This is a genomic window from Pseudolabrys sp. FHR47 (assembly GCF_005153485.1).
Taxonomy (GTDB): domain Bacteria; phylum Pseudomonadota; class Alphaproteobacteria; order Rhizobiales; family Xanthobacteraceae; genus Pseudolabrys.
In genome coordinates this window covers 1,674,263-1,730,074 of sequence record NZ_CP039740.1, presented here as the reverse complement: position 1 = coordinate 1,730,074, position 55,812 = coordinate 1,674,263, and the positions used below count along the sequence as shown (strand labels likewise).

At 63.7% G+C, this 55,812-nt stretch carries 57 protein-coding genes and 1 pseudogene (2 of these 58 only partly in view); 26 read left to right on the top strand and 32 right to left on the bottom strand.

What is annotated here, in order from left to right:
* The 4 genes from E8Q40_RS08490 to E8Q40_RS08475 all read right to left on the bottom strand — a co-directional run.
* Positions 1–1,149 carry the 5' portion of a diguanylate cyclase gene (locus E8Q40_RS08490; RefSeq protein WP_137043969.1) on the bottom strand. The gene continues 111 nt to the left of window position 1, outside the view, so only the first 1,149 of its 1,260 coding nucleotides appear in the window; its start codon is at positions 1,147–1,149; its stop codon lies off the left edge, out of view.
* A gap of 138 nt (positions 1,150–1,287) precedes the next feature.
* Positions 1,288–1,482, bottom strand: a complete 195-nt coding sequence (locus tag E8Q40_RS22415) for a hypothetical protein (protein ID WP_370455238.1) — start codon at positions 1,480–1,482, stop codon at positions 1,288–1,290.
* 35 nt (positions 1,483–1,517) lie between these two features.
* A complete protein-coding gene (locus E8Q40_RS08480) occupies positions 1,518–1,721 on the bottom strand; it encodes a cold-shock protein (protein ID WP_056910468.1) in 204 nt (67 codons plus the stop codon).
* A 421-nt stretch (positions 1,722–2,142) separates the two neighbouring features.
* On the bottom strand, positions 2,143–3,117 hold the full coding sequence (locus tag E8Q40_RS08475) for a TIM44-like domain-containing protein (protein ID WP_137043968.1): 975 nt from the start codon (positions 3,115–3,117) through the stop codon (positions 2,143–2,145).
* Positions 3,118–3,363: 246 nt separating this feature from the next.
* On the opposite strand from E8Q40_RS08475, the gene E8Q40_RS08470 reads away from it, so the two are divergent.
* Complete coding sequence (locus E8Q40_RS08470; RefSeq protein WP_137043967.1) at positions 3,364–3,624, top strand: hypothetical protein; 261 nt, start codon at positions 3,364–3,366, stop codon at positions 3,622–3,624.
* A 95-nt stretch (positions 3,625–3,719) separates the two neighbouring features.
* Complete coding sequence (locus E8Q40_RS08465) at positions 3,720–3,932, top strand: hypothetical protein (protein WP_137043966.1); 213 nt, start codon at positions 3,720–3,722, stop codon at positions 3,930–3,932.
* Here the strand turns inward: E8Q40_RS08465 and E8Q40_RS08460 are convergent, their stop codons facing one another.
* The 8 genes from E8Q40_RS08460 to flgB all read right to left on the bottom strand — a co-directional run bounded on the left by E8Q40_RS08460 (position 3,933) and on the right by flgB (position 10,714).
* Positions 3,933–4,181 (bottom strand): hypothetical protein, encoded by a 249-nt coding sequence (locus E8Q40_RS08460; protein WP_137043965.1) that lies wholly within the window; start codon positions 4,179–4,181, stop codon positions 3,933–3,935.
* A gap of 170 nt (positions 4,182–4,351) precedes the next feature.
* Positions 4,352–6,973, bottom strand: coding sequence for a cell cycle histidine kinase CckA (cckA, locus tag E8Q40_RS08455; protein ID WP_137043964.1), 2,622 nt, complete (start codon positions 6,971–6,973; stop codon positions 4,352–4,354).
* Positions 6,974–7,137: 164 nt separating this feature from the next.
* The gene (gene flhB, locus E8Q40_RS08450) at positions 7,138–8,208 is read right to left on the bottom strand and encodes a flagellar biosynthesis protein FlhB (protein ID WP_137043963.1); all 1,071 of its coding nucleotides are present in this window, start codon (positions 8,206–8,208) and stop codon (positions 7,138–7,140) included.
* 11 nt (positions 8,209–8,219) lie between these two features.
* Positions 8,220–8,990, bottom strand: a complete 771-nt coding sequence (gene fliR / locus E8Q40_RS08445) for a flagellar biosynthetic protein FliR (protein ID WP_137043962.1) — start codon at positions 8,988–8,990, stop codon at positions 8,220–8,222.
* A 104-nt stretch (positions 8,991–9,094) separates the two neighbouring features.
* Positions 9,095–9,358 (bottom strand): flagellar biosynthesis protein FliQ, encoded by a 264-nt coding sequence (gene fliQ, locus E8Q40_RS08440; protein ID WP_137043961.1) that lies wholly within the window; start codon positions 9,356–9,358, stop codon positions 9,095–9,097.
* A 112-nt stretch (positions 9,359–9,470) separates the two neighbouring features.
* Positions 9,471–9,794, bottom strand: coding sequence for a flagellar hook-basal body complex protein FliE (fliE, locus tag E8Q40_RS08435; protein WP_137043960.1), 324 nt, complete (start codon positions 9,792–9,794; stop codon positions 9,471–9,473).
* A 49-nt stretch (positions 9,795–9,843) separates the two neighbouring features.
* A complete protein-coding gene (gene flgC / locus E8Q40_RS08430) occupies positions 9,844–10,254 on the bottom strand; it encodes a flagellar basal body rod protein FlgC (RefSeq protein ID WP_137043959.1) in 411 nt (136 codons plus the stop codon).
* 46 nt (positions 10,255–10,300) lie between these two features.
* Positions 10,301–10,714, bottom strand: coding sequence for a flagellar basal body rod protein FlgB (gene flgB, locus E8Q40_RS08425; RefSeq protein ID WP_137043958.1), 414 nt, complete (start codon positions 10,712–10,714; stop codon positions 10,301–10,303).
* 303 nt (positions 10,715–11,017) lie between these two features.
* Between flgB and E8Q40_RS08420 the strand changes: the two genes are divergently transcribed.
* Entirely contained in the window at positions 11,018–12,070 is a 1,053-nt protein-coding gene (locus E8Q40_RS08420) for a flagellar biosynthetic protein FliO (protein WP_246663041.1), read from the top strand.
* A 32-nt stretch (positions 12,071–12,102) separates the two neighbouring features.
* Complete coding sequence (gene fliP, locus E8Q40_RS08415; RefSeq protein ID WP_137046640.1) at positions 12,103–12,834, top strand: flagellar type III secretion system pore protein FliP; 732 nt, start codon at positions 12,103–12,105, stop codon at positions 12,832–12,834.
* Positions 12,835–12,850: 16 nt separating this feature from the next.
* Here the strand turns inward: fliP and E8Q40_RS08410 are convergent, their stop codons facing one another.
* The 5 genes from E8Q40_RS08410 to fliL form a co-directional block, all read right to left on the bottom strand.
* Complete coding sequence (locus tag E8Q40_RS08410; RefSeq protein WP_137043957.1) at positions 12,851–16,594, bottom strand: tetratricopeptide repeat protein; 3,744 nt, start codon at positions 16,592–16,594, stop codon at positions 12,851–12,853.
* A 109-nt stretch (positions 16,595–16,703) separates the two neighbouring features.
* Positions 16,704–17,678, bottom strand: a complete 975-nt coding sequence (locus E8Q40_RS08405) for a MotE family protein (RefSeq protein WP_137043956.1) — start codon at positions 17,676–17,678, stop codon at positions 16,704–16,706.
* Positions 17,675–18,127 (bottom strand): DUF6468 domain-containing protein, encoded by a 453-nt coding sequence (locus tag E8Q40_RS08400; protein WP_137043955.1) that lies wholly within the window; start codon positions 18,125–18,127, stop codon positions 17,675–17,677. The genes E8Q40_RS08405 and E8Q40_RS08400 overlap by 4 nt, the downstream gene beginning before the upstream one ends.
* A complete protein-coding gene (gene fliM / locus E8Q40_RS08395; protein ID WP_137043954.1) occupies positions 18,127–19,326 on the bottom strand; it encodes a flagellar motor switch protein FliM in 1,200 nt (399 codons plus the stop codon). The genes E8Q40_RS08400 and fliM overlap by 1 nt, the downstream gene beginning before the upstream one ends.
* 54 nt (positions 19,327–19,380) lie before the next feature.
* Positions 19,381–19,890 carry a flagellar basal body-associated protein FliL gene (gene fliL, locus E8Q40_RS08390; protein WP_137043953.1) on the bottom strand — a complete coding sequence of 170 codons (510 nt, stop codon included), beginning with the start codon at positions 19,888–19,890 and terminating at the stop codon, positions 19,381–19,383.
* Between the two features lie 382 nt (positions 19,891–20,272).
* On the opposite strand from fliL, the gene flgF reads away from it, so the two are divergent.
* The 6 genes from flgF (at position 20,273) to E8Q40_RS08360 (ending at position 24,949) form a co-directional block, all read left to right on the top strand.
* On the top strand, positions 20,273–21,040 hold the full coding sequence (gene flgF / locus E8Q40_RS08385) for a flagellar basal-body rod protein FlgF (RefSeq protein WP_137043952.1): 768 nt from the start codon (positions 20,273–20,275) through the stop codon (positions 21,038–21,040).
* A gap of 12 nt (positions 21,041–21,052) precedes the next feature.
* The gene (gene flgG / locus E8Q40_RS08380) at positions 21,053–21,841 is read left to right on the top strand and encodes a flagellar basal-body rod protein FlgG (protein WP_137043951.1); all 789 of its coding nucleotides are present in this window, start codon (positions 21,053–21,055) and stop codon (positions 21,839–21,841) included.
* 10 nt (positions 21,842–21,851) lie between these two features.
* The gene (flgA, locus tag E8Q40_RS08375) at positions 21,852–22,874 is read left to right on the top strand and encodes a flagellar basal body P-ring formation chaperone FlgA (RefSeq protein WP_137043950.1); all 1,023 of its coding nucleotides are present in this window, start codon (positions 21,852–21,854) and stop codon (positions 22,872–22,874) included.
* A 79-nt stretch (positions 22,875–22,953) separates the two neighbouring features.
* On the top strand, positions 22,954–23,700 hold the full coding sequence (gene flgH, locus E8Q40_RS08370) for a flagellar basal body L-ring protein FlgH (RefSeq protein ID WP_137043949.1): 747 nt from the start codon (positions 22,954–22,956) through the stop codon (positions 23,698–23,700).
* Positions 23,701–23,902: 202 nt separating this feature from the next.
* Complete coding sequence (locus E8Q40_RS08365) at positions 23,903–24,286, top strand: hypothetical protein (protein ID WP_137043948.1); 384 nt, start codon at positions 23,903–23,905, stop codon at positions 24,284–24,286.
* 177 nt (positions 24,287–24,463) lie between these two features.
* The gene (locus tag E8Q40_RS08360; protein ID WP_246663039.1) at positions 24,464–24,949 is read left to right on the top strand and encodes a BA14K family protein; all 486 of its coding nucleotides are present in this window, start codon (positions 24,464–24,466) and stop codon (positions 24,947–24,949) included.
* Between the two features lie 161 nt (positions 24,950–25,110).
* Here E8Q40_RS08360 and E8Q40_RS08355 read toward each other — a convergent pair whose 3' ends face one another.
* From E8Q40_RS08355 to E8Q40_RS08345, 3 genes are all read right to left on the bottom strand, one after another.
* Positions 25,111–25,947 (bottom strand): hypothetical protein, encoded by an 837-nt coding sequence (locus E8Q40_RS08355; protein ID WP_246663038.1) that lies wholly within the window; start codon positions 25,945–25,947, stop codon positions 25,111–25,113.
* A gap of 352 nt (positions 25,948–26,299) precedes the next feature.
* Positions 26,300–26,713 (bottom strand): RNA polymerase-binding protein DksA, encoded by a 414-nt coding sequence (gene dksA / locus E8Q40_RS08350; protein ID WP_137043947.1) that lies wholly within the window; start codon positions 26,711–26,713, stop codon positions 26,300–26,302.
* A gap of 217 nt (positions 26,714–26,930) precedes the next feature.
* Positions 26,931–27,344: a flagellar assembly protein FliX gene (locus E8Q40_RS08345; RefSeq protein WP_137043946.1), complete on the bottom strand. Its 414-nt coding sequence runs from the start codon at positions 27,342–27,344 to the stop codon at positions 26,931–26,933.
* Positions 27,345–27,625: 281 nt separating this feature from the next.
* Between E8Q40_RS08345 and E8Q40_RS08340 the strand changes: the two genes are divergently transcribed.
* The 7 genes from E8Q40_RS08340 to flaF all read left to right on the top strand — a co-directional run bounded on the left by E8Q40_RS08340 (position 27,626) and on the right by flaF (position 35,309).
* Complete coding sequence (locus tag E8Q40_RS08340; protein ID WP_137043945.1) at positions 27,626–28,741, top strand: flagellar basal body P-ring protein FlgI; 1,116 nt, start codon at positions 27,626–27,628, stop codon at positions 28,739–28,741.
* Positions 28,741–29,097, top strand: coding sequence for a flagellar assembly peptidoglycan hydrolase FlgJ (flgJ, locus tag E8Q40_RS08335; protein WP_137043944.1), 357 nt, complete (start codon positions 28,741–28,743; stop codon positions 29,095–29,097). Before E8Q40_RS08340 ends, flgJ begins: the two co-directional genes overlap by 1 nt.
* A complete protein-coding gene (locus tag E8Q40_RS08330; RefSeq protein WP_137043943.1) occupies positions 29,094–29,585 on the top strand; it encodes a hypothetical protein in 492 nt (163 codons plus the stop codon). The genes flgJ and E8Q40_RS08330 overlap by 4 nt, the downstream gene beginning before the upstream one ends.
* Positions 29,586–29,845: 260 nt before the next feature.
* A complete protein-coding gene (locus E8Q40_RS08325) occupies positions 29,846–32,011 on the top strand; it encodes a flagellin (RefSeq protein ID WP_137043942.1) in 2,166 nt (721 codons plus the stop codon).
* 283 nt (positions 32,012–32,294) lie between these two features.
* Positions 32,295–34,448, top strand: a complete 2,154-nt coding sequence (locus tag E8Q40_RS08320) for a flagellin (RefSeq protein ID WP_137043941.1) — start codon at positions 32,295–32,297, stop codon at positions 34,446–34,448.
* Between the two features lie 122 nt (positions 34,449–34,570).
* Entirely contained in the window at positions 34,571–35,017 is a 447-nt protein-coding gene (flbT, locus tag E8Q40_RS08315; RefSeq protein WP_137043940.1) for a flagellar biosynthesis repressor FlbT, read from the top strand.
* A complete protein-coding gene (gene flaF, locus E8Q40_RS08310) occupies positions 34,986–35,309 on the top strand; it encodes a flagellar biosynthesis regulator FlaF (RefSeq protein ID WP_370455237.1) in 324 nt (107 codons plus the stop codon). The genes flbT and flaF overlap by 32 nt, the downstream gene beginning before the upstream one ends.
* A gap of 97 nt (positions 35,310–35,406) precedes the next feature.
* Here flaF and E8Q40_RS08305 read toward each other — a convergent pair whose 3' ends face one another.
* The 4 genes from E8Q40_RS08305 to msrB form a co-directional block, all read right to left on the bottom strand.
* The gene (locus E8Q40_RS08305) at positions 35,407–36,912 is read right to left on the bottom strand and encodes a flagellar biosynthesis protein FlgL (protein ID WP_137043938.1); all 1,506 of its coding nucleotides are present in this window, start codon (positions 36,910–36,912) and stop codon (positions 35,407–35,409) included.
* A gap of 7 nt (positions 36,913–36,919) precedes the next feature.
* Positions 36,920–38,785 carry a flagellar hook-associated protein FlgK gene (gene flgK, locus E8Q40_RS08300; protein ID WP_205995731.1) on the bottom strand — a complete coding sequence of 622 codons (1,866 nt, stop codon included), beginning with the start codon at positions 38,783–38,785 and terminating at the stop codon, positions 36,920–36,922.
* 34 nt (positions 38,786–38,819) lie between these two features.
* Positions 38,820–40,814: a flagellar hook-basal body complex protein gene (locus tag E8Q40_RS08295; RefSeq protein WP_137043937.1), complete on the bottom strand. Its 1,995-nt coding sequence runs from the start codon at positions 40,812–40,814 to the stop codon at positions 38,820–38,822.
* Positions 40,815–41,093: 279 nt separating this feature from the next.
* The gene (gene msrB / locus E8Q40_RS08290) at positions 41,094–41,522 is read right to left on the bottom strand and encodes a peptide-methionine (R)-S-oxide reductase MsrB (protein ID WP_137043936.1); all 429 of its coding nucleotides are present in this window, start codon (positions 41,520–41,522) and stop codon (positions 41,094–41,096) included.
* 183 nt (positions 41,523–41,705) lie between these two features.
* Between msrB and E8Q40_RS08285 the strand changes: the two genes are divergently transcribed.
* A complete protein-coding gene (locus tag E8Q40_RS08285) occupies positions 41,706–42,551 on the top strand; it encodes a MoxR family ATPase (RefSeq protein WP_137043935.1) in 846 nt (281 codons plus the stop codon).
* Here E8Q40_RS08285 and E8Q40_RS08280 read toward each other — a convergent pair.
* Positions 42,548–43,147 (bottom strand): hypothetical protein, encoded by a 600-nt coding sequence (locus E8Q40_RS08280; protein WP_137043934.1) that lies wholly within the window; start codon positions 43,145–43,147, stop codon positions 42,548–42,550. The genes E8Q40_RS08285 and E8Q40_RS08280 overlap by 4 nt on opposite strands.
* Positions 43,148–43,224: 77 nt before the next feature.
* Between E8Q40_RS08280 and E8Q40_RS08275 the strand changes: the two genes are divergently transcribed.
* The 3 genes and pseudogenes from E8Q40_RS08275 to E8Q40_RS08265 form a co-directional block, all read left to right on the top strand.
* Positions 43,225–43,779 carry a DUF2975 domain-containing protein gene (locus tag E8Q40_RS08275; protein ID WP_246663037.1) on the top strand — a complete coding sequence of 185 codons (555 nt, stop codon included), beginning with the start codon at positions 43,225–43,227 and terminating at the stop codon, positions 43,777–43,779.
* An 8-nt stretch (positions 43,780–43,787) separates the two neighbouring features.
* A complete protein-coding gene (locus E8Q40_RS08270) occupies positions 43,788–43,991 on the top strand; it encodes a helix-turn-helix transcriptional regulator (RefSeq protein ID WP_137043932.1) in 204 nt (67 codons plus the stop codon).
* Positions 43,991–44,110: pseudogene (locus tag E8Q40_RS08265) on the top strand (ATP-binding protein); the annotation flags it as partial. The gene E8Q40_RS08270 and the pseudogene E8Q40_RS08265, both read left to right, overlap by 1 nt.
* Positions 44,111–44,693: 583 nt before the next feature.
* Here the strand turns inward: E8Q40_RS08265 and E8Q40_RS08260 are convergent.
* The 6 genes from E8Q40_RS08260 to E8Q40_RS08235 form a co-directional block, all read right to left on the bottom strand.
* The gene (locus E8Q40_RS08260) at positions 44,694–45,659 is read right to left on the bottom strand and encodes a Gfo/Idh/MocA family oxidoreductase (protein WP_137043931.1); all 966 of its coding nucleotides are present in this window, start codon (positions 45,657–45,659) and stop codon (positions 44,694–44,696) included.
* A gap of 30 nt (positions 45,660–45,689) precedes the next feature.
* Positions 45,690–46,556 carry a class III extradiol dioxygenase family protein gene (locus tag E8Q40_RS08255; protein ID WP_137043930.1) on the bottom strand — a complete coding sequence of 289 codons (867 nt, stop codon included), beginning with the start codon at positions 46,554–46,556 and terminating at the stop codon, positions 45,690–45,692.
* Between the two features lie 5 nt (positions 46,557–46,561).
* Positions 46,562–46,903 (bottom strand): protocatechuate 4,5-dioxygenase subunit alpha, encoded by a 342-nt coding sequence (locus E8Q40_RS08250; RefSeq protein ID WP_137043929.1) that lies wholly within the window; start codon positions 46,901–46,903, stop codon positions 46,562–46,564.
* A gap of 237 nt (positions 46,904–47,140) precedes the next feature.
* Positions 47,141–48,031 (bottom strand): hypothetical protein, encoded by an 891-nt coding sequence (locus E8Q40_RS08245; protein ID WP_137043928.1) that lies wholly within the window; start codon positions 48,029–48,031, stop codon positions 47,141–47,143.
* Between the two features lie 35 nt (positions 48,032–48,066).
* On the bottom strand, positions 48,067–48,834 hold the full coding sequence (locus E8Q40_RS08240; RefSeq protein WP_168197774.1) for a MipA/OmpV family protein: 768 nt from the start codon (positions 48,832–48,834) through the stop codon (positions 48,067–48,069).
* A 120-nt stretch (positions 48,835–48,954) separates the two neighbouring features.
* Positions 48,955–50,529, bottom strand: coding sequence for an FAD-binding oxidoreductase (locus E8Q40_RS08235; RefSeq protein WP_137043926.1), 1,575 nt, complete (start codon positions 50,527–50,529; stop codon positions 48,955–48,957).
* Positions 50,530–50,681: 152 nt separating this feature from the next.
* Between E8Q40_RS08235 and E8Q40_RS08230 the strand changes: the two genes are divergently transcribed.
* The gene (locus E8Q40_RS08230; RefSeq protein ID WP_137043925.1) at positions 50,682–51,209 is read left to right on the top strand and encodes a histidine phosphatase family protein; all 528 of its coding nucleotides are present in this window, start codon (positions 50,682–50,684) and stop codon (positions 51,207–51,209) included.
* 5 nt (positions 51,210–51,214) lie between these two features.
* On the opposite strand, the gene E8Q40_RS08225 is transcribed toward E8Q40_RS08230, so the two are convergent.
* A complete protein-coding gene (locus E8Q40_RS08225) occupies positions 51,215–51,820 on the bottom strand; it encodes a hypothetical protein (RefSeq protein WP_137043924.1) in 606 nt (201 codons plus the stop codon).
* Positions 51,821–52,046: 226 nt separating this feature from the next.
* Here E8Q40_RS08225 and E8Q40_RS08220 point away from each other — a divergent pair, with 226 nt between their 5' ends.
* From E8Q40_RS08220 to E8Q40_RS08205, 4 genes are all read left to right on the top strand, one after another.
* Positions 52,047–53,168 (top strand): D-alanine--D-alanine ligase family protein, encoded by a 1,122-nt coding sequence (locus E8Q40_RS08220; protein WP_137043923.1) that lies wholly within the window; start codon positions 52,047–52,049, stop codon positions 53,166–53,168.
* Positions 53,169–53,396: 228 nt separating this feature from the next.
* The gene (locus E8Q40_RS08215; protein ID WP_137043922.1) at positions 53,397–54,917 is read left to right on the top strand and encodes a hypothetical protein; all 1,521 of its coding nucleotides are present in this window, start codon (positions 53,397–53,399) and stop codon (positions 54,915–54,917) included.
* 175 nt (positions 54,918–55,092) lie between these two features.
* The gene (locus E8Q40_RS08210; RefSeq protein ID WP_168197773.1) at positions 55,093–55,647 is read left to right on the top strand and encodes a PRC-barrel domain-containing protein; all 555 of its coding nucleotides are present in this window, start codon (positions 55,093–55,095) and stop codon (positions 55,645–55,647) included.
* 111 nt (positions 55,648–55,758) lie between these two features.
* Positions 55,759–55,812, top strand: the 5' end (the start) of a protein-coding gene (locus E8Q40_RS08205; protein ID WP_246663036.1) for a hypothetical protein. 189 nt of this gene lie beyond the right edge of the window; the window shows 54 of its 243 coding nt (coding positions 1–54); the start codon lies at positions 55,759–55,761; the stop codon falls past the right edge of the window.

The window sequence follows — 55,812 nt, the reverse complement described above, 5'->3', positions numbered from 1 at the left end:
GGCAAGGCCAATCGACACCGTGAGCGGACCGGCCGGATCGGCGGCCGCCGCCAACGCAATGGCGTGGCGGATGCGCTCCGCCAGCGCCAGCGCTTCATCGCCGGCTAGCCCATCGGCGATCACCACAAACTCCTCGCCGCCGAAGCGGTAGGTGAAATCGGCGAGCCGCGCCGCGCTCATGATCTCGCGCGCCGTCAGCTTGAGCAGCCAATCGCCGGCAGCGCGGCCGAAGCGCTCATTGACGGCTTTGAGGCGATCGAGGTCGATCAGCAACAACGACAGCGGCCGCTGCGTGGCGGCGGCGCCATCGACGGCGCGGCGGCCGTAGGTTTCCAGCGCATGACGGTCGAGCGTGCCGGTCAGCGCGTCACAGCCGGTGCGAGACAGCAGGCTCTCGTAGCGTTCGCGATACGTCAGCGTGTCGAACACGTCGCGCAAACGCGGTGCAGCCTGGCGGCCATGCGGCCGGTCGAAATAAACGAGGTAGAGTGTGCCGAACACACTGTAGAGCGCGACCGCGCCCATCTTGGCGATCCAGCCGCCGATCAGCACCGGCAAACCGGCCCCGGTGAGCAGGCTCAACCCCAAAAAGAACGCGACCTGGTCGAAGGTCAGCACCATGGCGCTCGCCACCAGCAGCCGCGAAAACACCCGGTCGCCGAACCAGGCACGCGTGCGCTCGTACAGCAGGATGATGATGATGCAGTCGAGAAACAGGATGGCGGTGCCCCACACCATCAGCCCGCCCATCTGGTCGAGGAAGGCGAAATCCGCGCCGCGGCCGGCCGACATCGAGGCCAGCCCGTGGTTGCGCAACACGAAGCCGAGCACGAACACCAGCACATTGCCAAACATGAGGCCGTAGATCGGCTGGCGCACCACCGCCGCGTCCTCGCGGATGTAAAGGAGCAGCAGCAACATCAGCTTGCCGGTGAACAGAACGGTCGAGCCCGGCGAGGTCACGATGCCGAGCGGCAGCGTGACGTAGAAGATGCTGGCGAGATAGGTCTCGAGGAAGTGCAGCACGCCGAGCGCGCAGAAGAACGGGCCGAGCCCGATGCGATCGCGGAGACGCAGAAGGCCGGCGAGCGCCACGAAGTAGATCAGCGCATCGACAGCCAGCAGCAGAACGTTGGTCAGTTCAGGCATCGAACCCGCATGGCAGCGGCGCCGTCAAACCGGCGCCTGCCGGCAATGTAGCGCGCGCTGGCGGAGCCCGGCAAAAAATCGGCGGCGGCACGCGAACCGCCCGCGTCTTGTCGTGATTCGGACGTCTGTCGCACCGGATCAGTTGGCAGCGAAGCAGTACAGCAGGCCGTCGCCGCCGGTCGAGCGCAGATCGGCCGGGGTGCAACCGCCGCCGGCGCCGGTGAGGATATCGTGGCGGTTCGGTTGATCGCCGCGTGACGTTGCGGCCGAAGCCGGCGGCCTGGTTGCCGTTGTCGTCGGCCTGGCGGCGCCAACAAAAAAAGCCCGGCGCATGCGCCGGGCTTCGTATTCGATACCAGAACCGGCGATCAGGCCGGCTGCAGGTTACCGGCGGCCTGCTTGCCGCGCTCGGTGACGATCTCGAACGAGATCTTCTGGCCTTCGACCAGCGAACGCATGCCGGCCTTCTCAACAGCGGTGATGTGGACGAACACGTCCTTCGAGCCATCATCCGGCTGAATGAAGCCGTAGCCCTTCTGGGTGTTGAAGAACTTCACAGTTCCGGTAGCCATCGGGTAGTTCCTTTCGCGCTCCGCGTTGTACGCCAGTTCCCCTCTTTTGGGCCGGCGGCAACTATCCAAGTTTTGGGGGATCTCTTGAAGCGCAGCCCAAAGCCGGGAGCGAACGAAGATGAGGCCGAAAACCAAGTTGCGGCGGGCCAAATAGACGTTATTCGCGGCAAGGTCAACGCCGGCCGCTGCGGCCAATGGCAGCGCGCGCTCACCCAGCCACCATGCGGCGCAGCGAAGGCGCCCCTCCCTGTCGTTAACAGACTCTAAAGCCCGCGGGGCCAGCCCTCACGGCAGTAGGCCGCTCCTGTCCGGGAACGAGACGCCTCTTGCCGACCGGGTGGTCTGATTCAAAGCCCCAAATGAAAGCGCGCGCCCTTTTCAGGACGCGCACCTTTATCTCTTCGACGCTTGGGCCGCCGTCTCAGGCCTGCTGGATCGCCGACAGCATCCATGGCGCGCCGCGCGAGCGGCGGAAGGTCCACAGTTCGGTCGCCTCGCCCGGCGTACCGCCCTCGACGACCTGACCTGTCGAGCGCTGGACGACGCTGTCGGTCAGCGCAAAGCGCATTGCGACGGTGGCGTATTCATCGTTGTTCTCGCGCCAGGCTTCCGCCAGGTCGCCCTGCAACAGCTTCACATCAGTGATGCGGTTGACCAGGCCTTGCTTGGCGTTTTCGCCGATTTCCTCGGCGAAATACGACACCATCTCCGGCATCGCATTGGCGCGCAGCGCGTTGAGATCCTCGGCCGAATATGCGGCCTGGATTTCGGACAACAGGCGCTCGAACTCATTGAAGTCCTGTTCGCCAATGGTGATCGGCTGCGTCGCCGGCGCCGCCTTTGCACCACCGAACATGCCGCCGAAGGCACCGCCCGTACCGGCGCCGAGGCCGGTGAAGGCCGCGTTGTTCTGGTTCGCGGACTGCGGGCCGTTCGCCGCGCCATAGGCCGGCGCCGGGTTGTTACGGCGTTGCCACCAGTTGAAGGCCAGACGGGCGACGAAGATGACCAATACGACCTGCAGGATCAGGCCGAGGATCGAGGCGAAGCTGCCCATGCCGGCGAGGAAGCCGCCGCCGAACAGCATGCCGAACAGGCCGGCCCCGAGGAAGCCGGCGGCCAGACCGCCGAGCAATCCGCCACCGAACAGGCCTGGACGCGCCGCCTGACCGGCAGCGCCGGTCGTCGCGGCACCTGGCTGCGCGGTTTGCGAACGCTGGATCGGCTGCGCAGCACGCGGCGCGGTGTTGGTGGCCGGCGGAGCCGAGAACGTGTTGGAGCCACGGCTGCCAAATGACCCGCCGCGCCCGGCGCGGGCGTCGGCATAGTCGGCGGCAGCCAAGGTGAAGACAGTTGCAATTGCGGCAAGCGCAATCAGCCAGCGGTTACGCGTCATGGTTCTCCATATCCTCCCGGGCCCAAATCAGGCGGATGGGAGAATAGGTATCGCGGCATGCGAATGTAAGTGCCGGCGGCCCGGCTGCGCCGCAAAGCCGCAGGCCGCCTGTGGAGCGGTCCAGGCCCTTGATTTTCCATCGGGGTTTGGCTGCTCACGACTTGTTCACCGAAGCTACCGGAACAGCCCGAACGATCATTCGTTTGCCCAACCAAGGCGTCAACCAGCCAATCCGGAGTTCGTGCGATGAAAGTCGCGGTCATAACTCTCGCAGCCGTGCTCGCTGCTTCGGCGGCACAGGCCAAGCTCACCCCATTCGACGGCGCGCGTGAGGCCAAGCCGGCCGAGGCGCAAACCGACGTGGTATCGCTTTATACCGGCCCCGCCGCTGCGGAAATGGAGCGCAATTACTTCACCGCGCCGCAAGCGGCGAACGGCCTTCCTGACCGCTGCACGGTATCGACTCTTGTGTTCACCAAGGTGACGCTGGCGCAAGCCTGTTACTAAGCTGGCGACTGCTCGTCCGCTGGAAAGCCTAGCCGGGACCCAGTTCTATTGATGTGGGTCAAGGCATCGCAGGCAGAGCGGGCATTTGCTATGGAATGGCTCATGTTTACTCTCTGCCAGAAAAATGGCTGCCAATCGCGATTGCGCCGTCCGGTACCGATCTTGAAGTCGGCGTGATGGAGAATGGCGACGTCCACGCGCTTGTATTTCCAGTCCACAAATCAGGGACGTCTTGGGTCGACGCTTCGACAAAAGAGCGCGTCGACATCCAGCCGACGCATTGGCGCAAATGGGCCGAGATTCGCTGATTAGAACGCCTTGGGTTCCCTTCTGTCATACGGCGGCAATTGTTTTTTCTTCTCTTCCTCTTCGGCGAGAAGACGCAATTCCATGGCCCGCTTCGTCGGATCGGTTTCGTCGCAAATCAGACACTTGAGTCTGTCGATATTGGCTTGAATGATTCTCCGCATATCGAACTCCCGTTGCCGCGCCACGGCGAAAACGCAGGGAAGGATGGCGCGAACGCCATCGAGTCTGGCATCGATTCCGCGTATCACGTCAGGAGGTTTGGCGATCCGTTTTGCCTAACCGCCACGATTACGTTGCGCCTCTATGGCGGCGAAGTCCAGCACCAGCAGGAAGTCGCCCCCGCCGAGTTCCGCGTTCCGAGTTCCACTGTCTCGAGGCTGCCGCGGATAGTAACATACGGCTGCCGGCCCGACCGCCATCATCCGCCGGTGAGCGTGCTCTTCACTTCGGCGACGAGTTGCTTCAGCGTGAAGGGCTTCGCGAGGAAGTGATACTGCTGGTCCTGCGGCAGGTTCTTGGCGAAGGCTTCTTCGGCGTAGCCCGACACGAAAATGAACTTCACGTTCGGATCGCGCGCGCGCAATTCGCGCAGCAGCGTCGGGCCGTCCATTTCCGGCATCACCACGTCCGACACCACCAGATCGACGTGGCCTTCCCGCTCCATGACCTCCATCGCCTCGATGCCATTGCCGGCCTCGAGCACGGTGTAGCCGCGCGAAGTCAGCCCGCGGGCATTGAGCGCACGCAGGCCCTCCTCGTCTTCCACCAGAAGAATGACGCCCTGTCCGGTCAGATCGGCGCTTGCCTGGGCCTGTTTCGCCATGGTCTCGGCCGCGGCTTTGGTGGCCTCGAGCGACTTCGCCGCATCGAGCGCCGGCGCGATCGACGGCGCGCCAACAGCAGGCTTGTCCTCGGCCGCCGGAACATAGCGCGGCAGGAAGATGCGGAAGGTGGTGCGCCCCGGCGCTGAGTCGACATAGACGAAACCGCCGGTCTGCTTGACGATGCCGTAGACCGTGGACAGACCGAGGCCGGTGCCCTTGCCGACTTCCTTGGTCGAGAAGAACGGCTCGAAAATCTTGTCGATGATGTCCTGCGGAATGCCGGTGCCGGTGTCGCTGACCTCGACCAGCACGTAATCCGCCGCAGGCATGCCCTTGTGGCCGAATTGCGCGCATTCGGCCGACGCAACATTCGTCGTGCGGATGCTGAGCGTCCCGCCGTCCGGCATGGCGTCGCGCGCGTTGACCGCGAGATTGACGATAACTTGCTCGAACTGCGACAGGTCGGCCTTCACCGGCCACAGATCGCGGCCGTGCTTGACGCCGGCGAATGTCACCTTCTCGCCGATCAGCCGCTTCAACAGCATGCCGAGATCGCCGAGCACTTCGCCGAGATCAAGGACCTGCGGCCGCAAGGTCTGTTTGCGCGAGAAGGCGAGCAATTGCCGTACCAGCGCCGCGGCACGGTTGGCATTCTGCTTGATCTGGATGATGTCCTGGAATGACGGGTCGGTCGGCTTGTGGGCGTTGAGCAGGAAGTCGGTCGCCATCATGATGGCGGACAGCACGTTATTGAAGTCGTGCGCGATGCCGCCGGCGAGCTGGCCGACCGATTCCATCTTCTGCTGCTGGTAAACCTTGTTCTCCAGCGTGCGCTGCGCCGTCGTCTCCAGCGCATAGACGATGGCCGCCTCGCCTTCGGAATCCTTGTCCTCGACCGCAAGCACGAAGAAGTTGGCCCAGCGCTCGTTGGAGCCTGCGAGTTGCGCATCGACAGGCGGGATATCTCCCTGCCCGCCGGCGGCGCGCTTGATCGCCGCTTCGAGCGCGCCGCGGTCGCGCTCGTTGACCACCGACAGGATCGAACGGTTCTCGCCGATCATGCCGTCGAACGCGGTGGCAAAGCGCGCATTGGTGCGGGCGATGCGGCCGTTGCGGTCGACCGTGGCGATCGCCATCGGCGTATTCTGGAAGAAGCGCATGAAGCGCACTTCGGCGTCGCGTTGCGCGTCCTCGCCGCTGTCCTTGCCGCGATTGAGCACCAGAGTGCGCGAGGCACCTGGCGCACCGTCGGCGCCGTAAGCGACCTTGTGGAACAGCCGCACCGGTAGCGGCCGGCCGGTGCGCGTGCGCAAGTCGAGGTCGAGCACCTCGGTCTTCACGTCGCCCGGCGCGGCATTGAGCGTGGTCAGGAGCGCCGCGCCTTCGCCCGCCACGATGTCGGCAAGCTTGAGCGAGTCGACCGCGACCTGCGCCAGATCCTGATCGAGCCAGGCCGCCAGCGTGGCATTGAGGTAGACGATGTCGCCCTGGGCATCGACTGAGAAAAACCCGGCCGGCGCGTGGTCGAGATAATCGATGGCGTGCTGCAGTTCCTGGAAAACATTTTCCTGACGCTCTCGCTCACGCGTGACGTCGGCGATCGACCAGACCGCAAATCGGGCATCGCGCCGCGACTCGCCGAGGGGGCGCACGCGCAGCCTCAACCAACGCGCCGCCTCGCCGGAGGCACCGGCTATGCGAACTTCCTCCTGAAGGCGACGGCCCTCGCGGGCGGCCTTGAGCAGACGGTAGATCGCCTCGGACACTTCCGGATCGCCGATGAAGACCCGCTCGACCGGGCGCACATCGTTGTCGTCGACGGCCCCGATCAGGTCGAGATAAGTGGCGTTGGCGTAGAATACGCGGCCCGCCTGGTCGGTGACGACGATGCCGTCGAAGCCCTGATCGACCACGGACTTTAAAAGAGGGTTGCTCTGCTCGCGGCTGGACAGCCGCATGATCCCGGAGGCAAGCGCGAACAGCGCAAACACGCCGATGGTGCCGAGCACTGACAGCAGCGCGAGGATGTAGGTCTCGGCGTGTGCCGGGCCGATATAAATCAGTCCGCCGGCGGCACCCACCAACAGCACCGCGACCAGCAGCACCATACCGACCGAGCCCGAACGCGGCGCGCTCTGGCTCTTGTCGAAGGCTTGCCGCCTGCCCTGCCCGTCGCGTGGGGCGGGGCGAGGCTCGTTCGGTCGCTCGGCGTTCATGACTTATCCAAGTGCCTTAAGCGGGCTGCTTCGCGCAAGGGCTGCCGGGCGGAAATCCCTGCCTTTGACTGGCTTTATGCGCTGCTTTGGTCCCGTTCCGGAAGCCCTGTCGTGAGATCGCGTTTCCGGACAGCGAACCGGCATCCACCCCTCCTGGAAACGCTCTAGTTACGGATCGCTCGCCGCAGTTTCATGACATAGCCGATGACCTCGGCGACCGCCTTGTAGTGCTCGGGCGGGATGGTCTGATCGACCTCGACGGAGGCATGCAAAGCGCGGGCAAGCGGCGGGTTCTCGACGATCGGCACATCGTGCTCTGTCGCGATTTTACGGATTTGCAGGGCCATCGCGTCGACACCCTTGGCGACGCAGACCGGCGCATCCATGCCGCGCTCGTACTGCAGGGCAACGGCGTAGTGCGTCGGGTTGGTGATGATCACCGACGCCTTCGGCACCGCCGACGACATGCGCTGCTTCATGCGCATCTGCCGGATCTGCTTGAGCTTGCCCTTGATGAACGGGTCGCCCTGGGTCTGCTTGTATTCTTCCTTCAACTCCTGCAGCGACATTTTCAGCTTGCCGTACCAGGTGCGGTACTGGAACAGGAAGTCGGCGGCGGCGACGATGGCCAGCAAAGCGACCACGGCGCCGAGAACCTTGAGCGAGAGCGCCGACGTAAACGGCAGCAGCGCGGCCGGGTCCATGGTGACCAGGCCTTCCATGCGGTCGCGGTCCGGCCACAGCAGCACCACCATCACCGCGCCGATGATGCCGAGCTTGATCAGGCCTTTGACGAGATTGGCCAGCGACTGCTTGGAGAACAACCGCTTCATGCCGGCGAGCGGCGAAATCTTCGAGAACTTCGGCGCCAGCGAGTCCGTCGACCAGATGAAGCGATGCTGCACGATATTGCCGGCAAGCGCCGCCAGCATCAGGATCAGAAAAGGCACCGCCAGCGCGGCCAGGAGCTCTGCACCGATCTTCTCGAACAGCCGCGGCAGCGACGGGCCGTCCATCGTGATGATCGCCGAATTGGCGATCAGGCCGCGCATGGTGGCATTGAGCTCCTTCCCCATGCCGCCCGAGAAAGTCATCAGCACCAGAGTGGCGCCGGCGATGATGAACCAGGTATTGACCTCCTGGCTCTTGACGACGTTACCCTTCTCGAACGCATCGTCTAAGCGCTTTTGGGAAGGATCTTCTGTTTTATCCTCGAGATCGGGTTCCTCTGCCATGCGCTACCCCGTCACCGGCGCGGCGCAAGGTCGAGGAGCACGCCCTCGACGTAACCGGTGAACGTCCCCATCATGGCGGCGAGCACCAGCAGCAACAGCATGAACCCGAGCAGGATCGACAGCGGCATGCCGATGAAGAACACCTGCATCTGAGGCATGAGACGGGCGAGAATGCCCAGTCCCAAATTGAAGATCAGGCCGAACACAAGGAACGGCGCCGACAATTGAATAGCGATGCGAAACGACGTCGCGACGACGCGGGTGAAGTGCTGCGCAACATCGCCCGTCAGCGGCATTTCGCCCGGCGCGAAGATCAGATAGGAGTCGTTGAGCGCCGCAATGACCAGATGATGCAGGTCGGTGGCGAAGATCATCGCCACGCCAAGTACGGCGAGAAAGTTGCCGACCACCACGCCCTGCTGGTTCTGCGTCGGATCGACCGCCATCGCAAAACCGAGCCCGAGTTGCTGGGCGACCACGGAGCCGGCGGTCTGCAGCGCCGCGATGGTGAGCCGCGCGGTCAGGCCGAGCACGGCGCCAACGATGATCTCCTGAAACAGAAGCAGCAGCACCGGCCCGAATGTGTTGAGACTCACGTTATAGGCGCTCTGGTGCAGCGGCATGATCACCACCGTCAGCGCCAGCGCGATCGTCAACCGCACCCTTGACGGCATGTTGCTCTCGCCAACGCCCGGCATGAGCATCACCATCGTGCCGACGCGGGCGAAAGTCAGCATGAATGCTGCCGCCAGGATCGGTAGGAAGGAGATGTTGATCTGCATCTGAGATTTCGAATCAGCCCGCGACTCTCATCTCTTTCATGCCCGGCCTTTCGCCTGGCATCCACGCCTTTATTTCGCGCCCTCGATTGACAGACGGGGGTGGGTCACCCCGTCACGATTCGCGATGCGATACGCAGCATTTCCGCATGCAGTTTTTCCGCCATGAACGGTAGCGCTATCAACAACGCGACGAAGATCGCCAGGATCTTCGGCACGAAGGCGAGCGTCATTTCCTGAATTTGCGTCAGCGCCTGCAGCAGCGAGATGGCAACACCAACGATCAACCCGACCAGCATCACAGGCGCCGAAACGACGATGAGCGTATAGATGGCGTCTCGCGCCACATCGAGCACTTCCGGACCGGTCATAATTTCTTCCCCACCCCCGACCGGGGGCCCCATCGAAAACAGGAATTGACGCTGAATTGGTGACGCACGCGAATACTTGGACCTCCCGCTGGCGCGGGTATTCAGGCTGCCGTTAGATGGGCATCCGCATGATTTCTTCGTAGGCCGCGATCACCTTGTCGCGTACCGCAACCACGGCGTCGATCGCCACTTCGGTTTCCGCCACGGCCGTGACGACGTCGACCATGTTCGATTGACCTTTCACCAGTTGCTGGGTCTGCATATCGGATTTTTGGCCGGTCTCATGCACCGCGCCGATGGCTTCCTTAAGTACAGAGGCGAAGCTGGTTTCGCTCTTGGGCTGAGCGACACCGATCCCGGCGAACGCCGCGGACGGGTCGGCGGCAATGCGTGCCATGTTGGCGTAGGCGCCGGCGGCTGAAATCGGGCTGGCCATAAAGGTCTATCCTTTCGAGGCGTCTGGCCTGTCTGCGGGCCGTGCGGCTTCAGGCTTTGAGAATGTCGATGGTGCGCTGGATCATCCGGCGCGTCGCACTGATCACGTTGATGTTGGCTTCGTAGGAACGCTGGGCTTCCCGCATGTCGGTCATTTCGACGAGCGAGTTCACATTCGGGTACTTGACGTTGCCGTTGGCATCGGCCGAGGGGTGACCCGGCTCGTATTTGAGGCGGAAGTCGCTCTTGTCATTGGCAACACGGCCAAGTGAGACGACGCGGGCATCCAGTGAGCGATCGAGTTGGGTATTGAAGGTCGGTATCTTGCGCCGGTAGGGATTGGCACCGGGCGAGTCCGGCACCGAATCCGCATTCGCGATGTTTTCTGAAATGACGCGCATGCGGCCGGACTGGGCCTTGAGGCCGGACGCGGCGATCGCCATCGTCTTCATGAAGTCCATCGTTCAGATCTCCGTTTTGCCGCCTTGCGCACCAGCTCGGTCGGCATCAGCGTTTGCCGAGCGCCACCTTCAGAAGCGACAGGCTGCGCGTGTAGAGCGCGGTCGCCGCCTGATATTCCATCTGGTTGTTCGCGACCTTGATCATCTCGTCCTCGAGATTGACCGAGTTGCCGCCGGGGCGAACTTCGTAGCCCTTCTTTTCGGTCGCGTATTTCGACGCCCCCGTGAGCGACAACCCGCCGCCGATATGCCCCGGCGCCGTCGCCGCCAATGTCACCTGATCGACCGGTCGCGTCGCGACCGCCACCGCGTCGTCGAACTTCGGCGCCACCAGGTCGCGGCCGCGGTAGTTCGGCGTGTCGGAATTGGCGACGTTCTGGGCGAGCACCTTCTGCCGCTCCTGCGCCCAAGACATCTTGGTGCGCAGCATCGACAGAATAGGAACATCGGTGATCGCCATTGGGGCCCCTTTCGCGCTGGAAACCGCCGGTTAAGACATCGCCGGCTTGCTTCGGCACACGACGCCAACTGGGCAGACTTTGCCGGGCTTATGGTTAACAGGTGGTAAATGGAACCGGTCTCGGCGCCTTTTCGGCCCTGCCTGTTAACCATGTGAGGCAGTTGGCTTTTCCCTGCCCGGTGCCAAACCGCCGCCGTTTTGTTAAGATTTTGATGGCGGCCGGTTCGGCAAATCGTGCCTACTGCCGTTAACTATTCGTCTGATTCTGTCGCGTTGGGTTTAACTGGTTCACGGAGTGCTTCGATGTTCGACCTCTTCGGCTCGGAAATGCCGCTGCCGGCGAAGTTCTTCATCGCCTTCGTGGCGGTGCTGGCGCTGATCGCGCTGACGGCCTGGCTGGTGCGCCGCTTCGCGGCCGACCGGCTCGGCGGCGCCAATGCGCGCGGCCGCCAGCCGCGTCTTGCCGTCATTGATGCGGCAACTGTCGATGCCCGCCGCCGCCTCGTGCTGATCCGACGCGATAACGTCGAGCATCTGATGATGATCGGCGGCCCGACCGATGTCGTCGTCGAGCAGAATATCGTGCGCGCCGCTCCCGCTGCGCCGCGCGCGCCGGAGCCGACCGCCCGCGCCGCCGAGCCGGCGTTTCGCCCGGCGCCGGCGGCCGACAATTTCCCGCTGCAGCCGGTAAGCGAATCGGCGCCGCTCCCGTCGCCGCGCCCATATCGTCAGCCGGCGACCGAAGAGCCATGGCACGCGCCCGAGCCGGGTGCCCGGCCGCGCCCCGCTACATCAGAGACCAGCCTGAGCGGCTTGGCCGCCGAACTGTCGAGCCGCATCGCGCCGCCGCCCGAAACTGCGCCGATGCGGACGGAGCCGCTGCGCGCGGCTGCCCCGCCCGTCCTGCCTCAGCCGGCGGCCCCCCCGGTCGCGCCTCCCGTCGCGCCGCCGGTGGCGATGGAGCATGAACCGGGCGAAGCGCCACAGACCGACCAGAATCTGGCCGAGATGGCGCAGCAGCTCGAAGCGGCACTGCGCCGCGCCCCGTCCGAAGGCCGGGCGCCGGTGACCGATCCGCTCGCCGTACCGGCCGCGCCGAAACCGGTCGAAGTGCCGCGCCGGGACTACAAGCTGCGCGTTGATCCGCGCATTGAAACGGCACCGGCTGCCAAGGCTGACGACGACGGTTGGCCCGAGCCGCCCTTCGAGACGCCGCGCAGCACCCGGCAAGAGCCGCGACTCGAGCGCCCCACTCCGCAACAGCCCCGCCCGGCGGCGCCCGCCGGCAAGTCTGTCTACGACAGCCTTGAACAGGAGATGGCCAGTCTGCTCGGCCGTCCGCCGGGTAAGACTTGAGGGGTCGTTCCGACCGCCGGGTTCGTCAACTTCTGACGGTGGCGGTTGGAGTATCAGGAACGCTCCTCTTCCTTGCCGCGCCGGCCGCGGCTCAGGACGTCAGCATCAATTTCGGCGGACCCGGCAATGCCGGGCTGACCGAGCGCGTCATCCAGATGATCGCGCTGCTCACGGTGCTGTCGCTGGCGCCGTCCATCCTCGTGATGATGACGTCGTTCACACGCATCGTCGTCGTACTGTCGCTGCTGCGCACGGCGATGGGCACCGCGACCGCGCCGCCCAATTCGGTGCTGGTGTCGCTCGCCCTCTTCCTCACCGCCTTCGTGATGGCGCCGACGCTGCAGACGACCTACGACAACGCCATCCGCCCGCTGGTCGCCAATGAAATCACCGCCGAGCAAGCTTTCGAGCGCGGCGCGGGCCCCTTGCGCGCCTTTATGCAGAAGCATGTGCGCGACAAGGACCTGAAGCTGTTCGCCGACATGACCCGCGAGCCGCCGCCGGCGACGCCCGAGGAAATGTCGCTCCGTATCCTGATCCCGGCCTTCATGATCTCTGAACTGAAGCGCGCCTTCGAGATCGGCTTTCTGCTGTTCATTCCGTTCCTGATCATCGACCTCGTCGTCGCTTCAGTGCTGATGTCCATGGGCATGATGATGCTGCCGCCGGTCGTGGTGTCACTGCCGTTCAAGCTGATCTTCTTCGTGCTGGTCGACGGCTGGTCGCTGGTGGCGGGATCGCTGATCCAGAGTTACGGGAATTAGGCGGCCTGCTGCCGCCTCACCGCTTCACCTGATCCCTGAACGTCGCCGCGCGCGGGCGGATCGAGCCAGTCGGCGCCGGATCGGCGCGCTTGACGTCCTTGTTGTCGCTTTTGGCTGCCGCGGCGGCGGGCGCCCCGCCGTTGCGAGCCTGCGGCAGCTTGGAATACTCGGCGCCGTAGCGTTCATTGAGATCGCGCAAGAAAGCGTCAAGCGTGTTGGTATCGGCGATGCGGCGTGCCACCGACTGGAATTCGGCGGAGCCCGCGCCGATCGGCGCGCTGACAACGTCGAAGGCGTGTCCATCGGGTGTGCCGGCCATCTTGGCCGCGTATTTCTCGCGCAGCCGCGCCAGGCTGATGCCTTCGTCGCTCAGCGTGTAGCCGATGGCGGCACGCAACACATCCGTGCGCTCGGAATCGCTGAGCGGCCGGAAATCCTTCCAGCGCTCGCCGAGCATCAATTCGATGTTCTCCGCCGCGACGCGCCAGTGCTTGGCGGCCCATTCGATATCGGCGCGCAGGCGCAACGCTTCGCGGCCCTTGAGATTGGCGATCACCTCGAGCGCGACGTCGTTGCGGCCGATATCCGACAGCGCCCGCGCCTCGAGCAGCAAGCGCTGGTCGCGCAGTTCGTTGGACAGTTCCGACGACCGCGTCCGCTGCAGCGAAGCCAGCGCATGATCGGGCTTGTGGTTCATCAGATAAATCGTCGCCAGCCGGGTCGCGACCTGCGCCCGTGCCGCGCCGGTCAAGCGATGATCGACCTGATGCTGGAGCAGCTCGGCCGCCTGGTCGAGCAGATCGACCGCGACCAGCCGCTCGGCCAGCTTCCGGATCATCTCGTCGCCGCGACGGCCGATCGGCGTCAGTTCGCGGTAGTCGTAGAACAGCGCGAGAGCCTCGATCGGCGGCAGCGCGTCGCCCTTACCGCCGAGGAACAGCGCATCGAATGTCTTGGCCGCCTCGTCCTGGATTTTGCGCGTCTCGTCGGCATTGGGGTGCGCCAGCAGCGCGGTACGCATGACGTGGAAGGCGTCGCGATAACGGCCATCCCCGGTATAGAGATGGGCAAGCAACTGCAGCCCTTGGGTCTCGGTCTCGTCGCCGCGCCACACCGTGGTCAGGGTTTCGAGTTCGTGGATCATCTCATTGCGCGGCATGGCGCCGCTCTTCGACATCAACTCGATCTCGCGCAGCCGCGCCTGCGCGCCGGCGCGGCGGTCGGACGACATCACCGCCGCGCGGTAATCCTTCAGCGCATCTTCCTTGCGGCCGAGATTCTCGGCGATGCGGCCACGCAACACCGCGACCGACGCCGTGATGTCGTCGGTGACGCCGATGGTGTCGAGATCGTTGACCATGCGCGCGGCCCCATCGAAGTCCTTGACCTCGATGCCGGTGCGGATGCGGTCCAGCAGCACCATACGCTGCAGACCGAGCGGCAGCGCCGCAACGTGCTTGTCGAGCGACTTGAAGGCGGCATTAGCTTCCGGCCAGCGGCCGAGCCGCGACTGCGCCATGGCGCGCCAGATCGGAGCTTCCTTCTGGTTGCCGATGTCGGGGCTGGCGAGGTCCTTCAGCGCGTCCTCCGGACGGTGCAGCATCACATTGGCGAGCGCGCGCAGGATCGAACCCGTCACTTCGTCGCCGCCATTGGCCTTGTCGTCCAGCGCCACGCTGAGCACCGCCTTGGCTTCAGCCGCCAGGTCGTTGGCCAGATAGAAACGAGCGAGGTCATAGCGGGCGGCGCGCTTGGTACCCTCGCCGGCCACCGCCGCATCGGCGATCAGCGCCGCCTGCCGTTTCTCGAACGGCGCCTTGCGATCTTTCTCCCACGTCTCCGGATCGAGCGAGCCATCCCGAAGGGTCGGCGACATCTGCTGCTGCTGCACCAGGCTTTCCGCCGACAGCGTCAGCCCGCCCGGCCGCGAGATCGTGACCTGTTCGGCCGTTACGTCAGCGGTGATGTCGTCGGCGAGCGGTTCGAGCGCGATGCCGTGCATGGATTGCAGGACGCGCAATTCGACGAAGTTCTGCGGCCGCATCAGGCCACGCGCCGGCGCCAGCGCCGTGACTGCCATCAGCCGCGTGCCGAGATCGGGATCGGTGAGATGATGCAATGTACCCGCATGTTCGAGCGACACGACGATGCCACGCTTGCTGCCGTTGATCAGGCGCGCTGTCGACAATGCCTGCGGCGGCACCGCGACACTGTCACCGATCTTCAGAACCCAGCCATTGTCGTCGGCTTCGAGGCTTGCCAGCATCGGCCGCACCAGACGCAGGCGCACGATACCCTCGCCGCTGCCGCCGCTCTCATAGTCGGCCCGCCGCACGACATGACCGAAGTCGCGTGCCAGCTGCGACACATCGATCGGCTTGTTGCTGTCGAACACAAGCCACAGCGAATCGCCGCGCCTGAACATGGCCGCCGGGGTCGGCGCGGCAAACGGCAGGCTGATGCGCATCTGATCGCTGGAAGCGGTCGTGATCGCCTGCATCGCGCTTTCGGCGTTGACGGCGACGGCCTTCTGTTCCGGCGCCGCCTGTGGTCTGAATTGTGCCTTTTCCAGCGGCAGCGGGCGCTGCGCCTCGACCGCCTGTATCGGCGGCTTCATCCCTTGCGCCTTGTCTTCGGCTGCTTTCGCATCCGGCTTCGCCGGTTCGGACTTCCGCACGGCAGCAGGCTCGGGATTCGCTTCGGACTTTACCTCGGCCTTCGGCGCAAGCGATGGCGGCGCCAGCCGGACCGCCGGCGGCGCCGGCTCGACCGCCTCCTGACGCGGCGCGTCCTTCAAACGCGGCATGTCCTTCAACGGTGGCGGCGCCTCCTCGCGAGTCGCCTCCTTGGCCGGCATGGTTTCCGGCGGCGCGATCTGTACGGCCGCGGCTGCCATACCCGGCACCAACGGCGTAACAGCAATCGGCTGCGCGTCGGGGCCGAGTCCGATATCGACGACGAAGCTCTTGTCCTCGCGGAAGGAGCGCGTCTCCGGCATGCCGTTGAGCGTGAAGATGACGCCAATGGAGTCGAACTCGGTTTCCGGCTTCACCGACTTCACGGTGGATGGCAGCGTCGCCGCGACATCGGCGAGGTCCCATTTGGCCGGCTTGTTGAAATGCACCTTGAACTTGCCGTCGGACAGCTCGGGCGTGGCATCGACGCCGGGCGGCAGATCGAAGATGTAGCGCATGAAGGTCGGCAGCTTGACCACCTTCACCCGCACCGCCGGCATCGCGGCGGCCTGGTCGGCGGCGCGCTTCTTGCGCGCGGCTAATTCCGCCGAGCGGGCGCGCGCGGCTAGTTCGTCGACCACGTCCTGGGGCAGGCCCGGCAGCATGCCGACCCACGGCTCGGGCAACAGATCGATGAACAGCCGCTCCGCCGCCGGAATCGGGTTAATGCGGAATTTGCCGGCCAGCGCGATGCGCACCGCCTTGCCGTCGGGGTCGACGCGAGCCGCGCTGACATAATCGCGCATCCGGCTGCTGATCCGGTCGACGGAGACGGCTACCGGCTCCTTGAATTCGAGGACGAGGATGGCGCCGGCTATGCGAACCGTGGCATCGACCGGTTCCTCGAATTTGAAGATCATCCGGCCAAACCCGGATTCGGCCTCGGCCTTGACCTCGCCTTTCACCGGCTCGGCCGCCGCCATGCCGATATTGACCGCCGCCACCGCGAGCGCCACCAGCGCCGCGCGCGCTGTCTTGAGCGCCCGCGCCATCGCGGTGGACTTGCTGCCAGGACGAGACGTCATAAGGTCTTTCGCGCGGATATTGACCGACGACCCTAAAGACCCGCGTTTAACGACGGATTAACTGTTGCGGTAAAACACATCCCTAAAAACGTCGGGACACCGGCCGGTCCTACATCTTGCCCGGCTGGCCTTCGATCTTGGGCAAATCTCCGCCGGCCTGCGACTTCGGTCCATTGGCGCGCGATGCCAGTTCGACCGTGAGCCGCTCGGCGGCTTCCGGCGACATCTGCGCCAGCACCGCCGACATCGTGATCGGCTTCATCGCCGTCGACAGATCGACCAGGACCTTGAGGTCGAGCCGGTCGAAGATGCGCGCCGCATCCTTCGGCTTCATATTCTCGTACATGGCGACGAGGCCCTTGAGGCGCTCTTTCTCTTCCTTGTCGCGCACGTCGGTGGCTGTCTTGATGCGCGACTCGATATCCTTCATCTCGCCGACCTTGGCCTCGAGCCGCTTCTCCGCCGCCTTGATCAGGCTCTCGCGCATGTCGAGTTCCTTGTTGCGGCTGTCGAGCGTCTCGCGACGATCCTGCAAGCGGCCGAGGAGCGCGCGCTCGGCCGGCGAATTGATCTTGCCGGGCTGCAGAGGCTGCGGATCGCCGCCGACTTCGAGCTTGGTCGGCGCCGGCGGCTTTTCCGTTGACTTGAGCGGTTCTGACGGGGCCTGGGCGGCCGAATGCTGCGGCTTGCCGCCGCCGGCCGAGCCAGTGACGATCTCGCTATCGATTGGGGTCGCACCGATCTTGGGCAACGCCGCGGTCCGGTCAGCGACCGAGCCGGTGACTTCGGGCTCGCCGGCACGTCCGCCACCGAAATTGAACATCTCCTTTGCCCAGGGGCTCGCCGAGTTCGTGGCCCGCGACTCGGGCGCGCGCGGTTCGCCCGCTACAACGATGCGCGGATAATCCGGCACGTCCTTGCCGGACGTCACCGTGATGCCCTGAGGCTTGCCACGTTGGCTCAACCTCTCACCCAACGTATAGCCGCCGTCGAACACGATGCCCGTCACCTTGAGCCCAAGCAGGCAGATCGTCGCCAGGAGGACGATCGGGATGAGACGGAATTCGCGCGCCAACTTGATCATGCCGCCAGTCCGCTGCTTTCACCCGCGGATTTAAGCCGCGCCTTCTGCCGCTCGGCCAGAGCCTGCGCCGCGGCGGCGAGCGCCTGCGCACGCGGCGCAGCTGGCGGCGCCGGCGGCGCGTCCGGACGGCCGGCCTCGGTGATGCGGACCAGCCGCGACAGCAGTTGTTCGCCGGCCTCGAGCTGACGGCCGAGATCCGCCGAAATCGTTTCGGTGCGGCTGATGCGCTCGCCCAAGGTCTGTTCGCCTTCGCGCACGGTTGTCTTCAGGCCGCCGATGGCGCGCTCGGCGATTTCGGTCGCCGTGATCAGTTCGGCGATGGTGGCGCGCAACGACTGCTCGTCGGCCTTCAGCAGGCGGATCTGGTTATTGAGCCGGACGCAATAGAGGATGGTCATCAGTAGCAGAATCGAGACCATGCTCTCGATGAGGTAGCCGTAGTGGAACATCACTGCGTCTCCATGCGGATCTTTGACTCGTCCGCCTTCTCGAACATCGCGAAGGTCGTGCGCGGCTTGCGCAGGTTTTTGGTGACCCGAACCGCGATGCGGTCGCCGACGCGGCCCATGCGTCCCTCGGTCAGGGTAATATCGCCGCAACGCAGCTTGACTTGCGCGTCAGGCTTGAGTTCGAGCATCAGCGTGTCGCCGACATTGAGCTGCATCATCTTGCGAAGCGGCAGGTTCTCTTCGTAGAGCACCGCGTCGACGCCGATTTCCGCCTGGCCGATTTCGGTGGCGAGATGGCCTTCCCAGATCTGGTCGCGGCCGAACTTCTCGCCCATGAACATCTGGAGAAGCGTGGCGCGGATCGGCTCGATGGTCGCGTAGGGCAGCAGCAGTTCGATGTTGCCGCCGCGATCTTCCATGTCGATGCGCAGGCGCACCAGGATCGCGGCATTCGCCGGACGCGAGATCGCGGCAAAGCGCGGATTGGTCTCAAGGCGGTCGATGTTGAACTTCACCGGCGACAGCGGCTTGAAGGCGAGTTCGGCGTCGGCGAGCACGACCTCGATCATGCGCTTAACGAGGCTCGTTTCGATCGTCGTATAGGGCCGGCCCTCGACGCGCACAGAGCTCTGGCCACGACGGCCGCCGAGCAGCACGTCGATGATCGAATAGATGAGGCTCGAATTGACGGTGGCGAGGCCGAAATTGTCCCACTCCTCGGCTTTGAACACGGCGAGGATGGCCGGCAGCGGGATCGAGTTGAGGTAATCGCCGAAGCGCACCGAGGTGATGCGATCAAGCGAGACTTCGACGTTGTCCGATGTGAAATTGCGCAAGCTGGTCGTCATCAGCCGCACCAGGCGGTCGAAGACGATTTCGAGCATCGGCAGACGCTCGTAGGACACCATCGCCGAGTCGATGATGGACCGGATACCGGAATTGTCGTTGAGCGTTACATCCGCCAGGCTGAAGCCGAGCAGATTGTCAATTTCCTCCTGATTGAGGATGCGCTCGGCGCCGCCCTTATTGGTCGACTGGAAATTGGCGGTGTCGTCGACCATCGCCGCCCATTGCGCGGCAGCCTGATCGGCGCTGCTGGACGGGGTCGGCGCGCCACTGCCGCCGCCCTGCTCGGCCTCGAGGGCAACGCCCCACTCCGCCGCCAGCGCGTCCTGGTCGATCTGGTCCTTGCCCGCCATGCTCGTCTTTGCCGTCTGCTTATAAGTATTGCGATCGTCCACTCGCGCGATGCGCTATTGAACGACGATTTCCTTGAACAGGACCGCTGTGACCTTGTTCGGTGCGACCGCGACATTGACCCGCCGCGTCAGTTCTTCCTTGAGTCGGTAGAGGCCGGCCGAGCCGTCGAGATCGGTCGGGCGCAGTTCGCGCAGGTAGGTCTGGAAGGCGTCCATCACGCGCGGCATCAGCGGCTGGATCTTCGGCACCAGTTCGGCGTCCGGCAGTTCAAGGACCACCTTCACTTTAAGATACTGGGTGCGGTCGCCGCCGGAATTGGCGAGGTTGACCAGCACGTCGGGCAGATCGACGAAGGTCGCGGGCTTCACCACTTCCTTCTTCGGCTCTTCTTGCTTCTTGCCGCCCATGAATTTCATGGCGCCGAAACCGCCACCGCCGACAACCAGCAGCGCCGCGCCTGCGATGATCATCACCTTCTTGGACGGCAGTCTGCTCTTCTTGGGGGCTTCTTCGCCTTCGGCTTCCGGTTCCGCTTCCGCTTCAGTCTTCGCCGCCTTGGCCATTCAAGACCCCTGTTCCCCAACGAATTTTCGGGCAATGCACGCCGCCTCGGCCTGCGCGCCGTCTCATCGCCGGCAAGCCGCCCCATCGCCGCCACGTGCGTGGCAGCAGCGCCACGTTAGTGGCGGTATGGTTAACAGAACCTTTCCCCGGTTCCCGATGCGGCAAGAATTGCCGGGTTAAATCGGTCCCTATGGTGTTTTTTGCCTTAATTTGCGGGCCGCCAAAACCGATAAGACGTTGAAACTATGAATTTTTCGTAGTTGGCACGGCAACTGCAATCCTTCTTCCCCGAAACGACGGCTTGGGAGAGCCGGACTTTCACCACACGGCGGCGCCGGCCTCGGGAGGGCAGGCACCACCGGGATCAAGGGGAGATGACCGATGCAGAACACTCTGCTGGTCGGACTGTCGCGTCAGGTCGTGCTGAGGCGCGAACTCGACGTCGTGGCGAACAATATCGCCAACGTGAACACTGCCGGCTTCAAGGCCGACGGCGCGGTGTTTGAGGAATTCATTGGCAAGGTCGCCCGGTCCGACAACATGTCGAATCGCGACCGCCAGGTCTCGTTTGTGCGCGACCGCGCCACCTGGACCGACTTCAGCCAAGGCTCGATGGAGCGCACCGGCAACGCCACCGACGTCGCCATCAACGGCAACGGCTTCTTCGCCGTCCAGACCCCGGCCGGCGAACGTTACACCCGCAACGGTGGCTTTCAGATCAACAATGAAGGCCAGCTCGTTACGTCGGAAGGCTTCCCCGTGCTCGGTGACAACGGGCCGATCCAGTTCCAGCGCAACGACGTCGATATCCGGATCAGCGGTGACGGCACCGTGAGCGTCTCGGTGCCCGGCAATTCGGCGCAGGAATCGCAGCGCGGCAAGCTGCGCATGGTCGGTGTCGAAAACCCCGCCATGCTGCAGAAGGTCGGCCAGGGCACTTTCGCTCTGAAGAACGGCGCCACCATCGTGCCCGACACGCAATCGAAATTCGTGCAGGGCTCGGTCGAGAAATCGAACGTCCGCTCGGTCGTCGAAATGACTCGCATGATCGAGATCACGCGTACCTACACCCAGGTCGCGAACATGATGCAACAGCAGGCCGACTTGTCGCGCAATGCGATCGACAAGCTCGCCGAAGTGCCGGCCTGAGGAGACTGAACCATGCGCGCCCTGCACACCGCCGCGACCGGCATGATGGCCCAGGAACTCAACGTCCAGGTCATCTCCAACAATATCGCTAACATGCGCACCACCGCCTTCAAGCGGCAGCGCGCCGAATTCCAGGATCTGCTCTACGAGCACGTCAGCCGCGTCGGCGCGCAGACGTCATCGCAGGGCAACATCCTGCCTGCCGGCATCGAACTCGGCTCCGGCGTCAAGACCGTCGGCACGCCACGCATCATGACGCAAGGTTCGCTGACGCAGACCGGCAAGGATTACGACATCGCCATCCGCGGCGAAGGGTTCTTCAAGGTGACGATGCCGGACGGTTCGACCGCCTACACCCGCGACGGCTCGTTCGAACTCGACTCGCAAGGGCGCATCGTCACCGCCTCCGGCAACCTGATTCAGCCAGGCATCACCATTCCGCAGAACGCCACGTCGGTGACAATCAACGCCCAGGGCCAGGTTCTGGTGACATTGCCCGGTCAAACGACGCAGAACCAGGTCGGTCAGATCGAGCTGGCGATGTTCATCAACAAGGCCGGTCTCAAGGGCATCGGCGACAACCTGTATCTGGAAACACCGGCTTCCGGCTCGCCGCAGAACGGCACGCCGCAGCTCAACGGCTTCGGCGATCTGCAGCAGGGAAACCTGGAAGCTGCCAACGTCGAAGCGGTGAGCGAAATCTCCGATCTCATCGCCGCGCAACGTGCCTATGAGATGAACGCCAAGGTCATCTCCGCCGCCGACCAAATGCTGTCGGCTACCTCCAACCTGATGCGCTGAGGGCAAGGCCATGATTGCCACCATGATCGCCACCGCCATTCGCCTCCTCGCCGCCGCCGTCATGCTCGGCGTCGGCATCGCCGCCGCCTCGGCGCAATCGGCCGAGTCGGCACGCCCGCATCTCAAGGGCCACGTCACCGTCAATTCTGGCATCGTGCGTATCGGGGATCTGATCGAGAACGCCGGCGTCGTTGCCGACATCGCCATCTTCCGCGCGCCGGACCTCGGCACGACCGGCACAGTGCCCGTCGCCGCCGTGATCGACGCGGTGCGCCCGCACGCCCTGGTCGGCTTCGACACCGGTGGCGTCACCGAAATCAGCGTGACCCGCGCCAGCCGCGAAATTCCGATGTCGGAGATCGAACGCAGTCTCGCCCAGGCCGTGTCGACTCGCTTCAATGCCGGCCCGGCGGCCGACATCACCGTTACCTTCGATCGCGATCCCCGCGCCATCCAGGTCGATCCGGCGGCGCAAGGCAGCGTCGGCATCGCTCGCCTCTCTTATGACGCCCGCAACGGCCGCTTCGATGCAACGCTGGAAATTCCCACCAGCGCGACACAGCGCGGTCTGCTTCGGCTGTCCGGCCGCGCCTATGCGACGGTAGAAACCGTGATGGTGACCCGTTCGATCGATCGCGGCGCCGTGCTCAAAGCTTCCGACCTTGTGATCGAACGCCGGCCCCGCGCCCAGGTCGAACGCGATGCCGTCGTCGGCATCGAGCGCGCCGTAGGCATGGCCGCACGCAATGTCATCCGACCCGGCCAGCCGCTGCGCGATGCCGACCTGACGCGGCCCGAAGTCGTACAGCGCGGCCAGATGGTGACCCTTGTGTTCGAAGCGCCCGGCCTGACGCTCACCTTGCGCGGCAAGGCGACGGAGAGCGGCGCCGAAGGCGACACCGTGTCGGTGCTCAACGAGCAGTCCAAGCGCACTGTGCAAGGCGTGGTAGCCGGTCCCGGCCATGTGGTGGTGTCGACGTCGGCCTCGCGGTTCGCCGCCAACCTCCCGGCAGCCGCGGGAAACCGGCGCTGAACAATATAGACGCGAGCGACGGCAACGCCGCCCCTCGTCCCCGAAGTCGATTGATGAACTCGAGTGAAAGTCTGTTGAGATGAGGATATTGACCTTGACCCGCCACGCCATCCTTGCGGCGCTTGCGACCTCGTTGCTGAGCGGCTGCGCGGCCCTCGACCGGTTGAAGAACATCGGTGAGCAGCCCAAGCTCTCCGAGATCGACAACCCAACGACGCGTGCCGGCTACAAGCCGGTGCAGATGCCGATGCCGGCGGCACAGCCCGCGAGTTACAATCCCAATTCGCTGTGGCGAAACGGCTCGCGCGCCTTCTTCAAGGACCAGCGCGCCCATCAGGTCGGCGACATCCTCACGGTGAAGGTCAACATCACCGACAAAGCCAACATCGCCAACGATACCAAGCGCAGCCGCACCAATTCGGAAGATTCCGGCGTCGACAACTTCTTCGGCAAGAGCAAGTTGCCGATCGTCAACTCGGCGCTGCCGACACGGCTGTTCACCGCCGACTCCACGGCATCGAGCGAGGGCAAGGGATCGGTCGACCGCTCCGAAGCGCTGACGACCAACGTCGCCGGCGTTGTCGTACAAGTGCTGCCGAACGGCAATCTGGTGATCGAGGGCCGCCAGGAGATCCGCGTCAATTTCGAAGTCCGCGAACTGATCGTCGGCGGCGTGGTCCGTCCCGAGGATATCGAAAGCGACAACACCATCGACTCGACCAAGATCGCCCAGGCCCGCATCGCTTACGGCGGCCGCGGCCAGATCACGGACGTGCAGCAGCCGCGCTACGGCCAGCAGGTGATGGATGTGATCCTGCCGTTCTAGCTCTCACCTCTCCCCGCGTAGGGCCGAGAGAAAAAGTGCTCCCGCGTTGTCTTTGCGTCTCGCGAGCGTAAGTGACAACGACCAAGACACGGCCCTCTGTAGCTCCCCTGCAGAGGGCCGTGTTTTCTTTCGACGCCCCAACGCCATATTTGCGGTGTAGCGAACCGCGCAAACGATGCACCTGCGAATCCAGGAGCAAGCCATGTGGCGCGTCTTTTTCGGCCTGTCGCTAGTCGTCAGCCCCGCCCTCGCCGACGACCTCTTCACCAACCGGCCCGCTTTCTCGCCGCCCGAGGTACCAGCGCAATCGTCGGCGCGCTGCGACGAGTTGCGAGCCATGGCCGAAGGGGTTCCCGACGGCGGCGATCGCATCGACCTGTTGGTCACCGGCAAGCTTACGCTGGTCCGAACAGACGGCGCGCTCTGGTACCTGGTGGTCTGTTCCGACCTTCGCGTGATGTGCGTTACCTATGAAGCCAATGACATGAAAGTCGGCCACGATGTCGAAATTCGGGGTGCCTATCGGCGTCTCGACGCCAATCACGTGGTGCTCGACCCGTGCCTGGCGACAGCGGAGCCGGAATAAGCGCGGTCACCAGCGCGCAGCAAATACGGCAGCGGAAAATCCGGAGCGGTTCAGCTCCGCAAACCTCGGCGATACCACCGATGCCCATTGATCCGTATCAATGCTGCCGGGCAGCCGCGGACCGAGTATTTCTGCGCAGCCAAGATAGGGAATACGAGCCCAAAGGAGAAACAAGCCATGCCGACCACGATGTCGACGACGGTGGCGACCGCTCCGTTCACCCGTTTTACGGCCGCGCTCAGTGTTGTGGCCTTTCTCGCCGGCACGGCTGCTCCCACCGCAGCCGCGCCGGTCCCGTCGAGCGTTGCAACGCTCAGATCCGCGGCCTCGCCGGACGTCATCGACATTCGTTATCGGGGACGCGGGGGCGCTGGCGTCGCCGCCGGCATCGCCACCGGCCTGATCCTCGGCGGCATCATCGCTTCGCAGCCGCGCTACTACGGCCCGCGCGGCTACTATTACAATTACTACTATGGCGGTCCGCCGCCGCTGTTCTATGGCCCGCGGGTGTTCTATCCGCCCGGCTATTACGGCCCGATCGTCGGCCCGGGCTATGGACCGCGCGGCGACTGGCTATCCTATTGCTTCTCGCGTTACCGCTCGTTCGATCCGGCGTCCGGCACCTATATGGGCTATGACGGTCGCCGGCATCCGTGCCGCTAACTTCCGGCGGGCGTAAAAATTGCCCGGCGCCATGGCCGGGCAATTTCGAAGTTGTGCAGAGCCCACGGCTCAGTCGCCGTGGCACCGACGGTTTATGCGCTTGACCGCCTTCTAGGCGCGCGGCCTTCTCGGAAATCGCCGCCCACTTGCACAATCACGCATCAGAAATGCATCGAGAGCCCGAGCACAGGTCCATGCTGGGTCACGTCCCAGCGAAACGTGTGGCCAGTGAAATCGGCAGTTTCGTAATTCTGGTGCAGCACCCGATAGCCCGCGCGCAGGATCGTCGGACGGCCGAGAAACATCGTTCTATAGCCGGCATAGACTTGGGCGTTGACGCTCACTTTCCTGCCGGAACGGAAGCCGCCGACATCAGCTTCGGCGAAGATATTCCACCGCTCGCTCACATCCGCACTCAGCCGCACGCCGACTAACGGATCGGTCCAGTCGACGCCTTTCTCCACACTGATGGGCCCGGTGGTGAGCCGCGCCGACAACCTCGTCCAGCGCAAACCCGCGGTCGGCTCGATGGCGAATATCCTCGGCGTCCCGAAGGTTGTGTTGCCACCCAGCCTGGACTCGTAAATGCGATAATAGGCGCCGCCGGCAATCATCGACATTGTCGTGGAGAGACCGAGCTGCCGCGTACCCACGACTTCATCTTGCTCTGTCTTGACGGTCTCGCCATTGAAATAAACACCCCATCGACCGTCCGTCACTTCGACGGCTCCCATGAGCGCGAATTTGAGATGCTGGAATGTATCCTTGAATGGCACGTCAACCGTCGTGTCGTGACCGCCAAGGGATGCATTGCCCTTCATTGAGGCGGCCCAGACATAAGGACTGACGATGACGGTCCAGGGCTTGCCCGCCGAAGCATAAGCCGACGCGCCTGGATTCGAGCCGAGATTGTCCGCCTGTGCCGTGCTTAACGGCCACGCGAAAATGCCGACCAATAGAAACAAAAATCGCCGGCTACATTCCCTTGGCGAATTCATTGAACACTCCTCGGCGTGTGTTCAATGCTGCCACAACCGTGCCGCCATTCAAGATTTCTTCTGCATCACAAGTCTTCTGTGAAGATGTGTCATTGGATACCGCGCAGTGCACTTGGTGACATTATCGTACCTCCGACCTTGGCCTCCGCGGACGGTCAGCCTGTCGTCTTGACGCTGCTCCACTCAACGGAAGGCACCACTCCGCGCGAGCCTTCGTGCCCACAATTGGCGACTTTGCTCGCGCGTCGCGTCCAAAGGAGGACCAAGAAATCTCCTCGCGCTGTCCGCCGAAACGCAAACGGCCGAGGCTCTGGCCCCGGCCGCTCGTCATGTCCATTCCTGCGCGCTTCGCTCAGTCGTCGCGATAGACCTTTTCGCGGCGCTCATGGCGCTCCTGCGCTTCAACCGACAAAGTCGCAATCGGCCGAGCCTCGAGACGACGCAGTGAGATCGGCTCACCGGTCTCCTCGCAGTAGCCGTAGGTGCCGTCCTCGATTCGGGCCAGCGCCTCGTCGATCTTGGAGATCAGCTTGCGCTGCCGGTCGCGAGCCCGCAGCTCGATGGAGCGATCGGTTTCGGACGAGGCCCGATCGGCCAGGTCCGGGTGATTCTGGTTTTCTTCCTGGAGGTGCTGGAGTGTCTCCTTGGCCTCCTTCAGGATATCCTCGCGCCATTGCAACAGCTTCGCGCGAAAGTATTCGCGCTGACGCTCATTCATAAACGGCTCCTTATCGGACGGCCGATAAGGCTTCACTTTCGCCAACATCCCACCGACTCCCATCGTGTTCTTCTTGACCGCTAGTGTCCGGCCGTTTTTTGCGCCGCTTTGTCTTCTGCCGCGAGAAGTCCCCTCCCGAGTGCGCTGGCTTATATACCGCCCAACGGGACGCGACAATATCCTCGCAGCCCCGGTGGACTGCCAGAATATTGTGAATGTTCAATGACTTGTGCGAAAGGCGGGCAGACGGTGGTTACCACCACGGCTAGCGGCGGCCGACTTTCGCGAGTTCGACGGCCACCCTGAGGTCGATTTCCGCCATGACCCCGTCGAGTCCCGGATCACCGGTGCCGTCGGTCAGGCCCTCGGCTGCCACCTTGAGGCGGGCAATGGTGGAGGTATCGAGCGAGCCGCCGATCATGCCGAGTTTAAGTTCGTCGAGCACATCGAGTGCCGTACGGCCCCTGGCGACCGCTCGCTTCCTCTTCTCCGTCGGATCCTCGACACCCTGCAGCGCCAGCAGGCTATCCAGGCCAGCGACCGACCGCAGCGCAGTGGCAGGCGCGGGCGTTGAGGCCGGCTCGAAGCCAGAGAGGCTGAAGGTGCCGCCAGCTCCCGCACGCCGCGCGGCGGTGGGTGTAGCCGACAGCGAGGCCGCGTTCGATCCGGTGATGCGCATGGCGCCTTGGTGGTCCCGATGATGACGCGAGCGCTCCCCGCTCGCGCTACGACGCAAAACGCCCCGCTACGCCATTGAACCTGCGCCGCTCATGGTTAATGGGCCGTAAACGCCCCGGCAGTTTTTGCCGGGAGGGACGGTTACTGCCGGGTTAAAGACATTCCCGGAGGCCGCCGTGAGAACTAAAAACAACCCGATCTCAGAGGCTTAGTCATTCGCGCGGCTTTGGCACGCCCTTCGCATTGCTGCTTGCAAGTCAAACGTCACATTGGGGAGCAGTGATGACGCCGACGTTCCGAACCGCCTTCGTGGCGGCACTCTTGAGCCTGTTCACCCTGGCATCCGCCGGGGCGACGTCGCGCATCAAGGACCTCGCCAATATCGAAGGCGTCCGGCAGAACCAGCTCATCGGCTATGGCCTGGTGGTCGGCCTCAACGGTTCAGGCGACACGCTCAACAATATCCCTTTCACAAAGCAGTCGCTGCAGGCGATGCTGGAACGCCTCGGCGTCAATATCCGCGGTCAGACCTTGCGTACCGGCAATGTCGCCGCGGTAATGGTCACCGCCAACCTGCCGGCCTTTTCCACGCAAGGCACCCGCATCGACGTCACCGTCTCGTCGCTCGGCGATGCCAAGAGCCTGCAGGGCGGCCTGCTACTGGTCACACCGCTGCTCGGTGCTGATGGCAACGTCTATGCGGTCGCACAGGGCTCGCTCGCCATCGGTGGTTTCCAGGCCGAGGGCGAAGCCGCCAAGATCGTGCGCGGTGTGCCGACCGTCGGTCGCATTGCCAATGGCGCGCTGATCGAGCGCGAGATCGACTTCAATCTCAATCGTCAGAATCAGTTGCGCATGGCGCTTCGCAATCCCGACTTCACGACTGCCAAGCGCATCGCCTCGGCAATCAACGATTATATCGGCGTACCGACCGCCGAGTCGCTCGATCCCGGCACGGTCGGCATCACCGTGCCGAACCAGTACAAGGGCAATGTCATCTCGCTGCTCACCGAGATCGAGCAGTTGCAGATTGATCCCGACACGGCGGCCAAGATCGTCATCGACGAGCGCTCCGGCATTATCGTCATGGGCCGCGACGTGCGCGTCTCTATGGTCGCGGTCGCCCAAGGCAACCTCACCGTCACTATCACCGAGACGCCGCAGGTCAGCCAGCCTAATCCCTTCGCGCCGCGCGGCGCGCAGACCGTGGTCGTACCGCGCACCCGGATCGGCGTGCAGGAAACCGGCAAGCAGCTCGCCGTCGTGCATGACGGCATTTCGCTGCAGCAACTGGTGGACGGCCTCAATGCCCTCGGCATCGGCCCGCGCGACATGATCGCCATCCTGCAGGCGATCAAGTCGTCCGGCGCCATCCAGGCCGACATCGAGGTGATGTGATGAGCGCTCTCGGCGGCATCTCGCTTCCCCTCCCCGGCCAGTCGGCCACTGACCTAATCAAGAGCCAGGCAACCGTCGCCAAAGCCAAGTCGGCCTATGGGTTCACGCCCGAGCAGATAAAGGCTCGCGCGAAGAAGTCGTCGGAAGACTTCGAGGCCGTGTTTCTCAACAGCATGTTCCAGGACATGTTCACCGGCATCGACGGCGAAGGCCCGTTCGGTGGGTCCGGCGCCGGCGGCGTGTGGCGCTCGTTCCTGACCGACGAATACGCCAAGAGCTTCGCCAAGGCCGGCGGTGTCGGCATCGCCAAACAGGTCTACAGCACCCTGCTCGCCCAACAGGAGATCCGCTCGTGACGCATCCGTTTCGCACCGTCACTCCCGCCCCGAAGCCGTCGCCGTTCAAATCGGCCGAGGAGTCCGAGCACGCCATCGCCCGTCTCAACGCAATCATGGACCGGCTGGAAACGCTGGTCAGCGAAGAAACCGCGCGAGTCCGCGCCGGACAGCTGCGCGCCGCGATCGAACTCGATGACGAAAAGCTCGAACTGGCTCGGATCTTCGCGGCGGAAAGTGAGAGGATGCGGGCGTCGGCCAAAATGGTTTCAGCTTCGTTACCGGGTGCGTTCGAGCACCTGCAGGCGCGCCACGAGTCGTTTCGTCATCTCCTGCAGACAAACCTGACGGTGCTGGCGACCGCGCATGCGGTGTCGGAAGGCATCATTCGCGGTGTTTCGGGAGAGTTGGCCCGCAAACAGGCGCCCTCGACTTACGGGGCCAATGGCCGAGCCAATCAGCCGCCGCCGAGCGCCGCCCAGCCGCTGTCCGTCAGCCGGTCGCTGTAGTTTTCAAACAACCCGCGATCGCTCTGATTTGGCCGCACATTCGCGGCCGGTAGCTACGCATTTTTTTAAGACAGGTTATCGGGCCGTGAACAAACACGGCATCCGACTTTGCATTGATTTTCTGGCGCCATAGCCGGTTAACCAGCGACTTTTACGATCCGTTACGCACTTCGTGCGAGGGTCGATTTTGACGCTCATGCCGCCCGAAAGGCGGCTTGCGCTCGACCGCCAGAATGGCAAACCAGAAAGGTTGATTTAATATGGCTAACGGTATCACTTTGTCCGCCGGCGTGCGGGCGAACCTGCTCTCGCTGCAGAACACCGCGCAGTTGATGCAGACCACCCAGAACCGCCTTGCCACCGGCAAGAAGGTCAACTCCGCCCTCGACAACCCGATCAACTTCTTCACGTCGCAGTCGCTGCAGAGCCGCGCCGGCGATCTGAACTCGTTGCTCGACTCGATGTCGAACGGCATTCAGACCATCCAGGCCGCGAACAACGGTCTGACCTCGATCACCAACACCGTGCAGTCGATGCAGTCGACCCTGAACCAGGCTCTCCAGGACTCGTCCTGGCAGTCCGCCTCGTACTCGATCGACTCCACCACGATCGGCACCGGCTCGGTGAAGAATCTGTCGTTCTCGGGCGGCGCCGTCACCGGCACCGTGAACATCGCCGTGAACAGCATCGCTACCGCCGGCACCCAGTCGACCTTGTCGACCTCGTCGGCTTACCTCGCGCCGAGCGTCGCCGACCCGGCGTCGACGGAAAGCGGCACCTACTACGGTCTGGTCGGCGCTTCGACCTACACGTTCAAGGTCAACGGGCAGGACATCACCCTGACCTCGGCTACCACGGGCACCCAGTCGGGTGACACGCTGGCCCACGCCAAGACCTCGATCCAGGCTCAGCTCGACGCCCGCTTCGGCGCCGGCTCGTTCACTGTCGGTGCCAACACCGCGGGTGACGGCTTCTCGATCACCGGCAAGGCCGACGGCACCAACGACGTCGTCATCAGCAACCAGGCTGGTACGGGTGCTGCGGCGACGCAGGCGACCTTCGCGGGTGGTGCGTTTACCGCTCTGACCGGCACCGACACCTACTCGTTCGACTTCAATGACGGCACGAGCACCACGGCGATCACCCTCACGACGGCTCAGGGTGCCAGCGCCGCGACGGCTCGCGCTGCCATCCAGTCGCAGTTGGACACCGCCTACGGCGCCGGCGCCTTCACGGTCAGCGGCACCACCGGTATCACCATCACCGGTCGGGCTAACGGCACGAACAGTGTGATCATCAGCAACCAGGCTGCGGTTGACAACGGTGGTGGCGCGACTGCGACCGGTATCGGCCTCGGCACGACCACTCAGACCAGCAACGGCGCCGTGGCCAACAACACCTCGGGCCTGGGCCTGGGTTCGACCACGACGACCAGCTACGGCACCCCGGCCGATCCGTATGACTTCACCGTCAACGGCACCTCGGTTACCGTTGCCGCCGGCACCGGTCTTGCTGCTGCGATCACCAGCATCAACGGCCAGCTGACGACGGCCGGTAGCGCGTTCGAAGCCTTCGACAACAGCGGCTCGCTCGGCATCCGTGAAATCGCGGCTGGCGGCACCACGCTGACCATCGGCGGCACCGACGCCACCGCGCTGTTCGGCGCCACCCTCACCAACACCGGTACGGCGGCGGGCACCGCGGCGGTCAAGACCGTCGACCAGCTCGTGGCGGCGATCAACGCCGACGCCGGCCTGACCGGCAAGGTGAAGGCCTCGAACGACAACGGCAGCCTGCGCATCACCAACCTGTCGCTGACCGATCTCTCGGTCGTCGGCGCCACCTCGACCCAGGTCAACGGTGGTACGGGCGGTGCGAACACGCAGACCATCTCCGGCAACACCGTGCGTAAGGGCCTCGTGCAGCAGTTCAACAACCTGCGCGACCAGCTCGACAAGTACGCGACCGATGCCTCCTACAACGGCATCAACCTGCTGTCCGGCGATAACCTCAAGCTGACGCTGAACGAAACCGGGTCCTCGACCATCAACATCCAGGCCAAGGACGCCAACGGCAACGTTCTGACGATCAACTCGACGAACCTGAACATCAGCGCTGCCCAGAACGCGAACTTCGACTCGAACACCGCGATCAACTCGGTGCTCTCGACGCTCACCACGTCGCTGTCGACGCTGCGTTCCCAGGGTTCGTCGTTCGGTTCGAACCTGTCGACCGTGCAGAACCGCCAGGACTTCACCAAGGCGATGATCAACACCCTCCAGACCGGTGCGGACAACCTCGTCCTCGCCGACACCAACGAGGAAGGTGCCAACCTGCTCGCCCTGCAGACCCGTCAGTCGCTGTCCACCACGGCGCTGTCGCTGTCCGCCCAGGCCGACCAGGCGGTGCTGTCGCTCTTCGGCTAAGCCGAATAGCTACATCCACGATTTGGCGGAACGGCGGGGCTTCGGCCCCGCCGTTTTCTTTTGGGCCAACGGCCTTGGGTCCGGCCTGCCCAACGACAGCATGTCGCAATCGCGCCATGCATCCCCGAAAACATGGTTAATCATATGTTTATGGTTAATCTTCTATTAAGGAGAAATCGTTAAGAAATCTTAGGCGGCCAGGTTTGTCCGCGTTGCTCGATGCGAGCGCTGCCGTAAGCCGCTTCGTGTTCCAACGTCAGAACGACAAACTAAGAGATTAGACATGGCCAATGGCATCACCCTGTCCGCCGGCGTGCGGGCGAACCTGCTCTCGCTGCAGAACACAGCGCAGCTGATGCAGACCACCCAGAACCGCCTTGCCACCGGCAAGAAGGTCAACTCGGCCCTCGACAACCCGATCAACTTCTTCACGTCGCAATCGCTGCAGAGCCGCGCCGGCGATCTGAATTCGCTGCTCGACTCGATGTCGAACGGCATTCAGACCATCCAGGCCGCCAATAACGGTCTGACCTCGATCACGGCGACCGTGCAGTCGATGCAATCGGCGCTGAACCAGGCGCGCCAGGACTCGTCCTGGCAGAGCGCTGCCTATACGATCGACGCGACGACGATCGGCACCGCCACGGTGAAGAACCTGTCGTTCACGGGCGGCGCCGTCACCGGTACTGTCAACATTCCGGTCAACAGCATCACCACCGCCGGCACCCAGTCGACCCTGTCGACCGCAGCCGCCTACCTCGCTCCGAGCGTCGCCAACCCGGCCTCGGTCCAGAGCGGCCCGTTCTACGGCCTGTCGGGCGCGTCGACCTATACGTTCAAGGTCAACGGCCAGGACATCAACCTGACCAGCTCGGCCACTGGCACACAGTCGGGTGACACGCTGGCCCATGCCAAAACCTCGATCCAGGCCCAGCTCGACGCCCGCTTTGGTGTCGGCTCGTTCACCGTCGGCTCGAATATCGCTGGTGACGGCTTCTCGATCATCGGCAAGGCCGACGGCACCAACGACGTCAATATCAGCAACCAGAACGGCTCGGGCGCAGCGGCGACACAGGCGACCTTCGCGGGCGCCGCCTATACTGGCCTGGGCGTCGGCGAAACCTACACCTTTGACTTTAACAACGGCACCTCGACGACCGCGATCTCGCTGAACAACGCGACCGGCAACAATGTCGCCAACGCCGCCGCGTCGATCCAGTCGCAGTTGGACACGGCTTATGGCGCGGGCGAATACACCGTGACCGTCAACGGATCGTCGGGCATCACCATCACCGGCCGTGCCGACGGCGCCAATAGCGTCATTATCAGCAACCAGGCGTCAGGCGGCGGCGCGACGACCGCGAATATGGGCCTGGGCACGACGACACAGACGGTCAACGGCGCTGTTGCCAACAACACCTCGGGCCTCGGCCTCGGCGCGACCCCGCAGACGGCCTACGGTATCCCGGCCGATCCCTACGAATTCACCGTCAACGGCGCGACTGTAACCGTGGCGGCCGGCACCGGTCTTGCTGCTGCAATCACCAGCATCAACGCACAGCTCACCACAGCGGGCAGCAAGTTTGAAGCCTTCGACAACAGCGGCTCTCTGGGCATCCGTGAAATCACGGCGGAGGGCACCACGCTGACGCTGGGTGGGGCCGACGCTACGTCGCTGTTCGGCGCTACCCTCACCAACACCGGCACGGCAACCGGCACCGCCGGCGTCAAAACCGTCGACCAGCTCGTCGCGGCGATCAACGCCGACCCCGGTCTGACCGGCAAGGTGAAGGCCATCAACGATAGCGGCACCCTGCGCATCACCAATCTGTCATTGACCGACCTGACGCTCACCGGTGCGACCACGACCGCAATCGACGGTGGCGCCGGCACCCGGACAATTGCCGGAAACAACGTCCGCAAGGGCCTCGTGCAGCAGTTCAACACACTGCGCGACCAACTCAACAAGTACGCCACCGATGCGTCCTACAACGGCATTAACCTGCTGTCGGGCGACAACCTGCGGCTGATGCTGAACGAGAACGGCTCGTCCAACATCAACATTCAGGCAAGGGATGAGAACGGCAATCCGCTGATCATTTCGGCGACCAGCCTCAATATCAACGTCGCACAGAACTCGGACTTCGACTCGAACGATTCGATCAACAACATAGTCCTCAACCTGACGACGTCATTGGCAACGCTCCGCTCGCAGGGGTCGGCCTTCGGCTTGAACCTCTCGACCGTGCAGAACCGCCAGGACTTCACCAAGGCGATGATCAACACCCTGCAGACCGGCGCGGACAACCTCGTCCTCGCCGACACCAACGAGGAAGGCGCCAACCTGCTCGCCCTGCAGACCCGTCAGTCGCTATCCACGACGGCCCTATCGCTGTCCGCTCAGGCCGACCAGGCGGTGCTGTCGCTGTTCCAGTAACCGCCTCATTCTTGATTTGGCGAAAGGCGGGGGTTCGGCCCCGCCTTTTTCTTTTCGACATGCCACACGGCGCCTATTCCTGACGCTATAATACCGCACAGCACAACGTGGATTCGGACCCAATGGCCCTCAAAGTCGAACTCAAGCCCGGCGAGCGCATCCTCATCGGAGAGTGCGTCATTACCAATTCGGACCGGCGGGCGACCTTTCTGATCGATGGCAAGGTGCCGATCATCCGCGAAAAGGACATCATGACGTCGGATCAGGCCGACACCCCAGCCAAACGCATCTATCTGTCGATCTTACTAATGTATACGTCGCGGGAGCCCAGCGAGCAGCACGCGACCTATTTCGCGCTGGTCCGAGACATTGTCCAGGCCGCGCCAAGTACTTGGCCGCAAATAGAGAATATCAATAATCATATCTTAACGGGCGACCTTTACAAAGCTCTGAAGCAGGCCCGACAGTTGATTCAGTACGAGCAGGAGCTAATGAATGATGCAAGCGGCGCAAGCGTACGGCAAGGTGGCAAAGCAGGTGGCCACGCCCCGCGAGATGGAGGCCGATAAGCTTTTATATGCGGCGCAGCAACTTGCCGCCGTCCGTGACTCCTGGGATGCCAAGCGTATCGAACTTGACGCCGCGCTGCTCAACAACCGCAAACTCTGGTCTGTCCTGATGGCCACGGTGACCCGCCCTGAGAATCCGCTGCCGCCCGCGGTCCGTCAGAACGTCGCCAATATCGGCATCTTCGTCATGAAGCAGACCGTGGATCTGATGAACGATCCCCGCCCGGAAAAGCTCGGCTCGCTGATCAATATCAACCGCGAACTCGCCGCCGGGTTGCTCGCCCGGGCCTGACCAGCCGAACTCAATTCAAAAAAAAGCCGCGGCAAAGGCCGCGGCTTTTTTCATTTCGCGCGTCGTCGTTCGGAATTGGCGGACCTTATTGCTCCGTCTAATTGAGGTAATTCACGAGGCTCATCTGGTACACCATGGAGGTCACCTGCATGCTGGCCTGTAGGCGCGTTTGAAGGGCAAGAATCTCGGCGCCGACCTCGGTGTCGTTGACACCTTCGATTTGGGTCAGGAATTCTTGAAGCGTGGTGTTCTGCTGCGTATGCCGAGATTTTGCGGCATTGATCGAAACCTGCGCAGTCGCAAGATCCGTCGTGACATCCGACAGAGTCTGCTCGCCTGGCCGGCCGTTGAGGCCTTCCGTCAACCGCGCGTTCAGTTCCTGGCTCAGATCGACGCCATTTGGCGTGGTCGACGAGATAGTGACCGCGGCCAGCGTCGCTACATTCTGCATCACGGCGCGCAGGCCCTGCTCGTTGGCGCGCACGCCATAGCCGACCGATAACGACGGATCGACGAGCGCCGTCGCGGTCTGGCGCGCAGGATCGCTGCCGGCGTCGCCGGTGTACCAGATCACCGTATCAGCCGAGGAGCCGGTCCGGGTCGCGGTGGCCGTGTCAAAAGGCGGTCCGTCGACGCGCACGGGTGGATTACTGGCGTCGGCATCGAAGAACTCGTTGGAAGCCTGCACCGCCGAGGCCGCCGTCAATGCTGTACTGCCGAGCGTCTCGATCGCCGACGTCAACGCAGTCGTCAGGTTGGCCGTAGTATCACTCGGCAGCGTTCCGATCGTGAACTGGTTGGGGCCTGCAGGCGAGTCCGTCGTCGCCGTCAAAGTCACACTACCGGTGGTGCCGTCAGGCATCGTGAAACGCACCGTCAGACTTTCGCCCTCGTTGGGATTGCCGCTGCCGAGGTTGATGTCCAGACTGGCCGGCGAACCGGTCGGCCCGTTGACGACGGCGTTGGTAAGATTCGATGAAACGGACGCCAGCTTGAAGCCGAACGGCGACACCGCGTCCTCGGCAACATTGAGCGACGATAATGTCGGATTGGTGATGTCGAGGCGGCCGAGGCCATCCGAGCCCAAATCGGCCTGCCGGCGTTCACTAATGATCTGCACAAGACCGGCGCGGGTACCGTCGCCGTTGAGGATGTGATCGGCTGATTCGACCGGCGCACTGTCCGTCTGCCTTCCGCCAAAGACGTAGCGGCCGCCGACCTGCGTGTTGAGAAGACCCGACAGCTCGTCCAGCGAATACTTGGCGGTGGTTTGCACCTGGCTCGCACCGCCAACTCCGGCAACATTGGTCGCCTGGAACATCGCCGATTTCGTATTGCTCACAACCTTCGCCATACTGCTCAGCGCAGTCTGGGCAAGATTAATGCGCGTCGTAGCTGTTTGGCCGGTAGCGTCATAGCTTTCGATGGCCGAAAGCTGGGAACGCAAGGTGATGGATACCCCACGCTGGACACCAAGACCGGCAAAGGTGTCCGACTTCTTGCCCGTGCTGATCTGTTGCGTGAGATCGTCGAGCTGCGCGCGCAGACTCACCAGCGACTGCAGCATCTGTGTCGAACGACCGTTGATTGATGCCACCGTCATTTCAGCCTCACAATTGCATCAGTAGATCGAGCATGTCCTTGACCACGGACATGACGCGAGCGTTCGCGGCATAGGCGTTCTGCAACGTCAGAAGATTGGCCATCTCCTGGTCGACATTGACGCTGGCGGCGTCGTCGTAGCGCTGCTGAAGCGCATTCAGGACGACATCCTGGCCTTGCTTGAGATTGGACGCCGCGTCGGCGTTCTGGCCCTGCAGGCTGATCACCTGGCGCAGATAAGTCGACATCGAGCCCGAAAACGGCGCACCCGTCGTGCCGATTCCGGTGCCTGGCGGAAACAACTGGCTGGCACTTGTCAGTTGCTGATACATGAAGTCTGGTCGCGTCGTATCGCCGGACGCGACGCCGGATGCATATTTCACAAGCGCGGAAGGATCGGCTATCAGAGACACGTTGACCGAAATGCGGCCGGCTAACCCTGTGATCTGCGATCCGACGCCGTCGATCGCACCGGAATAGATTGATGTGCCGTCGGTGAAGAACGGCAACTGACTTGTGCCGTTGGCCATCGTCGTGGCGGTCTTGGTCGTCGTCACGCCGTTGACGTTGACGATATTGCCAGCGCCGTCATCGAGAATGCGCAGCGTCGTACCCGACGGATTCGAGGCGGCCATGCCGGTTGAACTGATCGCCGAGGCGATCTGTCCGAAAACCGTAGTCATGCCACTGGAGAAGTCGATGCCGACCACCCGGTCGTTCGGATTAGCGGTAACGTCGTTCGACAGTGGCAACGCGCTGGGGTCGTCGACCCGCACCAGAGTCAGCGTCCGCGGCGTATTGGTCAACCCGTCGGAATAGTTGATAGTGATGGTATTGCCCGACGACAGCCCACTGATGTCGATGTCGAAGCCGCTCTGCGGGCCCGAGGTGACCGCCGTTCCCGACGCGGTCGTATTGGACAGCGCGCTCGCCATCGTCGCGGCGAAGGCGTCGAGTTGATTCTGCGCCTGCACCAGATCCTGGTCGCGCATTTGCAGATAGCCGGCGATCTTGCCGGAGCGGATGGCGTTGGTCTGTATCAGGTCAACGGTGCTGCCGTTGGCCGAGGTGAGCGTCAGCGTGCCGACGCCGCGCTTGTCGGAATCGGCGCTCCACAACGTGTTCGCCGACACCGTGCCGGCGGTATCGAACCCGAGCACGGACGCCGTCCGGCTGACAAGCTGCACGCCGGAATTGGTGAAGACCGTCACCTGATTTCGATCGCCGGTGACGACGTTGATGTCCATAAGCTGCGACAACTTGTCGATATAGGCGTCGCGCTGATCGAGCAGCAGCGCGGCCGATGAATCGATGACGCTGACGCCAGAGAGCTGGGCATTGATGGCCGCGATGTGCTGCATCGCGTCGTTGGCTTGATCGACGGAGTCCGACAACCCCAGTTCAGCCGCGCTGCGCAGCGACTGAATCTGATTGGTCATCGAATTGAGCTGCTCGGCAAGCAGCCGGGCCGTACTAACCACGCCGGCCTGCGCCGAAGAGTCGTCCGGACTCGAGGCAAGCGTCTGCAGCGACGACGTGAAGTTATTGTACACGGTGTCCAGCGCCGTTTCCGAGCCGGGCGCGCCGTAGACGCTCTGCAATTGACTGTAGAACTGAGCGCGGATCGTCGCGTAGCTCGCGCCCGAGTTCTCCACCCGCAACTGCTTCTGCACATAGGTGTCGAGTTCGCGCTGCACCGAGACAGTGCGAACGCCCACCGCCGTGCCGTTCGCGGCGGTGGCAATCTGGTTCGGCGTCTTGCGGACGTAGCCTGGCGTTCCGGCATTGGCGACGTTCGCCGACACCAGAGCGAGGTTGGACTGCGTGGTGTTCAACCCCGCGATCGAGGAGATCAGCGCCTGTGACAGACTCATGGCCGGCCGCCGTTCCTAACCACCTTTGAATCCGCTAGCGGATGACGTTCAGCAGGTCCTGGATCATCGTGTTCGTCGTCGTGATGACCTTGGTATTGGCCGAGTAGGCCTGCTGCGTGATGATCAGCTTGGTGAACTCATCGGCAATGTCCGTGTTGGAGCCTTCGAGCGAAGAGCCGATGATCTTGCCCGCCGCTCCGTAGGTCGGCGTGCCGGACTCGGCTGTGGCGCCGAAAGCGCCGCCGTCGAGCTTCTTCAGGCCGTTGGCGCCGGAAAAGTTGGCCAGAGTCACTTCCGCGAGATCGACCGTACGGCCGTTAGAGTAGGTGCCGACGATACGGCCCTTGTCGCTGACCGCGATCGACTGCAGTTCACCGGCGCCGAAACCGTTCTGTTCGAACTGGTTGACCTTCACCGAGCCGTTGGAGTCCGAATACTGAGTGACGCCGCCGGTCGAGTGGACAATTCGAACTGTACCAAGACTGACGCCATTGACCGTGACGTTATTGAGCGTGACGGCATTGATCGAAGGCGACAGCGAGCCGTTGGCCGAAAAGGTGTAGTCGACACCCGTGTTTTGCCATGCCGTTTCGGTGCCGGTGGCGCCGGTATCGACCTGATAGAACATGTTCCATTTGTCGGCGTGCCCAGTGCCGAGCGCGCTCGAGTCGACCTTGGCCCAGCGTATCTGGACGTTCACCGCCGAACCGGCGACGTCGTAAGCGGTAACGGCACCGCCGGCGATGCTCTCGTTGAGGAAGGTCGACTGGTCCTGCGCCACCACAGTGCTGTTCGATGGCAATGCCGACGACGTCCGGATACCGAAGTTGCGCGCTGTCGCCGTGCCGCCGACCGTGATGGTGTCGGTGTTGGAAGCCGCCGCCACGGTGATATTGCCGGTCGCCGGGTCGGCCGATGCCGTGCCGCCGGCGAGGCCGGCCAGCGCAACGTTCAAATCGGCCAGCGTCATGACGTTGCCGGCGCCGAAGGTCACGGTGAGCGTCGCAGCAGAGCCAACCTTGAATGTCAGGGTCTGGCCGTCCGCGGCGATGCCCTGCGTGATCAGGTTGGTCGCATTGGTCGTGCCGACTGACAGGCCGAGCTCCGTCAGGATCGCGAGGGTCGAACCACCACCGATGGCGATGTTGGTTTCAGCGTCGACGGTGGTCAGAACCAGATTGTTGTTGCTGTCGATCGTCGCGCCGACACCCGTGGTGCCGGTTTGCAGATTGATCGCCGCCGCCACGGCCGCGGCGTTGTCACCGGCGTTGATGGTGATCGGCGTGCCGTTGATTTCAAGTGTGCCGCCAACCGACGACAGCGAGGTCAAAGCAGCCGAGCCGGTGAGCACCGCCGCCGCGTCCGGCGAGATCGTCGCGCCGTAACCGATCAGCTTGGCGACCGTCGGCGCGCCGTTGACCGGATTGGCGCTATAGTTCGCCGGATTGAGCAGTTCGGAGCCCGGCACCGCCGCGTCGGCACTCACGGTCTTCGGGTAGGCCGGCAAGTTGGCGCGGTAGTTGAGTTCGGTGGTGGCGGTCGCCGGCAGGAAGCCGTTCTGGAACTGCAGCATCTCCGGCACGCTGCCGGCGAGGTTGCCGGTGGTCGCATCGACCGGGATGCCCATCAGATAATAGCCGGCGCCGTTCACCAGATAGCCGTTCTGGTCGAGCGTGAAGTCACCGCGGCGGGTGTAGAGATCGACGCCGGAGAAGTTCGGGCGGCCGTCGGCGAAGCTGTCGGGCTTTTGCACGACGAAGAAGCCGCCGCCATTGATAGCCATGAAGGTCGGCACCGAGGCGTTCTGCACGTCGCCCTGCACCGTGTTGGTCTGGCGCGATTGGGCGACTGTGTTGCCGGCGATCTGCTTCGACGGGATGTTATCCTGCAGCAGGTCGGCGAAACTGGTGTCGGTTCGCTTGAACGCCGTGGTCTGCGAGTTGGCGATGTTGCCCGAGACGTTCTGGAGGGCGAAGGCCTGAGCCTGCATGCCCGTCACAGCGGTGGTGAGTGCGCCGAAGATACCCATGACTGTCCTTCTCCACGGTCGTGCCGCCGCCCGCTCCGGGCCCTAGCGCACACGATCTCGGGAAGGACTTGGCAATCGCCATGCCAAGGAAAAAATCTATATCTATCAGATAGATATTATGAATTGACGCCCTGCCGAGGCGGCCTGTTTTGCCGGTTCCGGCAAAATTTTCCGCCTGGAATGGTGGACTTGTCCGTATCAGAAAGTCCCACCCGGCGGCGGCCGGGGGCGGGTCGCCCTCTTGGATAGTGTCTGGTCGGAGAGCGCCTGCCGCGCCTGTCAGGAGCCCTGTTCGCCGGCCGGTTTGAAATCCATCGCGACGCCATTCATGCAGTAGCGCAGCCCGCTCGGCGGCGGCCCGTCCGGAAAGACGTGGCCGAGATGGCCGAGACAGCGGCTGCAATGCACCTCGGTACGATGCATCAGGTGCGAGTAGTCGTCCTTGGTCTCGACGGAGCCGGGCAGCGGATCGGTGAAGCTCGGCCAGCCGGTGCCGCTCTCGAACTTCTCGTGGGACTTGAACAGCGGCTGCCCGCATCCCGCACAGACGAAGGTGCCGGCGCGCTTTTCGTGATTGAGGGCGCAGGAGCCGGGGCGCTCGGTGCCATGCTGGCGCAGCACCCGATACTGGTCGGGCGTGAGACGCTTCCTCCACTCGGCATCGGAAAGGGATTTGAAGTCGATGGTGTTCTCGGTTGTTGTTGTCATTGTCGAACCTATCCTCGGATGAACTTTCCGCACCGATACATAGTCAATTTTATCCCGTCTGCCATTCCACGCGCCATCACCCGGCCATCACGGCTGCGTCAGACGATCCTGCCCTGCCCGGCAAATCGGCTTGCCCGCGCCCGTCGCCATGCCTAGTGTCGCGTTGCAAAGACGAGGAAATCCATGCGTTTTGAAGGCACTTCCGCCTATGTGGCGACCGACGACCTGAAAGTGGCGGTGAATGCCGCGATCGCGCTGGAGCGCCCGCTGCTGGTCAAGGGCGAGCCCGGCACCGGCAAATCGGTGCTGGCCATCGAGGTTGCCAAGGCGCTCGGCGCGCCGATGCTGGAGTGGCACGTCAAATCGACCACCAAGGCGCAGCAGGGCCTCTATGAATACGACGCCGTCTCGCGCCTGCGCGACAGCCAGCTCGGCGACGAGCGCGTCAAGGACATCCGCAACTACATCAAGCGCGGCAAACTGTGGGATGCCTTCGCGTCCGATGAGCGCCCTGTCCTGCTGATCGACGAGATCGACAAGGCCGACATTGAGTTCCCGAACGACCTGCTGCTCGAACTCGACCGCATGGAGTTCTACGTCTACGAGACCGGCGAGACCGTGAAGGCGCGTCGCCGCCCGATCGTCATCATCACTTCGAACAACGAGAAGGAACTGCCGGACGCCTTCCTGCGCCGCTGTTTCTTCCACTACATCCGCTTTCCCGATCCGGAGACGATGGCGGCCATTGTCGAGGTGCATTATCCCGGCATCAAGCAACGGCTGGTGAGCGAGGCGCTGAAGCTGTTCTATGACATCCGCGACGTGCCCGGCATCAAGAAGAAGCCGTCGACCTCGGAACTGCTCGACTGGCTCAAGCTGCTGATGGTCGAGGATATCGGCCCGGAGACCTTGCGCGAGCGCGATCCGAAGAAGCTGATCCCGCCCCTGCACGGCGCGCTCCTGAAGAACGAACAGGATGTGCATTTGTTCGAGCGGCTTGCGTTTATGACGAGGCGCGAGGGACGCTAAATCTTTTCGCACGCCGGGATCAGCGCCGCGAGATCGCGATTCGTATCGAATGTCCTCAGATCGACATCGCGCGCCAGCGGCACGTAGCTGTCGGTCTCGGCGGTCTTGAGATAGGTCGTGAACAACACCGGTCCGCCCGCCAGCGACTCATTGCGGCAGACGTTCGGACGCACCGAGATCGTCAGCGATCCGCCCGACCCGCTCTTCTTCCTCTGTAGGAGCCCGGTTCGGAAAATGCGAAGCTGGGCGATGTCGTTCTTGGCGATGGCGAAAGCGAACATCTCCGATCCCGCGTCGCCCTCGGTGGCAAGCGCCGCGACCTCATCGTCGGTTGCGGCCGACAAGGCAAAATCGCGTGCTTCTTCGTCGCCATTCGTAAGCTTCACGACGATCCGCATGACGGTGCCGTCGGCACGCGCCTTCAGCGCGCGTGGCAGCTTGACCGCGACCCGCAGCTTCTCCGGATCGGTCGTCTGGAAGTCGATTTGCGAGAGCTTGACCATGGAGGTCACCGGCATGTGGCCGCAGCCGGCGAGCACAACGGCTGCGACCAGGGCGAGTGCGGCCGCAGGGCGGCGAAGGACAAGGCAACGCATGAAGAAGACCTCTCTTGACACTAATATATTATCGTTATACGATAATTAAATATCGAAATCAAGCCATGAGGCTTACAGTGTCTGTGTCCCTCGCGCCGTCCCATACGGAAAAGCTCATCCGCCTGTCGGGCACCATGGCCTGGCTGACGACGGCCGGCATTGTGCTGATCGTCGTGCTGATGGCGTTCGTTTTCGTCATTCCGAGTTGGACCCGCAATCTGCTGCTGGCGCGGCTCGGCGAGATCGGCGCGACGCTGCCGCTCGGCCCCAATCAGGTGATCGCAGTAGCCGCCATCATGGTCGTGCCCATCGGCGTGATGGTGTGGGGGCTGTGGCACGTACGCGCGTTGTTTCGCGACTTCGCGGCGGGCCGCGCTTTCACCGTCGGCGCGGCGCGGCGGCTGCAACTGTTCGGTGTTGCAGTGCTGGCGCAGGCGCCGCTCGGCCCGCTGACCGCCACCGCGCTCGCCATGGCGCTGTCGCTCGCCAATCCGCCAGGCCAACGCTTCTTGGTGCTTACCTTGTCGATCAACGACTATCTGGCGCTGATCGTGGGCGGCGTACTGGTCGCGGTCGCCGCGGTCATGCGCGAGGCGGCCCGCCTCGCCGAGGAAAACGCCGGGTTCATCTGAGGCGCGCCATGCCGATCGTGGTCAATCTCGATGTCATGCTGGCGCGTCGCAAGATGCGCTCGAAGGAACTCGCCGAGCGCATCGGCATCACAGAGCAAAATGTCTCTCTGTTGAAGTCCGGGAAAGTCAAAGGCGTCCGCTTTGATACGCTCGCGCGCATCTGCGCCGTGCTCGATTGCCAGCCCGGCGACATCTTCGAGTATCGGCCTTAATCGAGGCGACGCGCGAGCGCGATCCGAAGAAACTGATCCCGCCACTGCACGGCGCGCTGCTGAAGAACGAACAGGACGTGCATCAGTTTGAGCGGCTCGCATTCATGGCGCGCAGAGACGACCGCAAGCGCGCAAGCCGCGCTGTCGTGTTTCGCCGATTCAATATTCAAACAGCAGACGCGCGGCATCGCCCCTGTTCTTTGAAGGCCCGGGGCGGCCCGCCTTCCCTTCCCTCCCTCGGACAAGCCGAGGGGATGGAGCGCCGCGAGGCGCTCTTTCGATTTCGCACCTTGCGGTGCGCGGTTCTCCATAACGCGGAGAACCTGCGCCCCGCGGCGCTCCATCGCGGTGTCGTTACGATGACGGGCCGCGCTTCTGGCGGCTGATCCGCTTTCGCGGGTAGCGCTCACCATCAGCGAGTTCCTCGCGGGAGGTCATAGTGCCTCCGGCATAGCAGTTTGCTTTTGCGCAAACTGCGTAAACTTGTTTGCGCGTGCCCCGTCGCCGCCCGAGCGCCTGAGCGCCTGAGCGCCTGAGGTGCGTTTCCTCAAGCCCGCGGGCACCGCGCCCTGCTCCCACTGAAACGACGCCTCATGACAGCGCCCCCGGCCGGAAAGGACGGAGGAAGCCTATAATGTCCTAGGAATAAGAGTCAAGGACTATTTTCTGACTCTTCGATACGGCGTCGCCGCGGTTCGCCCGTCACTCCGCCGCGGCCGCGTGCGCCCCGGTAAGCTGCCGCTCCAGCCGGTCTAGCACACGCATGGTCGGCAGGCATTTGGCCACCGACGATTCCGGCTCGCGTTTTTCGCGGATCGCGGCAATGAATTCGCGATCTTCCAGTTCGACACCGTTGAGCGAGACGCCGATGCCGGACAGATCGACGGGCTTCTCGTAACCATCGACCAGTTCGTCATAACGGGCGATGTAGGTGCCGTTATCGCAAATATAGCGATAGAAGGAGCCGAGCGGCCCGTTATTGTTGAACGACAGCGACAGCGTGAAGATCGCGCCCGACGCCGACTTGAGCTGGAGCCCCATGTCCATGGCGATGCCGAGCTCGGGATGAAGCGGGCCCTGCACGGCCTGTGCTTCGACCGGCACCTCGCCGGTCTGCCACAGGAACAGATCGACCGCGTGGCAGGCGTGATGCCACAGCAGATGATCGGTCCAGCTGCGCGGCTGGCCGAGCGCATTGAGGTTGGTGCGGCGGAAGAAATAAGTCGTGGCGTTGAACTGCTGCAGCTTCAGCTCCCCGGCCGCCATCTTCCGATGTACCCATTGATGGCTCGGATTGAAACGTCGCACATGGCCAACCATGGCCACGAGGCCGGTTTCTTTTTGCAGCTTCACCAGCCGCTCGGCGTCGGCGATGTTGTCGGCCATCGGAATTTCGACCAGCACATGCTTGCCGGCGCGCATCGCCTGCTCGGCCTGTCGCGCGTGGATCGGCGTCGGCGTCGTCAGGATGACGGCTTCGATGCCCGGCTGCGCCATGCCTTCGGCGAGATCGAGCGTCCAGTGCGGAATGTTGTACTTCTTCGCCACCTCTTCGGTCGCCGGCGCCACGCCCCCGACCAGAGATGCAACCTCGACGCCGTCGATTTTGGCGAGGGCGTCCAGATGCTTGTTGCCGAAGGCGCCTTCACCGGCGACGCATATCTTCATGATAGAACTTCCTGTTGCAGGTCGCAGGTGTCAGGCCGCCTGGCTTTGCGCAGCGGCGCGGTTCTCGAGCACCAGAGTGGCGCCGGCGGTGTTGGATATCGGGATGTGATAGTTGCGATGGATCTGGCTCACATTGCCCAGCAGCGCCCCGCGCATCGCAATCCAGTTCAGGAATTCGACACCTTGCGCTCCCGCCTCGCGCACCAGATCGATCACCGACAATTTGGCCAACGCCTCGGGATCGCGCACGATGTTGTCGAGGCAGTAGAGGTCGAACTTCTTGTTGATGAAGCCGGCGCGCTCGCCGTCGAGCTGATGCGACAGCCCGCCGGTGCCGAACACCACGACGCGGAGATCCTTCGGGTAGCTTTCGATGGCGCGGCCAATGGCGCGGCCGAGCTTCCAGCAGCGCGCCGGAGACGGCAGCGGATGCTGCACGGTATTGATCGAGATCGGGATCGTCTTCACCGGCCACTTGCCGCCGGCATCCGGGAACATGAGGTTCATCGGCACCGTGAAGCCGTGATCGACGGCCATGTCCTGACAGGAAACGATGTCGAACTCATCGGCCACCAGATGCTCGATCAGATGCCATGACAATGCGGCGTCGCCCGGAAATGAATTGAGCACCGGCAGGCCCCAGCCTTCGTCTTCGCTGCGATACTGCGCGGCGGCCCCCACGGCAAAAGTCGGCATCTTGTCGAGGAAGAAGTTGAGGCCGTGGTCGTTGTAGATCATGACGACGACGTCGGGCCGGGCCTGCTGCAGCCAGGCATGGGCCGCGGCGTAGCCATCGAAGAACGGCTTCCAGTACGGATCGTTCTGCTGCTTTTGAGCGATCGCCTTGCCGATGGCCGGAATATGTGAAGTCGCGATTGCGCCGACGATTTGTGCCATGGTCGTTACCTTCCCGCTGCCGCCAGTTTTTCCTTGAACGCTTCGACGCTCATGCCGGTCTGCTGCGCGCCGATGTCCTGGACGTTGAGATTGAGGATGCCGGCGAACTTGGCGAGGTAGTAGACATTGCCGCCGGCGGCGAGAAGCTTGAGCACGTTGCGCTCGCGGATCGCCGTGCGCTGCTCGTCGTTCAGGCCGTATTTGGTACAGTAAGCGTCTTCGTCGCGCTTGAATTCATCGCGATTGGCCGCCGCGTTGAACGAATAGCACATGGCGTTCAGCGCATAGCCTTTCTGCGCCTGTGTGCCGTCGAATACGACAGTGCCCGGAATGTCGTGATGCTGCATGGTTGCGCTCGCCGTTGTGTCGAACTATGCGCAACAACGTGGCGACGGCGGCAGCCCACAACCTTGATTCAAATCAATAGATCACGGCCCACTTGTGCGGCAGCGCAACAAATGAATATCGCTGACGCATCGCATGTCACGGAGCCGATGCTGAACGCATAAGATACCGTCAGCTCAAGAAGAGCCGCAGACAATCCGATCGCATCGTCGCGCGCTCGACGATCAATGCGGCGGCTCTTACGCCGCCGGCTTTTTCTTCGGCTTCGCTGCAGGCAATTTGACCATCTCGGTCTCGCCGTCGGCCGGTTCACCCGCCACGTCATCGGACGCCGATTCATCGGATCGGGACTCGGACGGCTTGGCCCCTGACGGTTTCGGCTGCTGACTGGGCTTGGCGCTCGCCGGTTTCGGCGCCTCGGCAACAGCGTCTTCCCCCTCCGGTCTGTTCAACCAGCCCTGGACCCTGGCGTAGGCCACAATCTTCTCGCCTGCCGCGCGGCCGAGCTTGCGCGCCGCCGCCTCGACGTCCGACGACAGCTTCTCCTTGGCACCTTCTAGGCTCGCCAGCACGCCGGCGATTTCCGAGTTGTTGGTCGAGGCCGCCTTGCCCGACGGCAGCTTCGCGTTCGCTTCCGCGGAGAAGCTGAGAAGCTGGCGCTTGCCGAGGCTGGAGAAGGCCGACATCGTCATGTCCGCGGTCACATTGCTCTTGCCGCCGCCGATGCCGGCTTCGTTCTTGCGCGCATTGGCGTCGGACGGCCGCAGGCGGCCGGTGACCACGACGGCGTTGGATGAGCCACTCAGCCCCTCCTCGGCGCCGGGCTGCGCGTCGAGACCGGCCTCGCGCAATGTCGCGACGATCGAGGCGACGATCTCGTCATTGACGCGATCCATGGTGCGCGGCTTGCGCTCATGCGTCGGGAAGGCGCCGATCTTGCGCTCGAGCCGCGCAGTGTAGCCGCGGTCGATCAGCAGCACTTCCGGCGCGACGACGAAGTCCGCGACGACAACGGTCTTCGGCCGGGGCGACGAACCGGATGTCCCCAAAGCGGTGGAGGCCAAATTGGAATTGGTATCGACGCAGCCCGCGACAAGGAGGGCCGCCGCGCAAGCGGTCAGAATTCTCATGGACGGAAAGCTCGGCGTTCGTGGATGTTTGCAGCCTACCACAGGCCGGGAATATCGAAGGACCGCGTAAGCCCTATCCCCACCTGCATCTGGTTGATCGAGCCGCGCTGCGTGACCAGAGGAGAACTGGCCGCGTCGCCGGCGAGCTGCTCATACTCCAGAAACCAGTAGCTGCGCCAGTTCGGATCGATCTGATAACTGACTTGCGCACCGGCGCCCCAGGATTTGAGGCCGCCGCCTGCCGAATAGACAGGCAGGCCCGATGCCGCCGACTGACCGGAGGTGACTGAATAATAGGGCGAAAGCGCCTCGGCATTGGCCGCACTCAGGCGCGGACCGCCGGACACGGTCAGCCGCTCGGTCAGCGGCATGACGATGTCGGCCGACAGGTCGCCAACAATTCCCTCATGGCCGCCGAAGCCCCGGCGCACTTCGAGCCGCGTGCGCAGCCAGTCCGACGGCCAGAATTCGGCGAAAGCACCCGCTTCCAGCGTCCAGCCGACATCGCCGAGGCCCCGCAGGGCGATGTCTTCGCTCTCCTTGCGGGGCAGCTTGACCTTGATGGCCGGACCGAACTTGAACGGTCCCGTATCGAAGATCGCGGCGCCGCCGCCGTCGCGCGGGCTTCGGAACTGTGCGGGCGTGCCGGCGCGGCGAAAACTGAAAACAGGGACCGGTCTCAGGACGTCGTTTTTACTGCCTTCGAATTCCGGCAGCACGCGCCCCTCAACGCCAAGCGTCAGCGTCCAGTCGGTCGAACGCTTGGGCTGCTCGGCACGAGCCGGAGTGACCGCAAGGAGCACGCCGATAGCCACGAAAGCTGGTGCTGAAATTCTTGCCGCGTGCATGCTGCCGAATACCCCCCGGGAACACCGGTCAACCGGCGAATCCGCCGGCGGGTTTCCAACATGACGGCACAATTCTTAATGGGTGGTGCTTTCCTGTGACGGCGCGGCATCCGGCGGCGCGGAACCGTCAGGCTCGCTCTTCTTCGCCTTACGTCGCTTGGGACGATTTTTGCGCCGCTCGGTCTGGCCCTCGGGTGGCGTTCCAGAGGGCACATTGGCGGCGGTCGGTTCCGAGGCGACGGGCGCCGCCGCCAGTTCCTCGGCGGGCATGCGCTCAGGCGGAACAACCGGCCCGGCCGCGGCGACCGCGGCCTCGCGCTCGGCCTTGGCGAGACGGCGGCGTTCGCGATAGCGCGATAGAGCGCCAGCCGCCGCTGCCGCAGCGCTGCGCCACCAATACAGGCCCTGCGCGACAGCGGCGCCGATGCGGCCGCCGGCCCAGACCAGTTCGTAGGGAGCGAACAGTCGCCAGGTGTCGTCGCCCTCGACAATGCCGCGGGCGATCAGTTCGCCGGCCATCGCGGTGGTGTTGAGGCCGTGGCCGGCAAAGCCGCTGGCGACCCAGACGCCCTCGGACATCTCACCGATCTGGGGCATGCGATGGATGGTGCGGCCGAGCGTGCCCGACCAGATCTGCGCAACTTCGACGCGGCCGAGCCCGGGAAACTTCCACGCCATGTCGGAGACCAGCGCGCCGGCAAACCGCCCTGCGTCGGCGGGCCAGACCCGGAGCCGCCCCGACACCATCAGCCGGTCGCCATCGACAATGCGATAGTGATTATCGGCGCGGTCGGTGTCGCTGACGGCGCCGCGATAGCGCACGAATTGCGTGAGCCGCTCACCGAGCGGCTGAGTCACCATCACGTAGGTCGTGACCGGCAGCAAGGTCGCGGCCAGCGATGGCATCACACCACCGAGCTGCACATTGCCGGCGAACACCACATGGGCGGCGCGCACGCGGCCGTTCGGTGTGGCGATGCGCTTACGCACACCGGCCGGATCGATCGACAGCGCCGGCGTCTCCTCGAAGATACGGCAGCCGGCATCGACCGCGCGTTGCGCGAGGCCGAGGGCGTAATTGAGCGGATGGATATGGAAAGCATTGCGGCAATGCACGGCGCTGAAATAGTGCTGGCTCGCCAATTCGGTGCGCACCTGCTCGGTCGGCCACATCTCGACGTCGGCGCCGATCCAGCGCAACCGTTCGACATCGGCGCGCACGCGATCCGGTTCGTCGGTCTGATGCACGCGCAGCCAGCCCGGCACCGGATCCACGCCCGGCAAATTGTTGTCGGCGATGGTGCGGCGGACATATTCGACGCCCTGTTCCGACAGCGCCCAGAGTTGCTTGGTGTGGTCGAGGCCGATGCGCTCGACCATGGCGTCGATGCTCTCGGCAAAGCCGGGCAACACGAAACCGGTGTTGCGGCCCGACGCCGCTTCCGCGACGCGGCCACCTTCCAGGACCGCCACCGACCAGCCGCGCCGGGCGACTTCAAGGGCGGTGGTCAGGCCGGCCAGACCGGCGCCGATCACGCAGACATCGACATCGAGGTCGAAGCCGAGCCGCGGGTGATGGGGCCGCGCCACCTGTGTCGCCTCGTACCAGGTCGCCGGCGAAGACAGAGGTCTGGGATCGGAATCGGTCATCCGCTGAGGTCTCGTGTCGCAGCGCCCTGTCACCGTTTCGGCCTATTGCCGGTCCGAACTGATGCCGCCAAGGGGTGATAGTCTGTCGCAGATTCGACCCCCTTAGCCCATCGCCCTGCCCTTTAGCTAGAACCCCTCAGCCGGAAGTGACCATGCGGCGTCTGCTCATCCTCCGCCACGCCAAGACCGAGCCTGCTGAACTCGGCAAGGACGACCGCAACCGGGCCCTGGTCGATCGCGGGAAACGCGAGGCCGGGCAGATCGGCGCCTATATGGCAACCCACGCGCTGACCCCCGACGGGGTCGTTCTGTCACCAGCGCGCCGCGTCCAGGAAACCTGGAAGCACCTCGCCGACGCGCTCAAGCCGGCGCCGGGGACGACGACCAACGACCACGTCTATGACGCCACGCCACAGGACATTTTCAGGATCGTCGCCGGGACGGCGGCGCCCGTGCGCAAGCTGATGGTGATCGGCCACAATCCGTCGCTGCACGAAGTGGCGCTGATGTTGATCGCCTCCGGCGACATCGAGGCGCGCGAACGACTGCGCGAGAAACTGCCGACCGCCGGGCTTGTCATCATCGACTTTGCTTTCGATGACTGGAGCAAACTGCATCCGCAATCGGGACGGCTGGAACGGTACGTGACGCCGAAGTCGATCGAAACGGCGACGAAGTAAGCGTTCTAAGGCAGCAAGTCGGCTGGCGGGGCATCGGGACGATAGGCGCCCGGTTTATTGCGACGGAAGAAGTTGCCACCTTGCCACAGGAATAGCGCGAGGAAGCCGCCAATGAAGGCCGCACCGGCTTTGGCGTCGACCTGCAACGCGCGCACGATCAGCAAGGCCATGCCGAAAGCGACGGCGGCGAAGACCGCGAGGCCCGGCCAGTACAGCGCCGGCACGCTGCCGCGCTCGAATTGCGTCTTTGCGCCGGCGGCATCGAGCCGGCGATGCAACGCGGTGAGGAAAGCTGAATAGGCTTTGTCCTGGCGCTCCTGGATCATCATGCTCTTCCACGAACTCGAAACGACGGTGAGCTTGGGCGCATCGGCGGCCCAGATTTCAGTAACGTAACGCCCCGACTGCATGCTCGACGGCTTGAACGACAGCCGCAGCCGCGCGATCGCCTGATAGGGAATGAGGCCGGCGCGCCGTCCGGCCTCGAAGGCCAGCCCGTCGTCGGTGAGCCGGAACGTGAATGGCGCGCCGAGCAGCGACGCGCGATAGGTATATGTCTCGCCGGCGGCCGGCAGCGCGGGCGTCGCGTCCGTGTTCTGTGGCGAATTCATCTGCGGTCCCCGAATTCTTTGCCCGCGGCCGTTAACCACGGCCGCGATCCGCCACGCAAGGCCGGGCGTTTCGACCACGGCAATGTTTCAATCCTTGTTGGTCTAGAATAACTTACCGCCTGTCAAACGAATACCGAAGTCGCCCGTTATCCTCGCTGTCGCACCTGACGACGCCAATCGGTGTGCGGGGTGGCGCGCGGGCGCCACGCGGTGATAGTCAAAGGCCATGACCCAGAAAATTCGCGTAGCGGTTCTCTATGGCGGCAAGTCCGGCGAACACGAAGTATCGCTGCAGTCGGCCGCATCCGTCCTCCGGTATCTTGATCGCGAGCGCTTCGACGTCATCCCGGTCAGCATCGACAAGACCGGGCTGTGGCAATTGAACGATCTCAAGACGCTCGAGCAGACGGCGGGCAAGGCTCTGCCGATCCTGCGCGATGCGGCGGAAGTGCGCCTGGCGAGCCAGCCCGATGGCCGCGGCTCGCTCATACCCGTCAGCGGCAACGCAGCGCCCGTTCGCGACATCGACGTGTTCTTCCCGGTCATACATGGCCCGCTCTGCGAGGACGGCGCGACCCAGGGCCTGCTCGATCTCGCCGACGTCGCCTATGTCGGCTCGGGCGTGCTCGCCTCGGCCGTCAGCATGGACAAGGATATTGCCAAGCGGCTGGCAGCCTACGCCGGACTGCCGATCGCCCCTTATGTGGCCCTGATGCGCCGCGACTATGAGCGCGATGCCGCACGTTGCATCGAGACGGCCCGCCAGAAACTGACGCTGCCGGTCTTCGTGAAACCCTGCAACATGGGTTCGAGTGTCGGCGTTCATAAGGTCAAGTCCTGGGACGCACTCAAGGCCGCGCTCGACGATGCTTTTCGCTACGACCTGAAGATCCTGATCGAGCAAGGCATCGATGCCCGCGAGGTCGAGGTTGCCGTGCTCGAAGACGATCCGCTGTTCGTCAGCGTCGCCAGCGAGATCAATCCGGACCCGCGGCACGAGTTCTATTCGTATGAGGCAAAGTACCTCGACAAGGACGGCGCCTCGGTCGACCTGCCGGCGCGGATCGACGAAGCCGCCATGGCGCGGGTTCGTGCGCTCGCGGCGCAGGCCTTCACGGTGCTGGAATGCAATGGGCTCGCCCGGGTCGACTTCTTCCTCGACCGGAAAAGCGGCGAGTTCTACTTCAACGAAATCAACACCCTGCCGGGGTTCACCTCGATCAGTATGTACCCGAAGATGATGGAAGCCTCGGGCGTGCCCTATGGGGAACTGTTGACCCGGCTCGTCAATCTGGCGCTCGGCCGCCACCGGCAACGCCATTCCCTGGTACGCGACTATTCGAACTGAGATCGGCTCGTTCCGGCGCGACGGCCTCGCGCCGCGCTTTTGCGACGGTTTCACGTCGATCCCCTGATTATTCGGCGCTTTTGCGCCGTTAACCATGATCGCGGTCTGCCGCTTCAGGGCGGACGATTGGGGCTTGCCAATGTTCCAATCCCCATTCGTTTATAATATCTTAAAAGCCACAGGTGTGAGCGTACCGGCAAAAGCCGGGCGTGTGTGGAGGCGTATCTTATGGCGAAGTTATCGGATTTGTTTGGCGGCAAGCCCCGCGAGCAAGAGCCCGACCGCAAGGTCGGCGAAGTCGCCCGCCCCGCCAGCAGCCAGCCCGCCAATCCCGTCGCCCGGCAGATCACATCGGAGAACTACTCCGACGTCGGCTCGCGCATCGGCGAAGAGAACGAGGCGCTGCGCCACCTGCTCAACGACACCGGCCGCAAGATCGGTGAACTCGACGAGCTCAAGGCCGCGTTCGACAAGATCGTCCATCCCTTCAACTCGACGCTGCGCGCCCTCGAGCAGGAAAAATCGCACACCCTCAGCCTGTCGAACATGCTGGCGGAATCGCGCTCCTCGTATGAGACGCTGCGCGGCGAATTCTACCAGATCGAACGTAAGGCAACCGCGCTCGAAGCCGAGGCCGAGAAGCTGCGTGAGGACCTTGAACTCGCCCGTGAAGCAAACCGCGGCTTGGAGAGCACCCGGCTCGAACTGACCGACGGTCTGTCGGCCCGCGCGGCGCAGATTGCCGAGTTGGAGCGTCAGCTCGCGCAGGAGACCGCGCAGCGCCGCGCGCTGGGCGAAGCGCGCCGCACCGCGCAGGACCAGCTCGACGCCGCCGACAAGCGCATCGTCGAACTCGAAGGCGAACTCGCCGCTGCCCGCGAACGCCTCGCTTTGCTCGAAGACGAAAAGCGCGCACTGCAGGCCAATATCGATGGCGCGCTCAACGAAACCGCCCGCCTCACCCGCCGCCTGACCGAAAGCGAAAACACGCTGACCGCGACCCGCGCCCAGCTCGGCAAGGTCGAAGCAAGCTTCGCCGAAGCCTATGCGGAACGCGGCCGCCTCTCCGCGGCGCTCGACGAGGCTAAGGAAAACCATCAAGGCGAGCGCAACAGCCTCAACATGCGCCTTGACGCACTGACTTCGCGTGCCGCCACGGCCGAGCGCCTGCTCGCCGAGGCGCGCCAGAACCTGATCGCCCGCACCGAGGAAGTCCGCGCCTTCGACCGCAAATCGGTCGAAGCCACCATCTCGCGAAACAATGCCGAAAAGCGCCTCGCCCAGATCGAAGCCTCGCACGAGCAGCGCGAGCGCCAGATCAAGGACCTCGAACAGGCGCGGGTTGCGCTGACCGAGCGCAACAATGCGCTGACCAAGGCGTTGAAGGCCCGTGAGACTGCGCTTGCCCGCGCCGACGAGAAGATCGCCGCGCTGACCGAGCGCAACGGCCACCTCGAGGCCGACGTGCAGGTGTCGCGCACGAATATCGAGAAGCGCGTGGAAGACCTCAATTCCGCGCTGCAGCGCGAGCGCATGGAACGTGCGGTGGTCGAGGGCGCACTGGAGGCGGCGCGCAAGGACAATTCGCGTCTGCAGAGCGAGGTCGCCGCGCTACGCTCGACGTTGCGTCGTGGCATGCCGCTCGTCGAAGCCTTGCCTGTCGCCGAACCCGACGAGGCAGAAGAGATCGACATGCGCAAAGCCCGGGACATCAAAGCCGAGCCGGCGGAAAGTTCCGAGAAGGCCTGACGCGTCTCCAACGGACGCGATCACCTGCGCAAACTGACGCAGCTCTAATTTTACAAAACTTCGGAACGCAGGGCGCATGTCCTGCGTTCTTTTCATATGTGGCGCACGTGAGGCAACGCGGCGCCGCGCTTCCCGAATTTTGCCTGTCCAATTCGTGCTCAAAAGGAGAAAACGAATGATGAAACGCACCCTAACCGCGGCCGCGCTGGCCACCGTGCTCGCGATGCCCGCTTTCGCGCAGTCCACCACCATGCCGCCGGCCAATACGAATAACACCAACGTGGCACCGACCGCGACCTCGAAGACCAACAACGCAACGATGAACAATGCGTCGGGCGGCTTCGTCTCATCTCAGCAGTCGACCGACTGGCTCGGCTCGAAGCTGATCGGCGCCTCGGTCTACGGTCCGGATAACGCCTCGATCGGCGAAATCAATGACGTCGTCATCGGCGGCGACGGCAAGATCAATGCCGTAGTCGTCGGCGTCGGCGGCTTCCTGGGCGTCGGTGAAAAGTCGATCGCCTTGCCGTTCGAAGCCATCTCGGTGGCCCGCAAGCCGGACTTGGCGGCGATCGACAAGATCACCGTGAGCTACACCAAGGACCAGTTGAAGAACGCGCCGACCTTCGCCTATTACGAACCGGCTTCGCGCTCGACTACCGGCTCGGGCGCCATGGGCTCGGGTTCGTCGGCCACCAAGCCGATGAACACCACGCCTCCGAAGCAGTAAGCGCGAGCCATCGCGTTTATCGATCGCCTGATAGACGCCCAGCCGTGTTTCATGGCTGGGCGTCTCTTTTATCGGTGCTGCCGGTGTGACAAACCCAGTGCGACGGCCTATATGGCGATCATGGGCAAATGGTACATCATCGGTCCCCTTCTCGCCGTCGGCGCC

Bases quoted from the DNA above. Each gene is read 5' to 3' on its own strand.
- E8Q40_RS22415 (WP_370455238.1), bottom strand. From the start codon at position 1,482: ATGCGCCGGGCTTTTTTTGTTGGCGCCGCCAGGCCGACGACAACGGCA.
- E8Q40_RS08480 (WP_056910468.1), bottom strand. From the start codon at position 1,721: ATGGCTACCGGAACTGTGAAGTTCTTCAACACCCAGAAGGGCTACGGC.
- E8Q40_RS08475 (WP_137043968.1), bottom strand. From the start codon at position 3,117: ATGACGCGTAACCGCTGGCTGATTGCGCTTGCCGCAATTGCAACTGTC.
- E8Q40_RS08470 (WP_137043967.1), top strand. From the start codon at position 3,364: ATGAAAGTCGCGGTCATAACTCTCGCAGCCGTGCTCGCTGCTTCGGCG.
- E8Q40_RS08465 (WP_137043966.1), top strand. From the start codon at position 3,720: ATGGCTCATGTTTACTCTCTGCCAGAAAAATGGCTGCCAATCGCGATT.
- cckA (WP_137043964.1), bottom strand. From the start codon at position 6,973: ATGAACGCCGAGCGACCGAACGAGCCTCGCCCCGCCCCACGCGACGGG.
- flhB (WP_137043963.1), bottom strand. From the start codon at position 8,208: ATGGCAGAGGAACCCGATCTCGAGGATAAAACAGAAGATCCTTCCCAA.
- fliR (WP_137043962.1), bottom strand. From the start codon at position 8,990: ATGCAGATCAACATCTCCTTCCTACCGATCCTGGCGGCAGCATTCATG.
- fliQ (WP_137043961.1), bottom strand. From the start codon at position 9,358: ATGACCGGTCCGGAAGTGCTCGATGTGGCGCGAGACGCCATCTATACG.
- fliE (WP_137043960.1), bottom strand. From the start codon at position 9,794: ATGGCCAGCCCGATTTCAGCCGCCGGCGCCTACGCCAACATGGCACGC.
- flgC (WP_137043959.1), bottom strand. From the start codon at position 10,254: ATGGACTTCATGAAGACGATGGCGATCGCCGCGTCCGGCCTCAAGGCC.
- flgB (WP_137043958.1), bottom strand. From the start codon at position 10,714: ATGGCGATCACCGATGTTCCTATTCTGTCGATGCTGCGCACCAAGATG.
- E8Q40_RS08420 (WP_246663041.1), top strand. From the start codon at position 11,018: ATGTTCGACCTCTTCGGCTCGGAAATGCCGCTGCCGGCGAAGTTCTTC.
- E8Q40_RS08410 (WP_137043957.1), bottom strand. From the start codon at position 16,594: ATGACGTCTCGTCCTGGCAGCAAGTCCACCGCGATGGCGCGGGCGCTC.
- E8Q40_RS08405 (WP_137043956.1), bottom strand. From the start codon at position 17,678: ATGATCAAGTTGGCGCGCGAATTCCGTCTCATCCCGATCGTCCTCCTG.
- E8Q40_RS08400 (WP_137043955.1), bottom strand. From the start codon at position 18,127: ATGTTCCACTACGGCTACCTCATCGAGAGCATGGTCTCGATTCTGCTA.
- fliM (WP_137043954.1), bottom strand. From the start codon at position 19,326: ATGGCGGGCAAGGACCAGATCGACCAGGACGCGCTGGCGGCGGAGTGG.
- fliL (WP_137043953.1), bottom strand. From the start codon at position 19,890: ATGGCCAAGGCGGCGAAGACTGAAGCGGAAGCGGAACCGGAAGCCGAA.
- flgF (WP_137043952.1), top strand. From the start codon at position 20,273: ATGCAGAACACTCTGCTGGTCGGACTGTCGCGTCAGGTCGTGCTGAGG.
- flgG (WP_137043951.1), top strand. From the start codon at position 21,053: ATGCGCGCCCTGCACACCGCCGCGACCGGCATGATGGCCCAGGAACTC.
- flgA (WP_137043950.1), top strand. From the start codon at position 21,852: ATGATTGCCACCATGATCGCCACCGCCATTCGCCTCCTCGCCGCCGCC.
- flgH (WP_137043949.1), top strand. From the start codon at position 22,954: ATGAGGATATTGACCTTGACCCGCCACGCCATCCTTGCGGCGCTTGCG.
- E8Q40_RS08365 (WP_137043948.1), top strand. From the start codon at position 23,903: ATGTGGCGCGTCTTTTTCGGCCTGTCGCTAGTCGTCAGCCCCGCCCTC.
- E8Q40_RS08360 (WP_246663039.1), top strand. From the start codon at position 24,464: ATGCCGACCACGATGTCGACGACGGTGGCGACCGCTCCGTTCACCCGT.
- E8Q40_RS08355 (WP_246663038.1), bottom strand. From the start codon at position 25,947: ATGAATTCGCCAAGGGAATGTAGCCGGCGATTTTTGTTTCTATTGGTC.
- dksA (WP_137043947.1), bottom strand. From the start codon at position 26,713: ATGTTGGCGAAAGTGAAGCCTTATCGGCCGTCCGATAAGGAGCCGTTT.
- E8Q40_RS08345 (WP_137043946.1), bottom strand. From the start codon at position 27,344: ATGCGCATCACCGGATCGAACGCGGCCTCGCTGTCGGCTACACCCACC.
- E8Q40_RS08340 (WP_137043945.1), top strand. From the start codon at position 27,626: ATGACGCCGACGTTCCGAACCGCCTTCGTGGCGGCACTCTTGAGCCTG.
- flgJ (WP_137043944.1), top strand. From the start codon at position 28,741: ATGAGCGCTCTCGGCGGCATCTCGCTTCCCCTCCCCGGCCAGTCGGCC.
- E8Q40_RS08325 (WP_137043942.1), top strand. From the start codon at position 29,846: ATGGCTAACGGTATCACTTTGTCCGCCGGCGTGCGGGCGAACCTGCTC.
- E8Q40_RS08320 (WP_137043941.1), top strand. From the start codon at position 32,295: ATGGCCAATGGCATCACCCTGTCCGCCGGCGTGCGGGCGAACCTGCTC.
- flbT (WP_137043940.1), top strand. From the start codon at position 34,571: ATGGCCCTCAAAGTCGAACTCAAGCCCGGCGAGCGCATCCTCATCGGA.
- E8Q40_RS08305 (WP_137043938.1), bottom strand. From the start codon at position 36,912: ATGACGGTGGCATCAATCAACGGTCGTTCGACACAGATGCTGCAGTCG.
- flgK (WP_205995731.1), bottom strand. From the start codon at position 38,785: ATGAGTCTGTCACAGGCGCTGATCTCCTCGATCGCGGGGTTGAACACC.
- E8Q40_RS08295 (WP_137043937.1), bottom strand. From the start codon at position 40,814: ATGGGTATCTTCGGCGCACTCACCACCGCTGTGACGGGCATGCAGGCT.
- msrB (WP_137043936.1), bottom strand. From the start codon at position 41,522: ATGACAACAACAACCGAGAACACCATCGACTTCAAATCCCTTTCCGAT.
- E8Q40_RS08285 (WP_137043935.1), top strand. From the start codon at position 41,706: ATGCGTTTTGAAGGCACTTCCGCCTATGTGGCGACCGACGACCTGAAA.
- E8Q40_RS08280 (WP_137043934.1), bottom strand. From the start codon at position 43,147: ATGCGTTGCCTTGTCCTTCGCCGCCCTGCGGCCGCACTCGCCCTGGTC.
- E8Q40_RS08270 (WP_137043932.1), top strand. From the start codon at position 43,788: ATGCCGATCGTGGTCAATCTCGATGTCATGCTGGCGCGTCGCAAGATG.
- E8Q40_RS08260 (WP_137043931.1), bottom strand. From the start codon at position 45,659: ATGAAGATATGCGTCGCCGGTGAAGGCGCCTTCGGCAACAAGCATCTG.
- E8Q40_RS08255 (WP_137043930.1), bottom strand. From the start codon at position 46,556: ATGGCACAAATCGTCGGCGCAATCGCGACTTCACATATTCCGGCCATC.
- E8Q40_RS08250 (WP_137043929.1), bottom strand. From the start codon at position 46,903: ATGCAGCATCACGACATTCCGGGCACTGTCGTATTCGACGGCACACAG.
- E8Q40_RS08245 (WP_137043928.1), bottom strand. From the start codon at position 48,031: ATGAGAATTCTGACCGCTTGCGCGGCGGCCCTCCTTGTCGCGGGCTGC.
- E8Q40_RS08235 (WP_137043926.1), bottom strand. From the start codon at position 50,529: ATGACCGATTCCGATCCCAGACCTCTGTCTTCGCCGGCGACCTGGTAC.
- E8Q40_RS08230 (WP_137043925.1), top strand. From the start codon at position 50,682: ATGCGGCGTCTGCTCATCCTCCGCCACGCCAAGACCGAGCCTGCTGAA.
- E8Q40_RS08225 (WP_137043924.1), bottom strand. From the start codon at position 51,820: ATGAATTCGCCACAGAACACGGACGCGACGCCCGCGCTGCCGGCCGCC.
- E8Q40_RS08220 (WP_137043923.1), top strand. From the start codon at position 52,047: ATGACCCAGAAAATTCGCGTAGCGGTTCTCTATGGCGGCAAGTCCGGC.
- E8Q40_RS08215 (WP_137043922.1), top strand. From the start codon at position 53,397: ATGGCGAAGTTATCGGATTTGTTTGGCGGCAAGCCCCGCGAGCAAGAG.
- E8Q40_RS08210 (WP_168197773.1), top strand. From the start codon at position 55,093: ATGATGAAACGCACCCTAACCGCGGCCGCGCTGGCCACCGTGCTCGCG.